Annotated in this window: 42 protein-coding genes and 1 pseudogene (1 of these 43 running past the window's edge); 25 read left to right on the forward strand and 18 right to left on the reverse strand. The window is 74.7% G+C overall.

Annotation, left to right across the window (positions count from 1 at the left end; genetic code table 11):
• The 11 genes from I003_RS32870 to I003_RS0122040 form a co-directional block, all read left to right on the forward strand.
• Window positions 1-5,977 (forward strand): amino acid adenylation domain-containing protein (locus tag I003_RS32870; RefSeq protein ID WP_486584335.1); only part of this gene is annotated, 5,977 nt, incomplete at its 5' end.
• A gap of 13 nt (window positions 5,978-5,990) precedes the next feature.
• Complete coding sequence (locus I003_RS32875; protein ID WP_037721418.1) at window positions 5,991-12,560, forward strand: non-ribosomal peptide synthetase; 6,570 nt, start codon at window positions 5,991-5,993, stop codon at window positions 12,558-12,560.
• Between the two features lie 137 nt (window positions 12,561-12,697).
• Window positions 12,698-13,861: a cytochrome P450 gene (locus I003_RS0122000; RefSeq protein WP_027773484.1), complete on the forward strand. Its 1,164-nt coding sequence runs from the start codon at window positions 12,698-12,700 to the stop codon at window positions 13,859-13,861.
• 8 nt (window positions 13,862-13,869) lie between these two features.
• Window positions 13,870-15,084: a cytochrome P450 gene (locus I003_RS0122005; RefSeq protein ID WP_027773485.1), complete on the forward strand. Its 1,215-nt coding sequence runs from the start codon at window positions 13,870-13,872 to the stop codon at window positions 15,082-15,084.
• A gap of 27 nt (window positions 15,085-15,111) precedes the next feature.
• Window positions 15,112-15,372 (forward strand): ferredoxin, encoded by a 261-nt coding sequence (locus I003_RS0122010; RefSeq protein WP_027773486.1) that lies wholly within the window; start codon window positions 15,112-15,114, stop codon window positions 15,370-15,372.
• Between the two features lie 187 nt (window positions 15,373-15,559).
• A complete protein-coding gene (locus I003_RS0122015; protein WP_027773487.1) occupies window positions 15,560-16,105 on the forward strand; it encodes a hypothetical protein in 546 nt (181 codons plus the stop codon).
• Window positions 16,102-17,478, forward strand: a complete 1,377-nt coding sequence (locus I003_RS0122020) for a peptidoglycan-binding protein (RefSeq protein ID WP_027773488.1) — start codon at window positions 16,102-16,104, stop codon at window positions 17,476-17,478. The genes I003_RS0122015 and I003_RS0122020 overlap by 4 nt, the downstream gene beginning before the upstream one ends.
• Entirely contained in the window at window positions 17,475-18,203 is a 729-nt protein-coding gene (locus I003_RS0122025) for an ABC transporter ATP-binding protein (protein WP_027773489.1), read from the forward strand. Before I003_RS0122020 ends, I003_RS0122025 begins: the two co-directional genes overlap by 4 nt.
• Window positions 18,200-19,453 (forward strand): ABC transporter permease, encoded by a 1,254-nt coding sequence (locus I003_RS0122030; protein WP_027773490.1) that lies wholly within the window; start codon window positions 18,200-18,202, stop codon window positions 19,451-19,453. The genes I003_RS0122025 and I003_RS0122030 overlap by 4 nt, the downstream gene beginning before the upstream one ends.
• A 188-nt stretch (window positions 19,454-19,641) precedes the next feature.
• Complete coding sequence (locus I003_RS0122035) at window positions 19,642-20,295, forward strand: response regulator transcription factor (RefSeq protein WP_027773491.1); 654 nt, start codon at window positions 19,642-19,644, stop codon at window positions 20,293-20,295.
• Window positions 20,276-21,445: an ATP-binding protein gene (locus I003_RS0122040; RefSeq protein WP_027773492.1), complete on the forward strand. Its 1,170-nt coding sequence runs from the start codon at window positions 20,276-20,278 to the stop codon at window positions 21,443-21,445. Before I003_RS0122035 ends, I003_RS0122040 begins: the two co-directional genes overlap by 20 nt.
• Before the next feature lie 21 nt (window positions 21,446-21,466).
• Here I003_RS0122040 and I003_RS0122045 read toward each other — a convergent pair whose 3' ends face one another.
• Window positions 21,467-22,498: a DUF8094 domain-containing protein gene (locus I003_RS0122045; RefSeq protein ID WP_027773493.1), complete on the reverse strand. Its 1,032-nt coding sequence runs from the start codon at window positions 22,496-22,498 to the stop codon at window positions 21,467-21,469.
• A gap of 240 nt (window positions 22,499-22,738) precedes the next feature.
• On the opposite strand from I003_RS0122045, the gene I003_RS32880 reads away from it, so the two are divergent.
• On the forward strand, window positions 22,739-23,590 hold the full coding sequence (locus I003_RS32880) for a phytanoyl-CoA dioxygenase family protein (RefSeq protein ID WP_051368376.1): 852 nt from the start codon (window positions 22,739-22,741) through the stop codon (window positions 23,588-23,590).
• 101 nt (window positions 23,591-23,691) lie between these two features.
• Here I003_RS32880 and I003_RS0122055 read toward each other — a convergent pair whose 3' ends face one another.
• The 3 genes from I003_RS0122055 to ligD all read right to left on the reverse strand — a co-directional run bounded on the left by I003_RS0122055 (window position 23,692) and on the right by ligD (window position 26,017).
• Window positions 23,692-23,865 (reverse strand): hypothetical protein, encoded by a 174-nt coding sequence (locus tag I003_RS0122055; protein WP_027773494.1) that lies wholly within the window; start codon window positions 23,863-23,865, stop codon window positions 23,692-23,694.
• 131 nt (window positions 23,866-23,996) lie between these two features.
• Window positions 23,997-24,902: a Gfo/Idh/MocA family oxidoreductase gene (locus I003_RS0122060; protein WP_027773495.1), complete on the reverse strand. Its 906-nt coding sequence runs from the start codon at window positions 24,900-24,902 to the stop codon at window positions 23,997-23,999.
• A gap of 104 nt (window positions 24,903-25,006) precedes the next feature.
• Entirely contained in the window at window positions 25,007-26,017 is a 1,011-nt protein-coding gene (ligD, locus tag I003_RS0122065; RefSeq protein WP_027773496.1) for a non-homologous end-joining DNA ligase, read from the reverse strand.
• A gap of 49 nt (window positions 26,018-26,066) precedes the next feature.
• Between ligD and I003_RS0122070 the strand changes: the two genes are divergently transcribed.
• A complete protein-coding gene (locus I003_RS0122070) occupies window positions 26,067-27,161 on the forward strand; it encodes an ATP-dependent DNA ligase (protein WP_027773497.1) in 1,095 nt (364 codons plus the stop codon).
• A 201-nt stretch (window positions 27,162-27,362) separates the two neighbouring features.
• On the opposite strand, the gene I003_RS0122075 is transcribed toward I003_RS0122070, so the two are convergent.
• A complete protein-coding gene (locus I003_RS0122075) occupies window positions 27,363-27,908 on the reverse strand; it encodes a type 1 glutamine amidotransferase domain-containing protein (protein ID WP_027773498.1) in 546 nt (181 codons plus the stop codon).
• A gap of 241 nt (window positions 27,909-28,149) precedes the next feature.
• Between I003_RS0122075 and I003_RS0122080 the strand changes: the two genes are divergently transcribed.
• Window positions 28,150-29,154 (forward strand): zinc-binding alcohol dehydrogenase family protein, encoded by a 1,005-nt coding sequence (locus I003_RS0122080; RefSeq protein ID WP_199784339.1) that lies wholly within the window; start codon window positions 28,150-28,152, stop codon window positions 29,152-29,154.
• A 63-nt stretch (window positions 29,155-29,217) separates the two neighbouring features.
• On the opposite strand, the gene I003_RS0122085 is transcribed toward I003_RS0122080, so the two are convergent.
• The 3 genes from I003_RS0122085 to I003_RS0122095 all read right to left on the reverse strand — a co-directional run bounded on the left by I003_RS0122085 (window position 29,218) and on the right by I003_RS0122095 (window position 31,325).
• Window positions 29,218-30,228, reverse strand: a complete 1,011-nt coding sequence (locus I003_RS0122085; RefSeq protein WP_027773500.1) for a DUF3048 domain-containing protein — start codon at window positions 30,226-30,228, stop codon at window positions 29,218-29,220.
• A gap of 66 nt (window positions 30,229-30,294) precedes the next feature.
• Window positions 30,295-30,744, reverse strand: a complete 450-nt coding sequence (locus tag I003_RS0122090; RefSeq protein ID WP_027773501.1) for a hypothetical protein — start codon at window positions 30,742-30,744, stop codon at window positions 30,295-30,297.
• A 101-nt stretch (window positions 30,745-30,845) separates the two neighbouring features.
• The gene (locus I003_RS0122095; protein ID WP_486584336.1) at window positions 30,846-31,325 is read right to left on the reverse strand and encodes a phosphatase domain-containing protein; all 480 of its coding nucleotides are present in this window, start codon (window positions 31,323-31,325) and stop codon (window positions 30,846-30,848) included.
• Between the two features lie 81 nt (window positions 31,326-31,406).
• Between I003_RS0122095 and I003_RS0122100 the strand changes: the two genes are divergently transcribed.
• Complete coding sequence (locus tag I003_RS0122100; protein WP_027773503.1) at window positions 31,407-32,699, forward strand: DUF4185 domain-containing protein; 1,293 nt, start codon at window positions 31,407-31,409, stop codon at window positions 32,697-32,699.
• A gap of 213 nt (window positions 32,700-32,912) precedes the next feature.
• Window positions 32,913-36,299, forward strand: coding sequence for a hypothetical protein (locus I003_RS0122105; RefSeq protein ID WP_027773504.1), 3,387 nt, complete (start codon window positions 32,913-32,915; stop codon window positions 36,297-36,299).
• A 158-nt stretch (window positions 36,300-36,457) separates the two neighbouring features.
• Here I003_RS0122105 and I003_RS0122110 read toward each other — a convergent pair whose 3' ends face one another.
• Entirely contained in the window at window positions 36,458-37,642 is a 1,185-nt protein-coding gene (locus I003_RS0122110) for a saccharopine dehydrogenase NADP-binding domain-containing protein (protein ID WP_027773505.1), read from the reverse strand.
• 175 nt (window positions 37,643-37,817) lie between these two features.
• On the opposite strand from I003_RS0122110, the gene I003_RS0122115 reads away from it, so the two are divergent.
• The 4 genes from I003_RS0122115 to I003_RS0122130 are packed head-to-tail and all read left to right on the forward strand — an operon-like array spanning window position 37,818 to window position 43,561.
• Window positions 37,818-38,957, forward strand: a complete 1,140-nt coding sequence (locus tag I003_RS0122115; RefSeq protein WP_027773506.1) for a CaiB/BaiF CoA transferase family protein — start codon at window positions 37,818-37,820, stop codon at window positions 38,955-38,957.
• Window positions 38,954-40,096 carry an acyl-CoA dehydrogenase family protein gene (locus tag I003_RS0122120; RefSeq protein WP_027773507.1) on the forward strand — a complete coding sequence of 381 codons (1,143 nt, stop codon included), beginning with the start codon at window positions 38,954-38,956 and terminating at the stop codon, window positions 40,094-40,096. The genes I003_RS0122115 and I003_RS0122120 overlap by 4 nt, the downstream gene beginning before the upstream one ends.
• 13 nt (window positions 40,097-40,109) lie before the next feature.
• Window positions 40,110-41,345, forward strand: a complete 1,236-nt coding sequence (locus I003_RS0122125; protein ID WP_027773508.1) for an acetyl-CoA C-acetyltransferase — start codon at window positions 40,110-40,112, stop codon at window positions 41,343-41,345.
• Window positions 41,346-41,383: 38 nt separating this feature from the next.
• Window positions 41,384-43,561 carry a 3-hydroxyacyl-CoA dehydrogenase NAD-binding domain-containing protein gene (locus I003_RS0122130; RefSeq protein ID WP_027773509.1) on the forward strand — a complete coding sequence of 726 codons (2,178 nt, stop codon included), beginning with the start codon at window positions 41,384-41,386 and terminating at the stop codon, window positions 43,559-43,561.
• 69 nt (window positions 43,562-43,630) lie between these two features.
• Here I003_RS0122130 and I003_RS0122135 read toward each other — a convergent pair whose 3' ends face one another.
• Together I003_RS0122135 and I003_RS0122140 are read right to left on the reverse strand one after the other, a co-directional pair.
• Entirely contained in the window at window positions 43,631-44,665 is a 1,035-nt protein-coding gene (locus I003_RS0122135) for an N-acetylmuramoyl-L-alanine amidase (protein WP_027773510.1), read from the reverse strand.
• Window positions 44,666-44,824: 159 nt separating this feature from the next.
• Window positions 44,825-45,595 (reverse strand): MerR family transcriptional regulator, encoded by a 771-nt coding sequence (locus tag I003_RS0122140; RefSeq protein ID WP_027773511.1) that lies wholly within the window; start codon window positions 45,593-45,595, stop codon window positions 44,825-44,827.
• A 180-nt stretch (window positions 45,596-45,775) separates the two neighbouring features.
• On the opposite strand from I003_RS0122140, the gene I003_RS0122145 reads away from it, so the two are divergent.
• The gene (locus I003_RS0122145) at window positions 45,776-47,104 is read left to right on the forward strand and encodes a M14 family metallopeptidase (RefSeq protein ID WP_027773512.1); all 1,329 of its coding nucleotides are present in this window, start codon (window positions 45,776-45,778) and stop codon (window positions 47,102-47,104) included.
• 241 nt (window positions 47,105-47,345) lie between these two features.
• Here the strand turns inward: I003_RS0122145 and I003_RS0122150 are convergent, their stop codons facing one another.
• Window positions 47,346-48,299: an FAD-dependent oxidoreductase gene (locus tag I003_RS0122150; RefSeq protein ID WP_027773513.1), complete on the reverse strand. Its 954-nt coding sequence runs from the start codon at window positions 48,297-48,299 to the stop codon at window positions 47,346-47,348.
• A 128-nt stretch (window positions 48,300-48,427) separates the two neighbouring features.
• Here I003_RS0122150 and I003_RS0122155 point away from each other — a divergent pair, with 128 nt between their 5' ends.
• Entirely contained in the window at window positions 48,428-48,982 is a 555-nt protein-coding gene (locus tag I003_RS0122155; protein ID WP_027773514.1) for a TrmH family RNA methyltransferase, read from the forward strand.
• 17 nt (window positions 48,983-48,999) lie between these two features.
• Entirely contained in the window at window positions 49,000-49,701 is a 702-nt protein-coding gene (locus tag I003_RS0122160; RefSeq protein ID WP_027773515.1) for a sulfite exporter TauE/SafE family protein, read from the forward strand.
• A gap of 203 nt (window positions 49,702-49,904) precedes the next feature.
• Here the strand turns inward: I003_RS0122160 and I003_RS0122165 are convergent, their stop codons facing one another.
• The 3 genes from I003_RS0122165 to I003_RS0122175 all read right to left on the reverse strand — a co-directional run bounded on the left by I003_RS0122165 (window position 49,905) and on the right by I003_RS0122175 (window position 53,596).
• Window positions 49,905-52,364 carry a Tex family protein gene (locus tag I003_RS0122165; protein ID WP_037721421.1) on the reverse strand — a complete coding sequence of 820 codons (2,460 nt, stop codon included), beginning with the start codon at window positions 52,362-52,364 and terminating at the stop codon, window positions 49,905-49,907.
• Window positions 52,365-52,507: 143 nt separating this feature from the next.
• Window positions 52,508-52,645, reverse strand: a complete 138-nt coding sequence (locus tag I003_RS36520) for an LPFR motif small protein (RefSeq protein WP_199784337.1) — start codon at window positions 52,643-52,645, stop codon at window positions 52,508-52,510.
• A gap of 87 nt (window positions 52,646-52,732) precedes the next feature.
• Window positions 52,733-53,596, reverse strand: coding sequence for an SCO6745 family protein (locus I003_RS0122175; protein WP_027773517.1), 864 nt, complete (start codon window positions 53,594-53,596; stop codon window positions 52,733-52,735).
• Window positions 53,597-53,707: 111 nt separating this feature from the next.
• On the opposite strand from I003_RS0122175, the pseudogene I003_RS0122180 reads away from it, so the two are divergent.
• Window positions 53,708-53,980, forward strand: a pseudogene (locus I003_RS0122180) (DJ-1/PfpI family protein); the annotation flags it as partial.
• 81 nt (window positions 53,981-54,061) lie between these two features.
• Here the strand turns inward: I003_RS0122180 and I003_RS0122185 are convergent.
• Window positions 54,062-54,853 (reverse strand): enoyl-CoA hydratase/isomerase family protein, encoded by a 792-nt coding sequence (locus I003_RS0122185; protein ID WP_027773519.1) that lies wholly within the window; start codon window positions 54,851-54,853, stop codon window positions 54,062-54,064.
• Between the two features lie 69 nt (window positions 54,854-54,922).
• On the reverse strand, window positions 54,923-56,548 hold the full coding sequence (locus tag I003_RS0122190; protein WP_027773520.1) for an ABC-F family ATP-binding cassette domain-containing protein: 1,626 nt from the start codon (window positions 56,546-56,548) through the stop codon (window positions 54,923-54,925).
• Window positions 56,549-56,953: 405 nt separating this feature from the next.
• Between I003_RS0122190 and I003_RS0122195 the strand changes: the two genes are divergently transcribed.
• Window positions 56,954-57,484: an ATP-binding protein gene (locus I003_RS0122195; protein WP_027773521.1), complete on the forward strand. Its 531-nt coding sequence runs from the start codon at window positions 56,954-56,956 to the stop codon at window positions 57,482-57,484.
• Here the strand turns inward: I003_RS0122195 and idi are convergent.
• On the reverse strand, window positions 57,417-57,671 hold the end of the coding sequence (idi, locus tag I003_RS0122200) for an isopentenyl-diphosphate Delta-isomerase (protein WP_027773522.1). 303 nt of this gene lie beyond the right edge of the window; only the last 255 of its 558 coding nucleotides appear in the window; its start codon lies off the right edge, out of view — the gene reads right to left on this strand; it ends in the stop codon at window positions 57,417-57,419. The genes I003_RS0122195 and idi overlap by 68 nt on opposite strands.

Here is a 57,671-nt window from a genome sequence, read left to right on the forward strand (position 1 = left end):
CGTGCTGACCACCGCGGTCGCCGCCTTGCTCGATGTGCACGCGATGCTGCGTGCCCGTACCGATCTGTCGGATCCGGCGAACCCCCGTCTCGTCGTCCCCGAACGCGGCGCTCTCGACGCCGCCCGTCTCGTCACCCGTATCGACGCAGCCGGCACCTCCGACCTCGACGCGCTCGCCGCCCGTGAGGCCCGCGCCGCCGTCAACCGCCTCGCCCCCGCCGACGGGATCATGCTCCACACCGTCTGGCTGGACGCCGGGCCCTCCCGCACCGGACGACTCGTCCTGGTCGCCCACCACCTGGTGGTCGACGGCATGTCCTGGCGCATCCTCCTGCCCGACCTCCAAGCCGCCTGCACCTCCCTGACCGAAGGCCGCCAGCCCACCCTCGACCCCGTACCCACCCCCTTCCGGCACTGGGCCCACGAACTCCTCACCCAGGCAACAACCGACAACCGCACCGCCGAACTCCCCACCTGGACCCACCTCCTCGACACCCCCGAACCACCCATCGGCCACCGCCCCCTCGACCCCACCACCGACACCGCCGGTGCGCAGCGCCGCCGGGAGTGGACCGTGCCAGCCGCGCAGGCCGCCGTCGTCGCCGGGCAGGCACCGGCCGTGTTCCACACCGGTGTGCACGAGGTGCTGCTCGCCGCTCTCGCCGCGGCTGTCACCCACTGGCGGCCGGGGACTACCGACCGCGGACTGCTCGTCGACGTCGAGGGACACGGCCGCGAACCGGTCGGGGACGTGGACCTGTCGCGCACGGTGGGCTGGTTCACCAGCTCGCACCCGGTGCGCGTCGACGTCTCCGGCGTACGCCTCGACGACGTTCTCGCCGGGGGCACCGCCGCCGGCAGGCTGCTGAAGACCGTGAAGGAGCAGGCCCGTGCCGTTCCCGGTGACGGTCTGGGACACGACCTGCTGCGCCATCTCAACCCGCAGACCGCCGAGGCCATGGCCGCCCTGCCGCGCCCGCAGATCGGCTTCAACTACCTCGGCCGCTTCCCCGCCACCGCGCCCCAGGCGTCCGTACGCGCCTGGCAGCCCGCCGGCGACACCGCCCTCGGCGGCTCCGTCGCCCCCGACATGCCCGTGGCGCACGCGCTGGAGGCGGGCGCGGTCGTCCAGGACGGGCCCGACGGCCCGGAGGTGACCCTGACCCTCTCCTGGGCCGGCGGGCTGCTGGACGACGCGGATGCCGACCGCCTGGGCGCCACCTGGCTGCGGATGCTCGCCGGCGTCGCCGCCCACGCCGGGACCCCCGCGGCCGGCGGGCACACCCCCTCCGACTTCCCGCTCCTCGCCCTCACCCAGGACGCCGTGGAGGAGCTGGAAGCAGCCGTGCCCGCGCTGGCCGACGTGTGGCCGCTGTCGCCGCTGCAGCAAGGGCTGCTATTCCACGCCGACTTCGACGACGCCGGGCCCGACGTCTACGAGGGCCGCCGCGCCCTCGCGCTCGACGGCCCGCTGGACACGGACCGGCTGCGCGCCGCCTGGGCGACGGTCCTGGACCGGCACCCCATCCTCCGCGCGAGTTTCCACCGCCTTGCGACGGGGGAAGCGGTGCAGGTCATCGCCCGTGACGTGCCGCTGCCCTGGAGCGAGGCCGATCTCTCCGGGCTCACCGAGGCCGACGCGCAGCGCGAGCTGCGGCGGCTGGCGGAGGAGGACCGGGCCGAGCGGTTCGACCTCACCGACGCCCCGCCGCTGCGGTTCCTGCTGATCCGCCTCGGCGAGGACCGGCACCATCTCCTGGTCAGCAACCATCACATCGTCATGGACGGCTGGTCGCTGCCCCTGCTGATCGGCGAGGTCTCCGCCGCCTACGCCGCGGCCGGCGACCGGAGCCGGCTCCCGGCGGTCTCCTCGTACGCCGACTACCTCGGCTGGCTCGCCCGCCAGGACGAGGACGCGGCGCGTGCGGCGTGGCGCGCGGAGGTGGCCGGTGCCGACGGGCCGACGCTCGTCGTCCCGGCGGAGTCGGTGCGTGCGCCGGTGCTGCCGGAGCGGGTGCGCTACGAGTTCGGCGCGGAGCTGTCGGCGGGTGTGGCGGAGCTGGCGCGGGCGCACGGGGTGACCGTGAACACCGTGGTGCAGGGCGCGTGGGCGCTGGTGCTCGCACGGCTCGCGGGCCGCGACGACGTGGTGTTCGGCGCCACCGTCGCGGGCCGGCCGGCGGAGCTGCCGGGCGTGGAGTCGATCATCGGTCTGTTCCTCAACACGCTGCCGGTACGGGTCCGGCTGGACGGCGCGCAGCCCGTGGCCGGCATGCTGGCCGAGCTGCAGCGCCGGCAGGTGGCGCTGATGGCGCACCAGCACCTCGGTCTTCAGGAGGTGCAGAAGGCGGCCGGCTCGGGCGCCGCCTTCGACACCCTGGTGGTCTTCGAGAACTACCCGGCGCCGCCCGCCGGTCCGCCCGGCCCGCGGGCGCTGACGATCCGCCCCGCGGGCGTCACCGAGGACACCGGCCACTACCCGCTGACGCTGATCGCCGTGCCCGGTGAGCGTATCCAGGGAGACTTCATCTACCGCCCCGACGTGTTCGACCGCGACCGCGCCGAGGACATCCTCGCCTCCTTCGAGCACGTTCTTGCGCAACTCGTCGCCGATCCCGCCGTGCCCGTCGGCAGGGTGGCCGCCCTGACCGCGTCGAGCCGGGCGCTGGTGACCGAGGAGTGGAACCGTACGCAGGCCCCGCTGCCGGCCGCCCCGCTGCCCGGGCTGTTCGCCGCGCAGGTGGCGCGGTCACCGCGGGCGGTGGCGGTGGTGGCCGGCGGGGAGGAGCTGTCGTACGGGGCACTGGCGGACGGTGCGGGTCGTCTCGCCCGCTGTCTGGTGGCGGCCGGGGTGGGCCCGGAGACGCGGGTGGCGCTGGTCGTGGAGCGGTCGGCGGCGATGGTGGAGGCGTTGCTGGCGGTGTCGCTGGCCGGGGGGGTGTTCGTGCCCGTGGATCCCGGCTACCCGGCCCGGCGGCTGGCGTTCGTGCTGGAGGATGCCGATCCGGCGGTGGTCCTGTGTACGTCGGCGACGTACGGCGTCGTCCCGGACGGGCTGCGGACCGTGGTGCTGGACGATCCGGTGGTGGCCGCGGAGGTCGCGGCGCTCCCGGGCGGGGTGCTGCGGCCGGAGGAGCGGCGTGGGCCGCTGACGGCCGGTCACGCGGCGTACGTCATCTACACCTCCGGCTCCACCGGCACGCCCAAAGGCGTCGTCGTCTCCCACCGCGGTCTGGGGAACCTGGCCCGTGCCCAGACCGACCGCTTCGCGGTGGGCGCCCGCTCGCGGGTCCTGCAGTTCGCGTCGGTGAGTTTCGACGCACTGGTTTCCGAGCTGTGCATGGCCCTGCTTTCGGGCGCGTCCCTCGTCGTCCCCGCCGCCGGCGAACTGCCGCCCCACGTCTCGTTGGGCGACGCCCTCCGCACCGCCGGCGCCACCCACGTGACGGTGCCGCCGGGCGTGCCCGCCGTCGCCGGGGAGCTGCCTGACACGCTGGAGACCCTCGTCGTCGCCGGCGAGGCGTGCCCGCCCGCGCTGGCGGACCGCTGGGCGCCCGGGCGGCGGATGATCAACGCGTACGGTCCCACCGAGGTCACCGTCTGCGCCGCGATGAGCGCCCCGCTGACGCCCGGCACCGACCCCGTGCCCATCGGCGCCCCGATGGCGAACGTCCGCACCTATGTCCTCGACACCTTCTTGCAGCCCCTCGCACCGGGTGTCACCGGCGAGCTGTACGTCGCCGGGCCCGGCCTGGCCCGCGGCTACCACGGCCGGCCGGGGCAGACCGCGGAGCGGTTCGTGGCCTGCCCGTTCGCGCCCGGCGAGCGGATGTACCGCACCGGCGACCTGGCGCGCTGGACGGGCGACGGCGAGCTGGTCTTCGCCGGCCGGGCAGACGAGCAGGTCAAGGTCCGCGGCCACCGTATCGAGCCGGGCGAGATCGAAGCCGCGCTCGGCACGCACCCGGACGTCGCCCAGGCCGTGGTCGTCGCCCGGCAGGACAGGCCCGGCGAGACCCGGCTCGTCGCGTACGTCGTGCCTTCCGGGGCGTACGACAGCGGCGACCTGCCGTCGGTGCTGTGCGACCACGTACACGAACGGCTGCCCGCGTACATGGTGCCGGCGGCCGTCGTACCGCTGGAGCGGATGCCGCTCACCCCGCACGGAAAGGTCGACCGCAGGGCGCTGCCCGCCCCCGACTTCGCCGGGATGGTCTCGGAGCGCGAGCCGCGCACGGCCGCGGAGGCCGCGCTGTGTGCGCTCTTCGCCGACGTACTGGGCCTGGAGCGGGTCGGACCCGACGACAGTTTCTTCGCCCTCGGCGGTGACTCCATCACTTCCATGCAGCTCGCCTCCCGCGCCCGGCGCGCGGGGCTGGTGCTGACGCCGCGGCAGGTCTTCGAGGAGAAGACACCGGAGCGGCTGGCCCTGGTCGTCAAGGCGCCGGACGGGGCGGCGGTGGCGGACGCGGGCGTCGGAGAGGTGCCGTGGACACCGGTCATGCGACGGCTCGGACCGGGCGTCGCCGACGGCCGGTTCGCGCAGTGGACCGTCGTCGGCGCCCCCGCCGACCTCACGCGGGAGGTGCTGGCCGCGGGGCTCGGCGCGCTGCTCGGCACGCACGACATGCTGCGGGCCCGCACCGACCTGTCCGGCGCGGCCGGCCCCCGGCTGGTCGTCCCCGAGCACGCGCCCGACGCCGCCGCGCTGGTGACCCGTATCGACACCGCCGACGTACCCGACGACGGCCTGGACGCCGCCGCGGGCCGCGCCGCCCGCGACGCGGTTGCCCGGCTGGACCCGGCGGCGGGCGTGATGGTGCAGGCGGTCTGGCTGGACGCCGGGCCCGCGCGGACCGGGCGCGTGGTGCTCGCCGTGCATCACCTCGTGGTCGACGGGGTGTCCTGGCGGATCCTGCTGCCCGACCTCCAGGCGGCCTGCGAGGCCGTGGCCGCGGGGGAGGAGCCGGCGCTCGACCCGGTCGCGGTGTCGTTCCGCCGCTGGGCCCGCACGCTCGTGGCCGAGGCCGCGAGCGAGGGGCGGCGGGGCGAGCCGGAGCAGTGGCGGGCGCTGCTCGGTGAGCCGGAACCGCCGCTCGGCCGCCGCCCCCTCGACCCCGCTGTCGACACCGCCCCCACCCTGCGCAACCGCTCCTGGACCGTGCCCGCGGAGCAGGCGGCCACGCTCGTCGGCCGCACCCCGGCGCTGTTCCACTGCGGTGTTCACGAAGTGCTGCTCGCCACGCTCGCCGGCGCGGTCGCCGGGTGGCGGCCGGGCGCGTACGACGGCGTGCTCGTCGACATCGAAGGCCATGGCCGCGAGCCTGTCGGCGACCTCGACCTGGCCCGGACGGTGGGCTGGTTCACCGGCGTGCACCCGCTGCGGCTGCGGACGGCGGGCTTCGACCTCGACGGCGTACGGGCCGGGGGTGCCGCGGCCGGCGAGCTGCTGAAGTCCGTCAAGGAGCAGGCGCAGGCGATCCCCGGCGACGGACTCGGCCACGCACTGCTGCGCCACCTCAACGCCGAGACGGCCGAGGCGATGGCGGCGCTGCCGCAGCCGCAGATCGGTTTCAACTACCTCGGCCGCTTCCCCGCCGCCGGCCGGCGCGGTCCCGTACGGGCCTGGCAGCCGGCCGGCGAGACCGCGGTCGGCGGCTCCGCCGCCGCCGGGATGCCCCTGGCGCACGCGCTGGAGGCGGGCGCCGTCGTGCAGGACGGGCCCGCGGGCCCGGTGCTGACGGTGACCCTGTCCTGGGCCGGCGGGCTGCTGGGCGACGCCGACGCCGAACGGCTGGGCGCGGCCTGGCTGGAGCTGCTGGCCGGGCTCGCGGCCCACACCGAGGACCCGGTCGCCGGCGGGCACACGCCCTCCGACTTCCCCCTGCTCGACCTCGCCCAGAACCAGATCGAAGAGCTCGAAGCGGCGTTCGCCGACGAGCAGTCCCCGCCGGGCCGACCGGCGCGAAGGCGTTGATGAGGAGAGTGCGATGAGCCGTTCCCTGGTCGAGGACGTGTGGCCGCTGTCACCGCTGCAGGAAGGCATGCTCTTCCACGCGGCGCTCGCCGGCACCGGCCCCGACGTGTACACCGTTCAGTCCGCCCTGGACATCGACGGCCCGCTGGACCCCGCCCGGCTGCGCGCGTCCTGGCAGGCGCTGCTCGGCCGGCACGCCGCGCTGCGCGCCTGCTTCCGGCAGGTCAGCGGAGCGAAAATGGTGCAGGTCATCGCGCGCGACGTGGAGCTGCCGTGGCGCGAGGAGGACCTGTCCGAACTGAGCGAGGACGACGCCCGGGCCGAGCTGGACCGGCTCACGGCCCGCCGGCTCGCCGAGCGGATCGACCTGGCGAACGCGCCGCTGATGCGCTTCCTCCTCGTCCGTCTCGGAAACGACCGGCACCGGCTCGTGATGACGTTCCACCACGTCCTCATGGACGGCTGGTCGATGCCGGTCCTCCTCACCGAGCTGTCCGCCGTCTACGCCGCCGGAGGCGACGCCTCGCGGCTGACGAGGGTGCCGTCGTACGGCCGGTACCTGGCGTGGCTGGGCCGCCAGGACAAGGACGCGGCGCGCGCCGCCTGGCAGGCCGAACTGGCGGGCGCGGACGAGCCGACGCTCGTCGTCCCCGCCGACCCGACGCGGGCGGCGGTCTTCCCCGAGCACGTCATCGGTGATGTTCCCGAGCAGACCACGGCGGGCCTGCGGGACCTGGCGCGCGCGGAGGGCCTGACCCTCAACACCGTGGTGCAGGGCGCCTGGTCGCTCGTCCTGGCCCGGCTGGCCCGCCGCACGGACGTCGTCTTCGGCGCCACGGCCGCCGGGCGGCCCGCGGAGCTGCCGGGCGTCGAAGCGATGGTGGGCCTGCTGCTCAACACCCTGCCGGTGCGGGTACGGCTCGACGGCGGGCAGCCGGTGCTGGAGCTGCTGGCCGACCTCCAGCGGCGCCAGTCGGAGCTGATGACACACCAGCACCTCGGGCTGCCGGAGGTGCAGCGCCTCGCCGGGCCGGGCGCGGTCTTCGACACGCTCGTCCTCTACGAGAGCTTTCCCCCGCCGCCCGCGGGGGCGGCAGATGCGCCCGGGGCGCTGACGATCCGGCCCTCGGGCATGTCGCGCGACGCGGCGCACTATCCCCTGACGCTGGTGGTGACCCCGGCCGGGGACCGGCTGCGGTGCAAACTCGACTACCGGCCGGACCTCTTCGACCGAGAGACGGCCACCGCGGTCTTCCGCCGGGTGGTGCGGGTGCTGGAGCAGGTGGTGGCGGACCCGTCGGTGCGGGTGGCGGACGTGGACGTGCTGGACCCCGCCGAGCGGATGTCGGCGGTGTCGGGGTGGAACGCCACGGAGTTGCCGGTGCCGTCCGGGTCGGTGCCGGACCGCTTCGAGGAGCGGGTGGACCGGGCCCCCGCGGCGGTGGCGCTGCGGTGCGGGGCGGACGAGCTGTCGTACGGGGAGCTGGATGCGCGGGCGAACCGGCTCGCGCGCTATCTGATCCGGCTCGGTGTGGGCCGGGAGGCGCGGGTGGGGCTGTGCCTGCCGCGCGGGGCCGGGATGGTCGTGGCGATCCTCGCGGTGTGGAAGGCCGGGGCCGCGTACGTGCCGCTGGATCCCGCGTATCCGGCCGAGCGGTTGGCGTTCATGGCCGCCGACAGCGGTGCTCAGGTGGTCCTGAGCACGGGCGAGCCGGCGCCGGACGGTGCGGTGCGGCTGGACAAGGTGGCGGGGGAGATCGCGGCGGAGTCGGCGGAGCGGCCGGGCACGGTGGTGGATTCGGGGCAGTTGGCGTACGTGATCTACACCTCCGGGTCGACGGGCCGGCCGAAGGGGGTGGCGGTCCCGCACCGGGGTCCGGCGAACCTGGCGGAGGCGATGCGTCCGGTGCTGGGGGCGGCCGAGGGAGTGCCGGCACTGCAGTTCGCGTCGTTCAGCTTCGACGCGGCGGTGCTGGACGTCGCTGTGACGCTGGCGGCGGGCGGAACCTTGGCGATTGCTTCGGATGAGGAGCGCAAGGAGCCCGCTGTGCTGGCAAAGATGATCGGTGACGCGGGTGTGTCGGTGGCCAGTGTGGTGCCCTCGCTGCTGAGTGTGCTGGATCCGGCCGCCGTCACGGGCGTGCGGAACTGGGTGCTGGGCGCCGAGATGCTGACCGCCGACCTTGCGTCCCGCTGGACGCGGCAGGCCCGGGTGTGGAACACCTACGGTCCGACCGAGGCCACCGTGATCACCACCGCCACCCCCCTCGACGCGGACATCGCCCCCACCGACCCGCCGCCCCCGATCGGCCGGCCGATCGGCAACACCCGCGTGTACGTGCTGGACGACTTCCTCCGTCCCGTACCCCCGGGTGCCACCGGCGAGGTGTACATCGCCGGCACCGGACTCGCCCGCGGCTACATCGGCCGCGGGGGACTGACCGCCGAGCGCTTCGTCGCCTGTCCCTTCGAGCCGGGCGCGCGCATGTACCGGTCCGGGGACCTCGCCGCATGGTCGGCCGGCGGGCAACTCGCCTTCCGGGGCCGTGCCGACGAGCAGGTCAAGATCCGCGGCTTCCGCGTCGAGCCCGGCGAGATCGAAGCCGTCCTCGCCGCCCACCCCGACGTCTCCCGCGCCGCCGTCGTCGTGCGCGAGGACCACCCCGGCGACCGCCGCCTCATCGCCTACGTCGTCCCCGGCGGCCCGGCGGCCGACATCGACGCGGTGCGCGCGCACGCCGCCGCCCGGCTGCCCGCACACATGCTGCCCGCAGCCGTGCTCGCCCTGCAGAGCCTGCCCCTGACGCCCAGCGGCAAGCTCGACCGGGCCGCCCTTCCCGCCCCGGACTTCGCCGGGCGCGCCACCGGCCGCGCGCCCGAGAGCGAGACCGAAGAGGCGCTGTGCGCGCTCTTCGCCGAGGTCCTCGGCGTCGAACGGGTCGGGGCCGACGACAACTTCTTCGATCTGGGCGGTGACTCCGGCCTCGCGATGCGCCTCGCCGGGCGGATCCGCGAGGACCTCGGCGCCGAGCTGAACATGCGGCAGTTCTTCGGCGCCCCCACCCCGGTGGGCGTGACGCGGATGCTCGCCTCCAAGACGCGCCCCGCGCTGCGCGCCGTCGAGCACCCGGACGAGGTGCCGGCGTCGGCCGCCCAGTTGCGTACGTGGCTGATGTCCCGGCTCGCCGAGGACTCCGCCGCCTACCGCACCTCCGTCGCGCTGCGCCTCACCGGCGAGCTGGACCGCGACGCGCTGCGGGCGGCGCTGGGCGACGTGGCCGCGCGCCACGACGCGCTGCGCACCGTCTTCGCCGCGGAAGGCGGTGCCGGGCTGCGCCAGCGCGTCCTCAAGAGCGCCGCCGCCCGGCCCGAGCCCGAAGTGGTGACCGCGACCGAGGAGGAGCTACCGGAGCTGCTGGCGGCCCGCGCCGCGCACGCCTTCGACCTCACGCGCGAGCTGCCGTGGAAGCAGACCCTGTTCGCGCTGGCCGGCACCGAGCACGTGCTGCTCCTCGTCGTCCACCGCATCGCCGCCGACGACGAGTCGCTGGACGTGCTGCTGCGCGACCTGGCGGCGGCGTACGGGGCACGCAGGGAGGGGCGTACGCCCGAACGTGCGCCGCTGCCGCTGCAGTTCGCCGACTACGCGCTCTGGGAGCGCGAACTGCTCGCCGGCGAGGACGACCCGGAGAGCCTGATCAGCGACCAGCTGACGTACTGGAAGGACACCCTCGCCGGTCTCGCCCCGGAGCTGCGGCTTCCCGCCGACCGGCCGCGCCCCCGGATCGCGACGCACCGCAGCGGGCAGGTGCCGCTGCGCGTCGACGCCGATGTGCACGAGCGGCTGACGGAGCTGGACGAGGCCGGCGACGGCGCGTTCACCGTCGTCCAGGCGGCGCTGGCGCTGCTGCTGACGCGCCTCGGCGCGGGCACCGACATCACGGTGGGCGCTCCGCTGCCGCGGCGCGACGAGGAAGGCACGCTGGAGGGCGTGGTGGGCCCCTTCGCCGGCCCGGTCGCGCTGCGTACCGACACCTCCGGCGACCCGACGTTCCGCGAACTGCTCGGCCGCGTACGGGAAGCCGGCCTCGAAGCGCGCCGCCACCAGGATCTGCCCTTCGAGCGCCTCGTCGACGTGCTGGAGCTGCCGCCGTCCGCGGCGCGGCACCCCGTCGTCCAGGTCATGCTCGACGTGCACGACGGCACCACCGACGAGGAGGACACCTCCGAGCTGCCGGGGCTCAGCACCTCCCGCCTCGACCTCGGCCCGGCGGCGTCCGAGCTGGACCTGTCGGTCAACCTCAGCGAGTGGTACCGGGGCGACGGCTCCGCGGACGGGCTGGACGGCCACCTGCGCTACGCCGCGGAGCTGTTCGACGCCGCCACCGCCGCGGCGCTCGCCCGCCGGCTGGTGCGCGTGCTGCGTCAGGTCGCGGACGACCCGGACCTGCGCCTCGGCGAGGTCGACGTGCTGCTGGACCCGGCCGAGCACCACCGGCTGGTACGTGAGTGGAACGACACCGCCGCGCCCCTGCCGGACACCACCGTCGTCGCCCTCCTGGCCGACCGGGCGGCGCGCACCCCCGATGCCGTCGCCGTCGCCGACCAGGACGGCGCCCTGACGTACGGGGCGCTGGACACCGCCTCCGGGATGCTCGCCCGCCGGCTGGCCGCCCGCGGCGTCGGCGTGGAGGACGTCGTCGCCGTGGCGCTGCCGCTGGGCGCCCGGCTCGCCGTCGCACTGCTCGGCACGCTCAAGGCCGGCGCCGCCTGCCTGTTCACGGGACCGGACCGGCCGATGCAGGCGCTCGCGCCGCTGCGCGGCAACCGTCCCGGCGCACTGATCTGCACCGCGACCACCGCCGGGCTGCTGCCCGCCGACCACGCGATGACGGTCGTTCCGCTCGGCAACCCCGTCCTGGCCGCGGCCCGTAGCACATACGCGGGACCCGGCCCCGGGGACGAGGCGGGCGCCGGCCTGCCGCGGCCCGGCCACGCGGCGCTGCTGCTGGACTCCACGACGCCGCACGGTGTCCCCGCGGGCATCGTGGTCGAGCACCGCGCGCTGGTCACCCACCTCGCCGACGAAGCCGACGAAGCCGACGAAGCCGGTGGAGACGGCGGAGCCGCGGACGCAGGGCGGGAGGAGGCGGCCCGGCAGGTGACTCTGGACGAACGCGCCCCCGTCGAGGCCGTGGTGACCCCGCTCCTCGCCGCGCTCTGCGCCGGCGAGAGCGTCCTGCTCGGCAAGCCCGACCCGAACGCCGCCCGCCGCGCACTCACCACCCGCGACCTGCTGTGGACACTGGCCGAACTACCCGCCGGCGACCCGTCGTTCGCGGAGGTCACCGTCATCGAGGACGCCGCCGCCTCCGAGGCCGACGCCCGCGAGTGGCGCGCCCGCCACCCGGACGCCGCCCTGGCCACCGGCTATGGCCCGCCCGGCACCGCCGGTCCGTGGCTGCGCCACCGCACCGCCCCCGGCGACCCCCTCCCCGCCGAGACGCCCACCGGCACCCTGCGGCGCAACACCCGCGCCTACGTCCTCGATGACCGGCTCCGCCCGGTCCCGCCTGGTGCGGTCGGCGACCTGTACGTCGCCGGTGCCACCCTCGCCCGCGGCTACCACGGCGGTACCGCGCTCACCGGCGAGTACTTCGTGGCCTGCCCGTACGGCCCGGCGGGGGAGCGGATGCTGCGCACCGGAGAGCGCGCCGTGTGGAGCACCGCGGGCCTGCTGACGGTGCGTGACCGGCGGGCCGGGGCGCACGACGACGCCCTCGCGCAGGCCCGCCGCCCCGAGGGCGGCGGAGATCTCGGCGTGCTGCTCCCGCTGCGCGAAGAGGGCGGCGGCCCGCCGCTGTTCTGCGTGCACTCCGCCACCGGCCTCGCCTGGAGCTACGCGGTGCTCGTGCCGCACCTCCCGCGGGACCGGCCGGTGTACGGGATCCAGGCGCGCGGCCTCGCCGGACCCGAGCCGATGCCCAAGAGCGTCGCCGAGATGGCCGCCGACTACGCCGACGAGATGCGGACCGTCCAGCCCCGGGGCCCGTACCACCTGCTCGGCTGGTCCTTCGGCGGCATGCTCGCACAGGCCGTCGCGGCCCGGCTGGAGGAGCAGGGCGAGCGCGTGGAACTGCTGGCGCTGCTGGACGCGTACCCCGACGGCGGGGCGGGCACCTCCCTGTTCTCCAACGAGGACGCCGCCGGCCGCGCCGCCGCCTCCGCCCCGCAGGGCCGGCTCATCGGCCCCGGCGGCGACGCAGCCGCGGTGCCCTGGGTCAGCGGTCGCCTGCGCGCACGCATGGAGCAGGTCATGCGCAACTCGGCCGGCTTCGCCCCGGAGCACACCCCCCGCCGGACCACCGGCGACCTGCTGCTGTTCGTCGCCACCGAGGACCGTCCGGCGCGGCTCCCCGCCGCCGACGCGGTCGAGAGCTGGAAGCCGTACATCGCCGGGAACGTCGAACCGCACCAGATCGAGGCCGATCACTTCGGAATGCTGAAATCGGCACCCGCGGCGCACATCGGCCGCGTTCTCGCCGAGCGGCTGGGCGATCCGGAACAGGCGCGGGGAAAATGAGCAGGCGCACGGAGGAATACGGGATACGGAATGCGGCAAGCGGAATTCCGTATTTCGGAATGCAATCCGGTCCGGCGCGGCTCCGTTTCCGGCGCACGCCGACATGACGAACCCGTTCGGGTGAAAGGAGCGCGCGAGTGGCCAGGACACCGGAGATTCCCGTACACAATCGCAGGGACGGTCTCGAACCCCTCCCCGAGCTGCGCCGGATGAGCCAGGAGACGCCGCTGCTCGAAACCCCGCGCGACTGGGTCGCGACGGGGCATGCCGAGGTGCGGCAGATCCTCGGCGACGCGGACCGCTTCAGCACCATGCCGCCCGCGGACACCGAGGAGGACCGGCGGCGCCAGATCCAGGAGGGCAACCTCCTGCAGTACGACCCGCCGGACCACACCCGGCTGCGCCAGATGCTCACCCCCGAGTTCACCAACCGGCGGATGCGCAGGCTGGAGCCCTTCATCGAGGAGATCGTCGCCGAGCGCCTCGACGCCCTCGAACGCGCCGGCCGGCCCGCCGACTTCATGCGCCACTTCGCCTGGCCCATCCCCGGGCTCGTCAGTTGCGCCCTGCTCGGCGTGCCCCGCGACGACCAGGCGGAACTGGCCCGCAACCTCGATATCAGCCGCGCCGGCAACCGCAGCCGCGCACAGCAGATGACCGCCGGGAAGGCATACGTCGGGTACATGAGCCAACTCGTCGCGCGCAAGCGCCGCGACCCCGGCGACGACCTCCTCGGCATGCTGATCCGCACGCACGGCGACGAGGTCACCGACACCGAGCTGACCGGCATCGCCACCTCGCTGATGGCCGCCGGCTACGAGAACGTCGCCGGCACGCTCGGCCTCGGGACGATGCTCCTGCTCAGCCATCCCGATCAGCTCGCGCTGCTGCTGGAGAAGCCGGAGCTGATCGACCGGGCGGTGGAGGAGCTGCTGCGGTACGTGTCCGTGATCGCCACCTCCTCGCCGCGCACCGCCCTCACGGACGTGCCCGTCGGCGACGCGGTGATCAAGAAGGGGGACGTCGTGGTCTGCTCCCTGCTCGCGGTCAACCGGGCGGCCGGGGACGGCGCCGCCCACGACGGATTCGACCTCACCCGCGAGGCCACCTCGCACCTGGCCTTCGGCCACGGTATCCACTACTGCCTCGGCGCCCCGCTCACCCGCGTACAGCTCAGGATCGCCCTCCCGCGGCTGCTGCGCCGCTTTCCCGGGCTGCGCCTGGCCGTGCCGCCCGAAGAACTGCGCTACCGGAGCCTCGCGCCCAACTACGGCGTCGAAGCGCTGCCCGTCGCCTGGTAGGGGGATCCATGCCACGCCGCACCGGGCCCGCGCCCGTCTACACCCGCAGAACGCGCTTCGACCCCGCCGCCGAGCTGCGCCGGATCGCCGCCGAACGGCCCGTCACCAGGGTCGACGTCGGCCCCGGTGACAGCGAGGAGTACGTCTGGCTGGTCACCGGATACGAGGCGGTGCGCCAGGTTCTCGGCGACCACGTCCGGTTCTCCACCCGCCGCCGGTTCGGCCGCGCGGCGCGCACGGACGGGCCGTCCCCCGGCGACTACCGACCGGACGACATGATCGGGCAGCTCATGGACTACGACCCGCCGGAGCACACCCGCCTCAGGAAGATGCTCACCCCGGAGTTCACCGTCCGCCGGATCCGCCGCCTCCGCCCGCGGATCGAGGAGATCGTCGAAGACCGGCTCGACGCCGTGGAGCGCGCCGGACCGCCCGCCGACCTCGTCGGGCAGTTCGCCGGCCCCGTCTCCGGCGCGGTGCTCTGCGAGCTGATCGGCGTTCCCCGGGACGACCGCGAGGCGTTCGTGCGCCGCGCCCGTCACCACCTCGACCAGGGCCGCGGCCGGCAGACGCGGGCCGCCGCCGGCGCCGCCTTCTCGCGCTACCTCGCCGCCCTGATCGCCGGGCAGCGCCGGGACCCCGACGACGGCTTCCTCGGCATGCTCGTACGCGACCACGGGTCCGACGTCACGGACAAGGAACTCCGCGGCGTCTGCGTCCTGCTGATGCTCGCCGGCCTCGACAACGTCTCCGGGATGCTGAGCCTCGGCACCCTCGTGCTGCTCGAACACCCCGGCCGGCTCGCGGAGATCCGCGCGGACCCCGGGGCGATGGACCGCACCCTCGACGAACTGCTGCGCTACCTGACCGTGCCGCACGCGCCCACGCCCCGCACCGCCCTGGAGGACGTCACCGTCGGCGGACAACTCGTCAGGGCGGGCGAACACGTGGTCGTCTCGCTGCCGATGGCCAACCGCGACCCGGCGCTCACCGCGTCCCCCGACCGCTTCGACCCGGCCCGCGCGCCTTCGGCCCACCTCGCCTTCGGCCACGGCATCCACCACTGCCTGGGCGCCGCGCTCGCCCGCATGGAACTCGGCATCGGCTACTCGGCGCTGCTGAGCCGCTTCCCGCACCTGCGCCTTGCCGCGCCGCCTGCGGAAGTGCCGTTCCGGCTGCACATGACCGCCTACGGCCTGGAGCGGCTGCCGGTCGCCTGGTGACCGGCAGCCGGGAGGGGAGAGACGACGATGGAGGTACGGGTCGACCGCGACAGGTGCGTGGGGTCGGGGCTGTGCATGATGCATGTGCCCGCCGTCTTCGACCAGTCCGAGGACGACGGCAAGGTGCTGCTCACCACCGCGCGCCCCGACGCCGGGCTCGCGCGGTCCGTACGCGCCGCCGGGGGACGGTGCCCCGGGCGGGCCATCTCCGTGCATGGCGGCACCGGCGGGACCGGCGGGACCGGTGGAAAAGGAAGCCCGGACAGCTCCGGAAGTGCCCGGCAGTGAGGCGCGTACACCGGTTGCGGTATGCGTCCCCTGAAGTTCTCCTGAAGATAATGCGCGCCCCCGCGGCCCGCTGAACACCGCCTACAGAACTTCCTTCATGGAATTCTCATCAAAGCCGCCGCCGGCGGCCTTCGCCGGCGGCGTTCTGTATCCGCGCTGTGACCGGTGCTCACGTAGAACTTGGCCCATGTTCACCACACGCAAACGCGCATTCGCGCAGACCCTGCTCGCCTCGTCCGCGCTCGTCGTGAGTGTCGTGCTGGCGGGGTGCTCCGACGATTCCGAGGCCGCCTCCTCCGACGGCGGCACATCCGCCTCCGAGGGCAGCCCTTTCGACCAGGCGGTCGAGTACGCGCAGTGCATGCGTGACAACGGGGTGCCGGAGTTCAAGGACCCGGTGCAGGACACCGGCGGCGTCATGTTCAACAACCAGGGCGGGTTCGACCCGGAGTCCGCCGACTTCAAGGCCGCCGAGGAGGCATGCCGGGACAAGCAGCCGCAGCGCCAGGGAGGTCCCAACGGCGGTGAGCCGCTGGACTCCGAGAAGGTGGCGGAGTGGGCCGAGTGCATCCGCCAGAACGGGTTGCCCGACTTCCCCGATCCGGAGATCGAGGGCAACAGCATGCTCCTGGACATCGGTGCCGCCGACCCGACGGCGTTCGAGCCGGCCCGGCAGGCGTGCCAGGACAAGTACCCCGGCGGCGGCATGCGGATCGGCGGGGGCCCGCAGTGACGAGCCGTGAGGAGACGGAGGAGTTGAACCTGGGGGAGAGGCCGCCGGGCGCGCTGGAAGTCCGCTCGGCCGGGCCGCTCACCTCGGCCGCAGGCTCCGAGGCGGACGGGCCCGGCGGTGAACTCGCCACCACCGCCGCCCCGCCGGCCGGCGGCGACGACGCGCCGGGTGGCCCCGAGCCGGCGCGCAGGAGCCGCACGCTGCGGATGGCGCTGATCGTGGTGATCGCGATAGGCGTCGCCGCGGCGGCGGGCCTCGCCGCCACGGGCGTGCTCGGCGGCGATGACTCCGAGGAGCCCGCCGCCGGCCCGTCGGGACCGGCCGCGACGGCCCAGGTGGAACGGACGACGCTCACCAGCAGCGAGACGGTGGAGGGCACCCTCGGCTACGGCGACGTGTCCACGGTGCAGGCCGTCGGCCCGGCGGCGGGCGGCACGGATCCCGCCGCCGAGGCCGGTGCCGGCCAGCCGGCCCCAGGCGCCGGGTCCGCGGCCGGCACAGCCGCGGACACCGGTGCCGGGATCGTCACCTGGACGCCCGACGAGGGCTCCACGATCACACGCGGCGAAACCGTGTACAGCGTGGACGGCGAGAAGGTCCCGCTGTTCTACGGCGACACCCCGCTGTACCGCACGCTGTCGGAGGGCAGCGAAGGCGACGACGTCGCACTGCTCGAAACGAACCTCGCCAAGCTCGGCTACACCGGGTTCACCGTCGATGAGACGTACAGCTCGGGCACCGCGGACGCGGTGTCCGCCTGGCAGGAGGACATGGGCCGGGAGGAGACCGGCGTCGTCGAGGCCGGCGACGCCGTGACCGCTCGGAGCGCCCGGCGCGTCGCCGCGCTGCAGACCTGGGCGGGCGCCAAGGCCGAGGGGCCGGTCCTGGACTGGACCGGCACCGACCGGGTCGTCTCCGTCGAGCTGGACGCGCAGTTCGAGGACCTCGTACGCGTCGGCACCAAGGCCGAGATCGAACTGCCCAACGGCGCCACCGTGGACGGCGAGGTGACCGACATCGGCACCCCGCCCGCCGCCACCGATACGGGCTCGGCCGGCGCCGGCTCCGGGGGCGAGGAGGACCAGGAGTCCACGCTGCCCCTGAAGCTGGCGGTCGGCGAGCAGGACGAGCTCGGCCGCTACCAGGCCGCGCCGGTGGACGTGGTGCTCAAGGCGGACACCCGCGAGAACGTCCTCGCCGTACCGGTGAACGCGCTCGTCGCCCGGCAGGGCGGCGGCTACGCGGTGCAGAAGGTGACCGCGGGCGGAAACACCGAGTCCGTGCCCGTCGAGCTGGGCATGTTCGCCGACGGGCTGGTCGAGGTCACCGGCGACGGCATCGAAGAGGGCATGTCCGTGGGGGTTCCGACGTGACCGTCCTGTCCCCTCCGGTGGTCGAGCTGACCGCGGTCACCAAGACCTACGGGGACGTCGCCGCGCTCCGCTCCGCCGACGTCGTCATCCGGCGCGGTGAACTGCTGGCCGTCGTCGGCCCGTCCGGGTCGGGCAAGTCCACCATGCTCAACATCATGGGGACGCTCGACCGGCCCACCGCGGGCACCGTCCGCATCGACGGCCACGACATCGCCGAGCTGACCGACCGCGAGCTGTCCGCACTGCGTGCGGGCACCATCGGCTTCGTCTTCCAGCAGTTCCACCTCGCCCCCGGCGTCCCCGCGCTGGACAACGTCTCCGACGGGCTGCTCTACAGCGGCAGGACCCGCGCGGAACGGCGCCGTCTCGCCGAGCGAGCCATGCGCCGCGTCGGCCTGGGCCACCGTCTCTACCACGAGCCGCACCAGCTCTCCGGCGGCGAGAAGCAGCGGGTCGCCATCGCCCGTGCGGTCCTCGGCGACCCGCCCCTGCTGCTCGCCGACGAGCCCACCGGCGCGCTCGACTCCCGCTCCGGGGCGGTCGTGATGGAGCTGCTGCACCAGCTCCACGAGGCCGGCACCACCGTCGTCGTCATCACCCACGACCGCGACATCGCCGCCTCCCTGCCGCGCGAAGTCCGCCTCAAGGACGGCAGCATCGAGCACGACTCCGCCCCGCCGGCCGCCCTGCCGGCGGCCCGGTTCCCCCGGGAGGCCGCCCGATGACCGCGCCGCACGCGACGGCGGAGATCAACCGTGTGCGGCCGTCCGTACCGCCGCCCACCCCGCCGAGGCCCGCGCGGATGACCCCGGCGGACATGCTGCGGGTCGGAGGCTCGGGGCTGCGCTCACGGCCCATGCGGGTGTTCCTCTCCGCGCTCGGCATCGCCATCGGCATCGCCGCGATGATCGGCGTCGTCGGCATCTCCACCTCCTCCACCGAGGACCTGGACCGCCGGCTGAACGCGCTGCGCACCAACCTGCTCACCGTCACTCCCGGGCAGTCGTTCACGGGCTCCGAGGCCAGCCTGCCGGAGGAGTCCGTGGCCATGATCGGGGCCATCCCGGAGGTCGAGAACGTCTCCGCCGTCGGGCGGGTCGACGCGAACGTCTTCCGCAACGACCGGATCCCCGAGGAACAGACCGGCGGTCTGAGCGTCAGCGCGGCCCGCACCGACCTGCCGGAGTCCGTCGGGCTGCAGATCACCGACGGCCGCTGGCTCAACGCGGCGACCAGCCGCTACCCCGCGGTGGTCCTGGGTCCCAAGGCCGCCGAGCAGCTCGGGATCTACGAGGCGGGCCCCGACTCGCAGGTGTGGCTGGGCGGCGGGTGGTTCACCGTCGTGGGTCTCACCGCGTACAACGAGTTGGTGCCCGAGCTGGACTCGGCCGCGCTGATCGGCTGGGAGGCCGCCGAGGACGAACTGGGCTTCGCCGGCACCCCGACGACGATCTACACCCGCAGCGAGGAGTCCGCCGTCGCGGACGTGCAGTCCGTCCTCGGCGCCACCGCGAACCCGGAGAACCCCAACCAGGCCACGGTCTCGCGTCCTTCCGACGCCCTGGCGGCGAAGGAAGCCACCGACGAGACGCTCAGCGGCCTGCTGCTGGGACTGGGCGGTGTGGCGCTGATCGTCGGCGGCGTGGGCGTGGCCAACACCATGGTCATCTCTGTTCTCGAACGCCGCTCCGAGATCGGCCTGCGCCGCTCGCTGGGCGCCACTCGCGGGCAGATCCGCAGTCAGTTCCTCTGCGAGGCCCTGCTGTTGTCCGCGCTCGGCGGCCTCGGCGGCGTGGTGCTGGGCATCGGCGTGACTGTCGGCTACGCCACGTCCCAGGACTGGGCGACGGTGGTGCCGGTATGGGCGATGGCCGGCGGCATCGGCGCGACGCTCCTCATCGGCGGACTCGCCGGCTTCTACCCGGCTGTGCGTGCCGCCCGGCTGCCTCCCACCGAGGCGCTGGCCACCACCTGACGTGCCGGTGTACCGGGCCGGGGAGCCGGCCCGGTACACCGGCACGCGGACCGCGGTGCCCCCGCCGTTCCCCCGAGCGGCGAGGGCTCCGCTTCCGGCCGTACGCCGCACGGGCCGCGTCCCGGCCGGGCAGCGCTGTGACCTCGGCTGTTACCAGGGGCTTACGCGGTCTCGGGCACTCTGGCGGCATGCGTGTGCTGATCGTGGAGGATCACCGGGAGCTGGCCGAGACCGTCGCCACCGGCCTGCGCGAGGACGGCATGGACGCGGACCTCGCGTACGACGGTCAGGACGCCGTGGACCGGGCCACGACCCACGAGTACGACGTGATCGTGCTGGACCGGGACCTGCCCCGGCTGCACGGAGACGAGGTCTGCCGCACCCTGACCAGGCACGGCAGCCGCACCCGGGTGCTGATGCTCACCGCGTCCACGACCGTCGCCGACCGCGTCGACGGCCTCGGTCTCGGCGCCGACGACTACCTGACCAAGCCCTTCGCGTTCGCCGAGCTGATCGCCCGGATCCGGGCGCTCGGGCGCCGCCCGTCGAACGCCGTACCGCCGGTGCTCACCCGCGGCGACCTGACCCTCGTCCCCGCGCAGCATCTGGCCAGCCGGGGCGGGCGCCGGCTCGACCTGTCGCGCAAGGAACTCGCGGTGCTGGAGCTGCTGCTCTCCGCCCAGGGCGCGGTGGTCTCCGCGGAAGAGCTTCTCGAACGGGCCTGGGACGGCACCGTGGACCCGTTCACGAACGCCGTGAAGGTCACCGTCAGCAGGCTGCGCCGCAAGCTCGGCGACCCGCCGGTGATCGAGACGGTCCCCCATGCCGGATACCGCATCTGAGCCCGCCCGCCGGGCCGGCAGCCGGCTGCGCTGGACCGTCCGGCTCCGGCTGACGCTGCTGTACGGCGCGCTGTTCCTGGTCTCGGGCGTCGCACTGCTCGCCATCACGTACGTGCTCGTCACCCGCGGCAACGCCACCAAGGGAATGCTCATCACGTTCGACTCGCCCGAGAGCGGCCCGCAGCGGGGTCCGGACATCCGGCATCTGGCCACCGAGCGCCACGAGGCCGCGCTGCAGGCCCTGCTCGCGCAGTCCGGCATCGCGCTCGCCCTGATGACCGCCGTGTCCGTCGCCCTGGGCTGGGTGATGGCCGGGCGGGTGCTGCGGCCGGTACGGATCATGGCGGGCCGGGCCCGGCGGATCTCCGAGCACAATCTGCACGCGCGGCTGGCCATAGCGGGCCCCGACGACGAGCTGAAGGAACTCGGGGACACCTTCGACGGGCTGCTGTCCCGGCTGGACGCCGCGTTCGAGGCACAGCGCCGGTTCGTCGCCAACGCCTCCCACGAGCTGCGCACGCCGCTGACCCTGCAACGCGCGATGGTCGAGGTGGCGCTCTCCCGCCCCGGGGCGGACGCGGCGTCGCTGCGTGCCGTGTGCGAGCGCGTCGTCGCGGCGGGGGAGGAGCAGGAGCGGCTGATCGAGGCGCTGCTGACGCTGGCGGGCAGCCAGAGCGGGCTGGTGGCCGCCGAGCCCCTCGACCTCGCCCGGGTCGTTCGCAAGGTGCTGCACGACCGCACCCGTACCGTGCCCCCCGAGCTGGACCTGCACTCCTCGCTGCGCCCCGCGCCCGCCTCGGGCGACGAACGGCTCATCGCACGGCTCGCGGGCAACCTGGTGGAGAACGCGCTGCGTTACACCCCGGCCGGAGGCTGGATACGGGTGGCCACCGACGTCAAGGACACGGGCTATCCGATACTGCGGGTGGTCAACAGCGGCCCGCGGATCCCCGCGGAGCGCATCCCCGACCTGTACGAGCCGTTCCAGCGCCTGCAGCCGCGGGCGTCCGGCGGCGGCCACGGCCTGGGGCTGTCCATCGTCGGCGCCGTCGCCGCCGCGCACCGCGCCCAGGTGACCACGGTGCCGGGGCCGGAAGGCGGGCTCGCGGTTACGGTGGAGTTCCCGCCGCCGGACCCCGCCGACCGGTGAACGGGCCGGGGAGCCGGCCGGTCAGCTCGCGCCGATCATCTCCGCCTCGCCGCCGAGCTGCTTGACCTTGCCGTGGTCCGGTACGTGCGCCGCGTTCTGCACGGCGTAGTACTCCCGTACGCCCAGCGGCTCCTTCTCCTTGACGTACAGGCCGGTGGCGTCGCCCGGGACGATGTGGAAGCCCGGCCGGGTCGCGAAGTCCACCCGCGCGTCGTAGGAGTTGAAGACGGCCAGCGCGCCGCCGTCGGCCGTGCGCAGGGCGTAGACGTCCGGGAAGGCGGGCTTGTACGCGTCGTCCCACTTGCGGTTCTCGGACTCGAACTCGGTCTCGAAGTAGCCGTCGTGCCCGGGATTGATCCAGTCCCGGCGGGTGGTGTGATCCTTGACCATGTTCTTGCGCACCTCGCTCTCCGCGAGGAGCCTGCCGTCCTTCTTGCCACCCGAGATGTAGAGGTCGTTGACCGCGTCGTCGAGGCTGTCGAGCGCGGTGCCGCCCACCTCGGCGTCGGCGGGCAGCACGGTGGGCAGGCCGCCGTCGCCGCGGGCGACCTCGGGGACCCGGCCCTGGATGCCGACGGACGCGACGTTCTTCCAGGTGCCGCCGGCGGCGCGCTCGAAGACCAGCAGACTGCGATCGCCCTCGTCGTAACCGGGGCCTTCCACCGGGGCGTCGACCATGTACCAGTCTCCGCGGGCGGGGATGTAGTACCGGGCCTGGTCCGCGCGGTAGCGAAACGGTTTTTTGTAGAGCGTCCGGTACTTCTTGTCGTACGTCGGGAACTGCCGGTACTGCGCCTGGCTCTGCTGGTACAGCGCGCCGCCCTCGACCTCGCCGAGCGCCTTGCGGTCCAGGGCGGCGTTGGCAGCGTTGTTGGTCTCCACGTAGTGCTCCAGAACCTTGCGGGCCTGGCTCTCGCTGATCACGGGACTGGGCCCCGTCTTCTCGTCGCCGGAGCCGCCGGCGTCGTCTTCCGAGCCGCCGCTGCACGCCGTGGCCAGCAGGAGCGCGGCCAGACCTGTGGCGGCGGATATGGCGGTCTTCTTCGTGCCCATGGGCGCAAACCCCCCGGTGCGGTCAAGATCAGTGGTCGGGGGCGAGTCTAAGCAGCGCCCCGGCGCCGCCCGCGCCCTACCCCCGCACGCCGCGGTGGGGTGAACGCCGTCGCGGACGGCGTGGCGCGTGGCTAGGGTGAGGACCATGCGAACCGGATTCGTTGACACTGACGGGCCCGTGGCCCTCCTCCCGTCCGATGCGCGAGACGACCTGCCATCGAGACGAGAGGAGACGACGTCGTGACGTCGTTGTTCAGCCACCAACAGATCCAGTACTTCCGCGCCTTCGGGTACGTGGTGCTGCGCGGCCTGCTCACGCGCGAGGAGACCGACCGGCTCACCGCCGAGGTGACCGACGGTCTCACCGACGCCTACGGCGGCCTCGGCACCGACCCGTACGACGAGGGCGGCATCCCCGGCGACTACCTGCCGCTGGCCGCCGACCGGACGCCCTTCAGCCAGTCGCTGATCGCCGACGACCCTCGGCTGTTCCAGGGCTCCGCCGAGCTGTGCGGGCGGATGACCGTGCCCGCGGTGCCGAGCGCGGTGTGTTTCACCGGCAACTCCGGCTGGCACACCGATATCGGCCCGGACGTGCCCGGGGTGACGTTCCTGGTCCACCTGGAGCCCCGGACGGAGCGGACCGGTGCACTGCGGGTGCTGCCGGGATCGCACGACCCTGCGTACGCCCGGAGGCTCGCCGTGTACCGGGGCCTCGACCCCGCCAACCAGGGATTCCCCGGCTGGCCGATGCCCGAGACCGTGCTGCCCACGGAGCCGGGCGACGTGCTGGCCTTCGACGTCCACCTGCTGCACCGCTCCGTGGGCGGCGGGCGGCGGCTGGCGTGGCGCACCGAGTATCTGGGGTGGCCCGGACTCGGCGACGCCGAGGGCATGCGCCTGGTGGGGGAGTTGCTCGCCGAGGACGCGTACGAGAACGCGGGGTTCGACCGGGGGCGGTGGCCGGAGTGGGACGAGTGGGCGGCCGGGGCCGCCGGGATCGCCTCGCGGCGGACGGCGCTCGACCGGCTGCGCCTGCTGGGCGTCGTCCCCGAGGCCCCCACCCTCGCCGAGGACCGGGGCGGGCACTGACGCAGCACGCGACGAAGCCGTGGCCCCCGCCCGCTCGGGCGGGGGCCACGGCCCTTCTGCCGGGGCTGAGCCGCGGGCCCCGGAGGGCCCTGCGGCGACGGCTACCAGCGGTACCAGCGTGAGCGCCGGCCACCGCCCGTGGGCGTGGCGCGCATCACGAATCCCAGCAGCCACACGACGAGCACGGCTACCGCGATCCACCACAGGGCCTTGACCGCGAAGCCCGCTCCGAACAGAAGCAGGGCCAGCAGAAGTACCAGCAAGATGGGGAGCATCTTGTCACCTCCGCACGACGAGTCCCCCGTCCGCGCCGGACTACACGCCGCCGACCGCCCTCAACTGCTGCGCGCCCGGGTGTCCGGTTGCGCGGGCAGTGGAAGGAACGCGGGTGCCCGCGGCGGAAGGATCACGCACGCACGGCCGGCAGCCGCTCCTCCGCCGCGGCGAGGATCTCGGTCACGCGCAGCCCGAGGCGAACGTCGCGGGGGTCGGGCCGGCCGCTCCCGGCCGCCTCCAGCAGCGCGTCCACGGCCCGCACGAACGCGGGCACGGGACCGTCGTCGTCCCGCTCCGGCGCGGTCTGCACGCCCGGAGCGCCGTGAAGTTGCACGGTGACCCCGGACGCCTGCGGCGGGATGGTGTGGCTGAGGGTGCATGTGCTGGAGGCACCGGAGGCGTGCCGCAGCGCGAGGTGCACGGTGTCGCCCGGGCCGCGTGCGGAGGTGACGGCACCGGGAGCCGCCGGATCCACGTCCCCGAGAACCGGCAGCAGCATCGACAGGGCGTGCGGCCCGACGTCCCACAGCGCGCCCTTGTCGCCGCGCCAGGGCGACGCCGCGTACGGGCTGTCCGCTCCGGCGAAGACGGGCGAGAGCCAGTCGGCGCGGCCCAGCAGCCAGCCCTCCTCGCCCGCCCGGTCGGCCAGCCAGCGGCCGGTCTCCTCGCGGAACCGCAGCGTGAAGAAGACCACCGACGCCACCCCGGCGCGCTCCACCGCGGCCACCACCCGCGCGGCGGCGGCCACGTCGGTGGCGACGGGCTTGTCCAGCAGCAGATGGCAGCCCGCCGCGGCGGCCCGCTCCGCGAGCGGCGCCTGCACGTCGGGCGGCAGCGCGACGGCGACCGCGTCGCAGTCGGCGAAGAGGGCGTCCACGTCGTGGTAGGCGCGGGTGGAGAACCGGTCGGCGAGCGCGCGGGCCGCCTCGGGACGCCGGCCCCACACGCCGGCGATCTCCGCCCGCGGGTGTGCCTGGAGTCCGGGGCCGTGCGCACGCTCCGCCCAGGGGCCGGTGCCGAGGAGTCCGAATCGCATGCGCCGAGTCTACGATCACCCGTACGCCGCAGGCCGGGCGGCCCGTGTTCCCGACGTGCGGGTACGGAACCGGCGGCGCCGCCCCCGTCGTCGCGCACCCGCGGTCACTTGTCCGGGCGCGCCCGGCTGGGCTGCACGCGCTTCGGCTCGCCGGCCATCTTCGGATGGTCCGGCGGGTAGGGCATGTCGCCCTGGCCGTGGTCCCGCTCCTGGCGCTCCGACAGCTCCAGCAGCGAGGTGATGTCGAAGGCGTGGTCGTCCATGTCCGCGTGCACGTCGCCGACCTCGGCGAAGCGTTTCGGCATGGTGACCAGATCGAAGTCGTCCGGCTCGGCGTCGTCCACCTCCTCCCAGCGCAGCGGTGCGGAGACGGGCGCGTGCGGGTGCGGCCGTACGGAGTAGGCGGAGGCGATGGTGCGGTCGCGGGCCATCTGGTTGTAGTCGACGAAGACTTTCTCGCCGCGCTCCTCCTTCCACCACGCGGTGGTGACCTGCTCCGGCATCCGCCGCTCCAGCTCCCGCCCGGCCGCTATCACCGCGCGGCGCACCTGCACGAACGTCCAGCGCGGCGCGATCGGCACGAACAGGTGCATCCCCCGGCCGCCGGAGGTCTTCGGCCAGCCGGTGAGCCCGTGTTCGCCGAGGACGGCGCGCATCTCGTGCGCGGCGCGCACGGCGTCGGCGTAGTCCGTGCCGGGCTGCGGGTCGAGGTCGATGCGCAGTTCGTCGGGGTGCTCGGTGTCACCGCGCCGCACGGGCCACGGGTGGAACGTCAGCGTGCCGTACTGGGCCGCCCAGACGACCGCCGCCGGCTCGGTGGGGCACATCTCGTCCGCGTGCCGCCCGCTGGGGAAGTTGATGCGGGCGGTGGGGATCCAGTCGGGGGTGTTCTTCGGCGCCCGCTTCTGGAAGAAGGACTCGCCGCCTGTCCCCTCGGGGTAGCGCTCCAGGGTCGTCGGCCGGTCGCGCAGCGCCCGTACGATACCGTCGCCGACGGCGATGTAATACCGCGCGAGGTCGAGCTTCGTGTAGCCCTTCGCCGGGAAGAAGACCCGGTCCGGGCTGGACAGCCGCACGGTTCTGTCGCCCGCCTGGAGCTGAATCGCTGCACCCATGTGCGCAACGGTAAGGCGGATGTCCGAATCCCGCCTTACCGTTGCGCACATGGATCTGCCGGTGATGCCCCCCGTGAAGCCGATGCTCGCCAAGCCGCAGAAGAAGCTGCCGCCCGGGATGCTCTATGAGGCGAAGTGGGACGGCTTCCGCGCCATCGTCTTCCGCGACGGCTCCGGCGACGACGCCGTCGAGATCGGCAGCCGCACCGGCAAGCCGCTCACGCGCTACTTCCCCGAGCTGGTCGAGGCGCTGAAGGCCAACCTGCCCGAGAGGTGCGTCGTGGACGGCGAGATCGTCATCGTCCGCGGCGACCGGCTGGACTTCGACGCCCTCACCGAGCGGATCCACCCGGCCGAGTCGCGGGTGCGGATGCTCTCCGAGCAGACGCCGGCGAGCTTCGTCGCCTTCGACCTGCTCGCGCTCGGCGACGACTCACTGCTGGACACCCCGCAGTCCGAACGGCGGGCGGCCCTGCTGCGGGCGCTGGCCGACGCCGGGCCGCCGGTGCACATCGCGCCGGCGACGACGGATATGGCGGTCGCCGAGGAGTGGTTCGAGCAGTACGAGGGCGCCGGGCTCGACGGGATCATCGCCAAGCCGGCCGATCTGCCGTACCGGCAGAACGAGCGGGTGCTCGTCAAGGTCAAACACGAGCGCACGGCCGACGTGGTGCTCGCGGGCTTCCGCTGGCACAAGTCGGGGCCCGTGGTCGGGTCCCTGCTCCTCGGCCTCAACGACGACAAAGGCGTGCTGCAGCACGTGGGGGTGTGCGCGGCGTTCTCGATGAAGCGGCGGGCCGAGCTGGTCGAGGAGCTGGCACCGCTGCGGATGGACACGCCCGAGGAGCAGGCGACCCACCCGTGGGCCGACTGGGCGAAGGAGGAGGCGCACGAGTCGGCGCGGCTGCCGGGGGCGCCGAGCCGGTGGAGCGGGCAGAAGGATTTGTCGTGGGTGCCGCTGCGACCGGAGCGGGTGCTGGAGGTGGCGTACGACCACATGGAAAACGGGGCCCGCTTCCGGCACACGGCGCAGTTCCGCCGCTGGCGTCCCGACCGCACGCCGGAGAGCTGCACCTACGAGCAGTTGGAGGAGCCGGTGACGTACGACCTGCACGAGGTGCTGGGCACCCGGCCGCACCGGTGAGCGGCCCGTACCCCGGCGGCTGAACGAGCCGTCCTGGCCGGCGCCGCCGACCGGGCCCGCGTCAGCACCGGGGCGTCGTGACGGACGAAGGGTACGCGGCAGTGCGCCGCGGCGGAGGGTTGGGGAGCGTCCGCCGGGTCACCAGGACCGCGAGCGTCCGCCCGGGGCCGAAGCCGCGGGGCCCGGTCCTTCCGCGGTGCCTCAGCTCTGCGCGGTCTTGGCGAACTCCGTCAGGAACGCCTCGCTGAACGCCTTCAGGTCGCCCGGCTTGCGGCTGGTGATCAGCGTGTTGGGTCCGTCGCCGCAGATCTGGACCTGTTCGTCGACCCAGGTGCCGCCGGCGTTGCGGATGTCCGTCTGCAGGCTGGGCCACGAGGTGAGCGTCCGCCCGCGGACGACGTCCGCCTCCACCAGCAGCCACAGCGCGTGACAGATCGCCGCGACCGGCTTGCCCGCCTCGAAGAACTGCCTGGCGAAGGAGACGGCGCCCGGGTCCATCCGCAGGAAGTCGGGGTTGGCGACCCCGCCCGGCAGCACGAGCGCGTCGTACTCGTCGGTCGTGGCGTCGGCGACCGCCTGGTCCACCTCGAAGGTGTCCGCCTTGTCCAGGTGATCGAACGCCTGTACCCGCCCTGGCCGGGTGGAGACCAGCCGGGGGGTGTGGCCGGACTCCACCACGGCCTGCCACGGCTCGGTCAGCTCGACCTGTTCCACGCCCTCGGGGGCGACGAGAAACGCGATACGCATACGCGCACGTCCTTTCGACGATCATGGTGTTCACCGCTCACGGTGCGTTCTGCCGATGATCACCTCCGATGTCCTTCCCGGAGGGCGACCCGCGGGTACCCGGCGCGTCGTGATCCGACACACCGCGCGTCGCCGGCCGGGGCATCCGAGGTCGCACGGGGGCGCCCCACCCGGCGCGTCGTGGACCGGGGCAGCCGCGGGCCGCGAAAATGGGCGCATGGGAGCCACGCTGCCGACGGTCATGCGGGCCTGGGCCGTCACCGCGAAAGGCCGGCTGGAGCCGGTGGAGCTGCCGGTGCCGGAGCCCGGGCCCGACGACCTGCTGGTCCGGGTGGAGGCGTGTGCGGTCTGCCGTACGGACCTGCACGTACGCGACCACGACCTGCCGCCGCACAAGACGCCGGTCGTCCCCGGCCACGAGGCGGTCGGGGAAGTCGTCGCGGCCGGCGCCGCCGCCGAGCGGCGCATCGGCTCCCGCGTCGGCATCCCCTGGCTGCGCCACACCTGCGGCCACTGCCGGTGGTGTGAGCGGGGCCAGGAGAATCTGTGCCCCCACTCGCGCTACACCGGATGGGACGAGGACGGCGGCTACGCCGAGTACGCCGTCGTGCCCGCTCCGTACGCGTACGCGCTGCCCAAGGAGCCCGCCGCCGAGGACCTGGCGCCGCTGCTGTGCGCGGGGATCATCGGCTACCGCGCGCTGCGGCTGGCGGAGCTGCCGGCCGGCGGCAGGCTCGGGCTCTACGGCTTCGGCGGGTCCGCGCACCTGACCGCCCAGCTCGCCGTCGCGCAGGGCGCCGAGGTGCATGTGCGCACCCGCTCCCGGGCGGCGCAGCGGCTCGCGCTGGAGCTGGGAGCCGCGACGGCGGCGGGGGCCGACGAGCCGGCGTCGGAGCCGTTCGACGCGGCGGTGCTGTTCGCTCCCGTCGGCGCGCTGGTGCCGGTCGCGCTGGCGGCGCTGGACGCCGGCGGCACGCTCAGCGTGGCGGGCATCCACCTCAGCGCCATCCCCGAGCTGGACTACGAGCGGCACCTGTTCCGCGAGCGCGTGCTGCGCAGCGTCACCGCCAACACCCGCGCCGACGGCCGTGAGTTCCTGGCCGCCGCCGACGCCCACGGCGTGCGCGCGACGGTCACCCCGTACCCGTTCGACCGCGCGGACGAGGCCCTCGACGACCTCGCGGCGGACCGGGTCAGGGGAGCGGCGGTGCTGCGCATGCCGGCCGGCGGAACGCCCCCGGCCTGAGGGCCGCCGCGGCTGCGGCCGGTACGGATACGGGTACGGCGTGCCGGGCGCGTGGTGCCGCGGTCAGCCGCGCGGCACGTACACCACCCACACCTGCCCCTCGGCCAGCGGCATCGGCTCGCCGTCCGGCGTCGTGAACACCGTGCGGTCCGCCTCCGTCGGCCGGTCCCACTCCGCGGCGTACGCCCGGCCGTCGCGCAGCACCGTGGCCTCGCCGGAGCCGACGGTCTCGGTGAAGGGAGAGTTGTTGCCCCACCGGTCGCCGAACCCGCCCTGGCGGATCACCGTCTCCTGGAGCACCACCGTCGGCGGTGCGAGCCGCTCGCCGCCGCTGATCGCCGGCGTGCCGTCCATGGAGACCTGCCAACCGCGGCTCTCGGCCGACCAGTCGAAGGTGAAGGTGGCGGCGGGCATGTCCACGGTGCGCCGGCCGGTCTTCCGGCCGCCGGCCGGGGCCTCACCGGTCTCGTACAGCGACGCGGCGTCCATGTCCGTGAGTTCGGGGGCGGCGTCCGTGACGCGCTCGGGACGCAGATAGAGGTTGTGCGGGAGGGGCCGGTCGGTGCCGCGGAAGTACGCGCCGGGCAGTTGCTCGGGCGGCACCGGGCGCAGCGGGGCGCGGTTGATGGACGGCTTGAGCTTGGACTGCGCACCGGAGTACGCGAGGACGGGGTCGTCGTACTGCGCCAGCAGCTCCAGGTCCGTCTCGCGGGCACTGCGCACCGGCCCGACGACGTCGGGCAGGCCCGAGGCGTAGACGGCGAGGAAGCGGCTGAGGCCGGCCTCGACCCGCTCCACGTGCACGACGTCGGCCTGCTCCAGGCCGGTGTGCGGCCGGGCGGGCGCCGCGTTGTCCAGCTTCACGCCCAGCACCGGGCCCTCGCGCGCGGGTGGCTCGTCGCTGAGGGTGGGGGAGGGGGAGGGAGGCGCGGACGGGGAGGCGGGGGAGGAGTGGGTCCGGGACCGGTGGTCCGGCTCGTCTGAGCCGTCGGGCGACCGGGCGAGGAGCAGTGCCGCGACGGCGACCGCGGGCACCATGAGCGCCGCCCCCGCGGCCGCGTGCTTTCTGTTCAACGAACCCCCCACTCGGCGTACTACCGATGACCTACCCGCCGCCGCGGCCGTCCACCGCGGCCGGGTCTAGCGCAGGAGCTGATCGGCGACCACGAACGCGAAGCCGGCGGCCAGCACCGCCATCGCGACCCGGGTGCGGCCCGCGCGGCTGAGCATGATCGCTGTGCCGGAGAGGATGAGCGCGCCGCCGTAGAGCGCAAAAGTCAGCAGCGACGGCTCCCGGCGGAAGCGCACCACCATGGCGACCCCGACGGCCACCATCACCCCGGCGGAGGTCAGGGCCCGGACCCGGCGTGCCTGACGCGGGGTCAGCCGGGGCGGCGGCGGTTCGTCCTCCTCCTCGCCGTCGAGCGGATCGGGCAGGCCGGCCGTCTCGTCCGGGCCACCGGCGGCGGGCGTGTGGGGGTCGCCCGCGTCGGTGCCGGCCGCGCCTATGCCGGCCTTTCCGCCGTCTCCGGTCTTTTCGGTCTCGTCGAGACCCGTGTCGTCGATGTCGGTGTCGTCCCGGGAGGTCATGTGCGCCGAGCGTAGTCGCCCGGCCGCGGGACGGGAGGGGCGGGCCGCGATCCGCCCGGGATTCCCGGGGGCGCGGACGACGGCGGAGCCGGAGCTGCCGGCTACGTGCGGCCCTCCTCCTCCTGCGCCGTGCGCAGCGACTCGGCGGGCGGCATCCAGTCGGCCCGTACGACCCGGAAGCCCGCCTTCTCGTACGCCGCGCAGACCGGCTCGTCGTCGTCCACGACCACCGCCACCGTGCGCCCGCGGGCCACCCGGCGCAGCAGCTCCGGCTTCGCCACCCGGGCCGGCCGGCGGTCCCCGGCGCGCCGCATCCACAGCGGACCCTCGGGCAGGCCGTGCGCCGCGAGCCAGGCCACGGTGTCCCGGCGGGTGCGCTCCGGGCGGCCGGTCACGTAGCAGACCTCGCAGGTCTGCGCCCACCGGAGAGCCAGCGCCACGCCTTCGGGCAGCGGCGGGTCGAAGGGCGCCGCGCGGAAGAAGGCGTCCCAGTCCTTGGGGGAGGACTCGACGTGATGCAGCCGGTGCCGGGTGTCGGTGAGGGTGCCGTCAAGGTCGAACACCGCCAGGTCTCGCTTCACGCCGCCAGCCTACGGACGCCCGCAAGCCGCGTCCCACGGGGCACCTTACGGATCACCGGCCCCGCCCGTTACCGTGCCCCGATGGAGCGACGCCAGACCGCCGGTGCCGGGACAGCGCTGGCCCTGCTGCTCGTCGCCGGCCTCGTCGTCCTGCTCACCGACGACGACGGCGGCGGCGACGCCGGGGCCTGCACCGGGCTCGCCGTCTCGGGCTGGAGCGCCGACGCCGCGACGACGGACGAGTTCGAGCGCTACGGCAACGACGCCGCCCGCACGGACGACTGGACCGGCGGCGACGGCAACCACTCCGTCCGGCTGCCCGACGGCCGCACGCTGTGGCTGGTCTCCGACCCGTATCTCGGCCAGGTCCGGCCGCCGCCCAACCGGCAGGGCCAGCAGCACGCCTGGCGCGACACCTCCCTCGGCACCCCGGCCTGGACCCGCAACGCCGCCCTCGTCATGTCCGCGGACGGCCGTCTCGAACGCACCCTCCTGGGCGGCGCCCCCGGCGCGCCCGCCTCCCTCTTCCCCGAGCCCGGCGCCCCGGTGCGGCAGTGGCGCTGGCCGGTGCACGCCGTGGTGGAGCCGCGCGCGCCCGGCTCGTCCGAGCAGGTGCTGCGGGTCCTGCTCTGGCACCGGCAGGAGGCGCAGCAGCCGTGGATCTACGGCGTTCCGCTGGCCACCGAGGTCGCCACCCTCTCGCTGCCGGACCTGCGGCTGGAGGGCATCTCCCAGGTCGACGACCAGTCGCGGGTAGCCGACCCCGCCGACCGGCTCGTCTACGGGACGGCGGCCGTCCGGCGCGGCGGCTGGACGTACGTGTGGGGCGGCACCGACGGCCGCACCCCCGAGCAGGCCGAGCGCAGCTCCCGCGCGCACCTCGCACGCGTGCCCGCCGGGCGGCTCGCGGACCGGTCGGCGTGGCGGTACTGGGACGGCGAGCGCTGGGGCACGGAGGCGGCCCGCTCGCGGCCGGTGCTGGGCGATGGCGGACGCAAGGGCGTGGGCAGCGCGTTCAGCGTGGTGCGCCGGGGCGACACCTGGGTGCTGTTCACGATGGACGCGGGCGGGCCGGACGGGAGCGGGCTCACCACCGTCGCGTCCTACTGGGCCTGCCGGCCCCAGGGCCCGTGGCACGGGCCGGACAAGGCGTTCACCGCGCCGCTGCCCGAGGACGCGGCCGGCGGCTCCGGCGCCGCCGCGTACAACCCGCAGGCCCATCCCGGCGTCGGCTCCGGCGACGGGCTGCTTCTCGGCTACGACGTCAACTGGCTGGATGCCTCGGCGGCGACCGTCTCCGCTCAGGTGCACCGCAACGTCGCGCTGTACCGCCCGCGGTTCGTCCGCCTGCACCTCGATGCGGTGGAGCGGTGACGGACGAGGCGGCGGAACTCGAAGACGGCCCGCCGTCGGGCGACTTCTGATCCGGCCCGTGTCCTCTGGGCCTGACGACGGTGCGGCAGCCCGGTCCCGCGGTCGCCCCGCCCCGCGGCGTTCCGTTCGCCTTCCCGGGTCCCGCCGGCCGGCCCGCGCCGGGACGCGCGAATCCGCCGCCGGGGCGGGGCCGGCACGGAACAATGCAGTCCCATGCAGCCTCACGTCGACGACCTCATCCGCGCCCTCGCCCCCCTGCCTTACCCGCAGCGCCTGCGCGAACTGGCCCTCGCCGCCCGCGAGGCCACCGGGCGCGGCGAACTGGCCGCGCTTATCGACGGGTTGGCGGGGCACGGCGGGTACGGTCGCAGGCTTGCGGCGTTCGCCGCCCTCGTGGGGCGGGACACCGGCTTCCTCGGCGCCCGGCTCGCCGACCCCGACCCGGCGGTGCGCGCCCAGGGTGTGAAGGCCGTCCGGCGCGGGCTGGTGCCCGACGACGCGGTCGTGGCCGCATTCGAGGACGCGTCCGCCGCCGTCCGCGGACAGCTCGTCCGCGCGGTGGTCCGCGGCCGGCGCACCGCCGTCGCGGAGGCGCTGATCGGGCCGGTCGGCACACAGTGGGGAGACGCCGAGGCCGCGCGGCTGCTGCCCGCCTGCACACAGGAGACCGTACGCCGCCTGCTTCCGGCGCTCTGGCCCGCGCTCAGCGGCCCCGGCGTCCTCGCCGCCCGCCACCCCGCGGCCGTACTCGATGAGGCGGAGCGGCAGTTGGAGCTGCTGGCGCCCGGCGGCCGGGCGGCGTGGTGGAACCGGTACGCCGACGTCGTCGCGCCGCTCGCCGACCGCGCCCCGGAGCGCGTGCTGGAACTGCTGGAGCGGCACTGTCACGGCGGGCTGCCGCCGCTCGTGCACGAGCGGCTGAACCGCCTCGTGGCCGCAGACCCGGGCCGCACCCTGCGTCTGCTGCTCGCCCCGGAACGCCGCCGGGGGACCGCCGCGACCCGGCTCAGCCGCACCGTGCTGGACCGGCTCGTCACCGCCGCGCCGCCCGAGCTGCCCGAACTGGCCCGCCTGTGGCAGGAGAACACCTCCGCGCTCACCGATCTGCTGCGCCGTACCCCGCCCTCCCGCCGCGAGGCGCTCTTCGACGCCGCCATGGCCGAACGGGACACCGCCCGCGACGACTTCCCGCCCGGCCTGCTGGACGCGCTGCCCCGGGAGCGCCGGGCGGCGGAGGCACGCCGGATGGCGGCGCGGGCCCGCGCGCGCGACGCGCACCCCACGGTCGTGCTGCGCGCGGTGGCCTGCCTGCCCGTCGCCGAGGCCCGCGGCGAACTGCTGGCCGCGCTGCGCCGCCCCGACGCCGACGAGCGCGCCGAGGCGTACCGGCTGCTCATCGCCAACGCCGCGCGCTCCGGCCACCCCGAGGACGTCACCAGCGCCGTCCGGCTGCTGGCCGAGCGGCTGCGCAACGACCAGGACCCCGTGCGCTCCGCCGCCCTGGGACAGCTCGCCGGGACCCATCCCGCGCTCTTCACCTCCGACGCCGCCGACCACCTCCACGGCATCGCGGCGGACGCGATAGGCGCCCGGGACTCCTCCCCGGCCACCCGCGGGGCGCTGCGCACCCTGGCGGTCTCGCTGCTCCGGGAGCACGCCGCGGGCGGGCGGCCCGAACTGGTGAGCTTCTCGCTGCGGACGATCACCCGGCTCACCGGCCACACGGGGGGCGCCGACATCGGCCGGCTGGACACCTCGCTGCGCCGCGGCCAGGAGCACGAGGTCTTCGACGCCCTCGAACCGTGGCTGGAGGCGGGCGCGGACAAAGTCGACCACGGGCTGACGTTCGCGCTCGCGCGGGCCCTCGGCAGGCGCGCCTGGGGAATGCCCAAGCTGCAGGAGTACCTCTGGCAGGCCGTGCAGTTCGGCAACGACGCGACCGTGCGCACCGCCGTGTCGCTGTGGCTGGAGCCGCGCGCGGGCCGCGGCGAGCGCGTCGGCAGACTGCTGGCGCTGGAACCCTCCGCCGCGGTGCTCCCGCCGGTGTACCAGGTGCTCGCCCGCACCCGTACGGACCTGCTGGACGCCGCGCTCGGGGACACCCCGCCGTGGGGCCGGTTCCTGACCCCGCGCTCCTCCTGGGTCCCGCCCGTCGTCACGCCCGAGCGCTGGACGCCCGCCCAGCAGGCCGCCGCCGCCCGGCTGCTGGCCCGGGCCGCGGGCGACACCGGGCTCCCGCGGCACGACCGCGTACGCGCCCTCGCGGACGCCGCGCGCATCCCCGGCCAGGGCTTCGACGTCGTCTTCCGCTACACCGGTGCGCACGATGTCGTCCTCGCCGAGGCGGCGCTCGCCGCTCTGGTGTGGACCGACCGGCCCGAGGAGGCGCTGCCGCTGCTGCTCGCGCACGCCGGCGGCGACCGCGCCCGCGTCGCCGTGTACGCCGCCACCCGCGCCACCCGGCACGCGGCGCCCTCGCGCGTCGAGGCCGCCCTGCGCCCGCTGCTGCTGCCCGGCCCCGACGGGACCGGCGCCGGCGTCAAGGTCACCAGCCGCAAGGAGGCCGTCCGCCTCGCCGCGACCCGGCTGCCGGCCGAGCGCGCGGCGGCGCTGGTGACCGGCGCGTACGAACTGCCGGGACAGCACCGTGACGTACGCGCCGCGTGCGTGGCGTTCGCCGCCGGGCTGCTCGGCAGGCAGGAGATCTGGCGGATGCTGGAGAGCGCCGCGGCCGACGACCCGGAAGTGCGGCTCTCACTGCTCCGGCCGCAGCCGCCCGGCCTGCGCGAAGAGCACCGGCCGCGGTACGCGGGCCTGGTCGAGGCCGCGAGCCGCACCGACGATCCGCAGCTCGCCTGGGCCGCGTACACGAGCCTGGCCGTCTGGGCGCCGTGGTCGCCGACCGCGGCGGACGTGCTGTGCCGCGCCGTCACCGACCTCGGCAACCGCGGCACGTGGGAGCCGGCGGCCGAGGCCCTCGTCACCCTGGCCGTCAGCGCCCCCGCGGACGATCCGGCGCGCGAGCCCGTCGTACGCGCCGGGCGCGAACTGCGCGTCCGGGCCCCGGGCCAGCCGGACGCGGAGCCGGACCGCGATCTGCCCGCGCGCCGGCGCCTGGTCTCCCTCGTCCGGCGGCTGACCGGGCGGACGCGGACACTCCGCCCGCTGCTGCGACCCACGCTGCACGCGTTCGCCGACGTGCTCGCGGTGGACGACGACTTCGTGCCGCAGGCGGCGGAGCTGCGCACGGAGGCCATCGACCTGGAGGCCGGGGCGCCGGAGCTGACGGCGGCGCTGCTGGACCTCGCGGCGCTGCACGAGGGGCGCCCGGTCCTCGCCGAGGACACGGCCGGCAGGCTGGGACAGCGGCTGGACCGGGCCGCCGGTCCGGGGGCGCCGGAGACACGGGCGGAGGCGGCCCGCGCGCTGGCGGCGGCCGGCGGGCACGCCGAGGGCCTGTTCGCGGTCGCCCTCGCGAAGGACACCGGTGAACGCGCCGGCTGGCCGGAGCCATGGCGCGCCACGCTGCGGACGCTGCGCGCGCACTCCCAGCGGGAGGTGCGGGACGCGGCGCTCGCGGTGCAGACGGCGCAGGAGTAGGGCGTACGGACCGGGGACGCCGGGCTACGGGAGCGCGCGCGGCGGCGGGCGGGGCGCCGCAGCGGCCCGGGGCGGGCCGCCGCCGGACCCGAACCCGGCGCGGCGGCGGGGCCGTTCAACCGCGTCGGGTAGCGCCCTTCGCCGCGGGACCGCCGCCGCTACGGCGACGCGACCCGGACCCGGAAGCCCATCCCCGCCGCCACCAGCCGCTCCGTCAGCGCCTCGCCCATCGCCTGCGCCGTCGTGACCTGCCCCGACGTCTCCGGCAGCGGGTCGTACGCCAGCGACATCGCCGCCTCCGCCAGGATCTTCGCCGTTTCGTCGTACGCCGGGTCGCCGCCGCTGACCTCCGTGACCACCCGCCGTCCGCCGCCGGTGCCCACGAAGCGCGCGGAGAACCAACTGCGGGCGCGCCGCTCCTCGCTCGGCCCGGTGCCCGGCGCCAGCCGGGAGGCCATCAGCTTGCGCAGCGGCGGCAGTTGCGCCGCCGCGGCGAAGGCGCCGGCGCCGAGTACGCCGCCCGCGGCGACCGGCAGCCGCCTGACGGCGGCGTAGTGGCGGTAGCGGAAGTCCGGTCCGTAGCGCGGCAGGGCCGCCGCCGAGCGCGCCACCACCTGCGACTCCAGCGTCGGCAGCGGCAGTCCCCAGGCATGCAGCGCACGGTTGCGGGTCGGTGCGCCGAGCGGCGCCCGCACCCGGCGTTCCGTCACCCGCGACTCCCGCCGGCGGCGGGCCCGCGCCGCGCGCGCCCCCGGCAGCGGGCGGGAGACGACCCCGAGCGCCGACGCGAGCGTGCCGCCGGAGATCCCGCCGGCGGCGCGCAGGAAGCCGTCGATCCGCAGCGGCACGTCCTCCGGCAGTTGCTCGACGGTGTAGCGCACGCCGAGGTCGAACGGCGCGCAGTCGAAGCCGCAGGAGTGCACCAGCCGGGCCCCGGTCTCGCGGGCCCGCTCGTGGTGGCGTACGTACACCCGGTCGACGAACTCCGGCTCACCGGCGAGGTCCGCGTAGTCCGTTCCGGCCGCGGCGCACGCGGCGGCCAGCGGCTCGCCGTAGCGCAGGAACGGCCCGACCGTCGTGGCCACCACCCGGGTCTGCTCCGCCAGCCCGCGCAGTGCCGCGGCGTCCCCCGCGTCCGCGGGGAGCAGCGGCAGGTCGCTCCACTCCGGCCGGATCGCGGCCACCCGGTCGCGTACGTCCGCCAGCCTGCCGGGGTCGCGCCCGGCCAGCGCCCAGCGGCAGCCCGGCGGAGCGTGGCGGGCCAGGTACTCGGCGGTCAGGCCGCCGGTGAAGCCGGTGGCGCCGAAGAGGATGAGGTCGTGCGGTCGGGGCTCGTCTGCCATGGGAGACAGGGTGGTTCATCGGGGGCGTCCCGTCGACGCACCAGCGGCGGGTTTCGCTCGCGTGTCTGCGCCGGGGTTGTCCGACCCGCGCGGGCGGTCCCGTACTTGTGTCCACTGAAACGTGTTCTTATCATTTTCGGTGTTACACACGTGGTGTCACACCTCTGGGGGCTTGATGGGGAGCACGGGGCACGGCCCGCTGCACGGCGTACGCGTGGTCGAGCTGGCCGGCATCGGCCCCGGCCCGTTCGCCGCCATGCTCCTCGCCGACCTCGGGGCCGACGTCGTGCGGGTCGACCGGCCCGGCGGCCAGGGACTCGGCGTCGACCCCGCGCACGACCTCAACAACCGCAACAAGCGCTCCGTCGTCCTCGACCTCAAGTCCGCGGCGGGCGCCGCCGCCGCACTGGCCCTCGCCGAGCGGGCCGACATCCTCGTCGAGGGCTTCCGCCCCGGCGTCGCCGAGCGCCTCGGCGTCGGCCCCGGGGACTGCCTCGACCGCAACCCCCGGCTGGTGTACGGGCGGATGACCGGCTGGGGCCAGGACGGCCCGCTGGCGCAGACCGCGGGCCACGACATCGGCTACGTCGCCGTCACCGGCGCGCTCGGCATGATCGGCCCCGCGGACGGCCCGCCCGCCGTCCCCGCCAACCTCCTAGGCGACTACGCCGGCGGCTCGCTCTACCTCGTCGTCGGGGTGCTGGCGGCACTGCAGCACGCGCGCACCACCGGGGAGGGCCAGGTCGTCGACGCGGCCATCGTGGACGGCACCGTGCACCTGACCTCGATGATCCACGCCATGGTCGCCGCCGGCGACTGGCAGGACCGCCGCGGCGCCAACCTCCTCGACGGCGGCGCGCCGTTCTACGGCGTCTATGAGACCGCCGACGGCCGGTACATGGCCGTCGGCGCGCTGGAGCCCGCGTTCTACGAGGAGTTCGTCCGCCTCCTCGGCGTCCCCGGCGCCCTGCCGGACCGGGCCGAGCCCGCCGCGTGGGCGGAGCTGCGCGAGCGGCTGGCCGCACGGTTCCGGGAGCGTACGCGCGCGGAGTGGACCGAGGTCTTCGCCGGCTCCGACGCCTGCGTCGCCCCCGTGCTGTCCCTGCACGAGGCCCGTGACCACCCGCACCTCGCCGCCCGCGGCACCTTCACCGAGGAGTACGGCACCGTCCAGCCCGCCCCCGCGCCGCGGTTCTCCGCCACCCCCGGCGGCATACGCCGTCCGCCCGCACGCCCGGGTGCCGACGCCGCGGCCGTCGCCCGTGACTGGCGCGTCCCCGACCTGATCCCCGCCCCGACCCAGGAGGAGCGTTGAAACGCCGGCTCTACGGGCCCGAGCACACGGCCTTCCGCGAGACCGTGCGGACCTTCCTCGCCAAAGAAGTCACCCCGCACTACGAGAGGTGGGAGGCCGACGGCGTCGTCTCCCGCGACGCCTGGCTCGCCGCCGGGCGGCAGGGCCTGCTCGGCCTCGCCGTCCCCGAGGAGTACGGCGGCGGCGGCCACGACGACTACCGCTTCGCCGCCGTGCTGGCCGAGGAGTTCGCCCGGGCCGGCGCCGCCGGTCTCGCCGTGGGACTGCACAACGACGTCATCGGTCCGTACCTGACCTCCCTGGCCACCGACGAGCAGAAGCGCCGCTGGCTGCCCGGCTTCTGCACCGGCGAGCTGATCACCGCCATCGCCATGACGGAACCGGGCGCCGGCTCCGACCTGCAGGCCATCCGCACCACCGCCGAGGACCGCGGCGATCACTGGCTGCTCAACGGCGCCAAGACGTTCATCTCCAACGGCATCCTCGCCGACCTGGTCATCGTGGTCGCCAGGACCACCCCCGAGGGCGGCGCCCACGGGCTGAGCCTGCTGGTCGTCGAGCGCGGCGCGGCCGGCTTCGCACGCGGCCGCAACCTGGACAAGATCGGTCAGAAGGCCCAGGACACCGCCGAGTTGTTCTTCACCGACGTACGGGTGCCGAAGGGCAACCTGCTCGGGGAGCGTGACGGAGCGTTCGGCCACCTCATGACCAACCTGCCGCAGGAGCGGATGGCCATCGCCGTCGCCGCGGTCGCCGCCGCCGAACACCTGGTCGAGGCGACCACGGCGTATGTCAAGGAGCGCGAGGCGTTCGGCCGGGCGCTCGGGCGGTTCCAGCACATCCGCTTCGAGATCGCCGAGATGGCCACCGAGTGCGCCGTGACCCGGACGTTCGTCGACCGCTGCATCGAGGACCTGGCGGCCGGCGAACTGGACGCGGTGCACGCCTCGATGGCCAAGTGGTGGGCGACCGAGCTGCAGAAGCGCACCGCGGACCGCTGCCTGCAACTGCACGGCGGCTACGGCTACATGAGCGAGTTCCCCGTGGCCCGCGCCTTCACCGACGGGCGTGTCCAGACCATCTACGGCGGCACCACCGAGATCATGAAAGAGATCATCGGCCGCTCCCTGCTCTCCTGAGAGGCGCACCACCGTGACCACTACCGCAAGGCCGTCCGTCACCGACGCCTTCGTCTACGACGCGATCCGCACCCCGCGCGGTCGCGGAAAGGCCAACGGCGCCCTGCACGGGACCAAGCCGATCGACCTCGTCGTCGGACTCGTCCACGAGCTGCGCCGCCGCTTCCCCGGCCTCGACCCGGCCGCCGTCGACGACGTCGTGCTCGGCGTGGTCAGCCCGCACGGCGACCAGGGCTCCGACATCGCCAAGATCGCCGCCATCGCCGCCGGGCTGCCCGACAGTGTCGCCGGCGTGCAGGAGAACCGCTTCTGTGCCTCCGGCCTGGAGGCCGTCAACATCGCGGCGGCGAAGATCCGCTCTGGCTGGGAGGACCTGATCCTCGCCGGCGGCGTGGAGTCGATGTCGCGGGTGCCCATCGGCTCGGACGGCGGCGCCTGGTTCAACGACCCGATGACCAACATGGAGGTCGGCTTCGTCCCGCAGGGCATCGGGGCCGACCTGATCGCCACGCTCGGGGGCTACGGCCGCCGGGACGTCGACGAGTTCGCCGCGATGTCGCAGGAGCGGGCGGTCCAGGCGTGGAAGGAGGGCCGGTTCGAGCGCTCCGTCGTGCCGGTCGTGGACCGCGCCGGGCTGACCGTGCTGGACCGGGACGAGCACATCAGGCCGGGCACGACGGCCGACAGCCTGGCCAAGCTGAAGCCGGCGTTCGCCGACATCGGCGAGCTGGGCGGCTTCGACGCCGTGACGCTGCAGAAATACCACTGGGTGGAGCGGATCGACCACGTCCACCACGCCGGCAACTCCTCCGGCATCGTCGACGGCGCCGCCCTCGTCGCCGTCGGCTCCGAAGAGGTCGGCCGGCGCTACGGGCTCACCCCCCGGGCCCGTATCGTCTCCGCCGCCGTCACCGGCTCCGAGCCCACGATCATGCTCACCGGCCCTGCGCCCGCGTCCCGCAAGGCGCTCGCCAAAGCCGGCCTCGGGATCGACGACATCGACCTCATCGAGATCAACGAGGCGTTCGCCGCCGTCGTGCTGCGCTTCATCGACGAGATGGGCGTCAGCCTGGACAAGATCAACGTCAACGGCGGTGCCATCGCCATGGGACACCCCCTCGGTGCCACCGGTGCGATGATCCTCGGCACCCTCCTCGACGAGCTGGAGCGCCGCGACCTGCGCTACGGCCTCGCCACCCTCTGCGTCGGCGGCGGCATGGGCATCGCCACCGTCGTCGAGCGCCTCTGACCCCGTCCCGCCCCCCATACGGAGATCACCTCATCACCATGAGCCATACGAACACGATCCGCTGGGAGCAGGACGACACCGGCGTCGTCACCCTCGTCCTGGACGACCCGAACCAGTCCGCCAACACCATGAACGCGGACTTCATCCAGTCGCTCACCGCCGTCGCCGACCGGCTGGAGGCCGAGCGGGACGACGTACGCGGCGTCATCTTCGCCTCGGCGAAGAAGACCTTCTTCGCCGGCGGCGACCTCCACGACCTCATTCGCGTCGACCGGGAGCACGCCCGCGAGGCGTTCGACACCGGGATGGCCGTCAAGAGCACGCTGCGCCGTATCGAGACCCTCGGCAAGCCGGTCGTCGCGGCGATCAACGGCGCCGCGCTGGGCGGCGGCTACGAGATCGCCCTGGCCTGCCACCACCGCGTCGCCCTCGACGCGCCCGGCTCGAAGATCGGACTGCCCGAGGTCACCCTCGGCCTGCTGCCCGGGGGCGGCGGGGTCACCCGTACCGTGCGGCTGATGGGCATCACCGACGCACTGCTGAAGGTGCTGCTGCAGGGCACCCAGTACCGGCCGCAGCAGGCACTGGAGAACGGGCTCGTGCACGAGGTCGCCGGGACCGAGGACGACCTGCACGCCGCCGCCCGCGCCTTCATCGACGCCCACCCGGAGTCCCGGCAGCCCTGGGACGAGCCCGGCTACAGGATCCCCGGGGGCACGCCCGAGAACCGGAAGTTCGCCGCCAACCTCCCCGCGTTCCCGGCCAACCTGAGGAAGCAGCTCGGCGGCGCCCCGTTCCCCGCCCCGCGGAACATCATGGCGGCGGCCGTCGAGGGCTCCCAGGTCGACTTCGAGACGGCCCAGGTCATCGAGGCCCGCTACTTCGTCGACCTGGCCGTCGGGCAGACCGCCAAGAACATGATCCAGGCGTTCTTCTTCGACCTGCAGGCCGTCAACGCCGGCCGCTCCCGCCCGGTCGGTGTCCCCGAGCGGCAGGTGGCGAAGGTCGCCGTGCTGGGCGCGGGGATGATGGGTGCCGGCATCGCCTACGCCTGCGCGCGTGCCGGCATCGAGGTGGTGCTGAAGGACGTGTCGGTCGAGGCCGCCGAGAAGGGCAAGGCGTACTCCGCCGGACTGCTCGACAAACAGCTCGCCAAGGGCCGTACGACCCGGGAGAAGCGGGATGCGCTGCTGGCCCGCATCACCCCGGTCGCGGACCCTGCGGAGCTGGCCGGCTGCGACGCCGTGATCGAGGCGGTCTTCGAGGACACGGCGCTCAAGCACAAGGTGTTCCAGGAGATCCAGGACGTCGTCGCGCCCGACGCCCTGCTCTGCTCGAACACCTCCACCCTGCCCATCACGATGCTGGCCGAAGGCGTCGGCCGTCCGCAGGACTTCGTCGGGCTGCACTTCTTCTCACCCGTGGACAAGATGCCGCTGATCGAGATCGTCAAGGGCGAGCGCACCGGCGACGAGGCGCTGGCCCGCGCCTTCGACCTCGTGCGGCAGATCTCCAAGACCCCGATCGTCGTGAACGACTCGCGCGGCTTCTTCACCTCCCGCGTGATCGGCCACTTCATCAACGAGGGCGTGGCCATGGTCGGCGAGGGCATCGAGCCCGCCTCCGTCGAGCAGGCCGCCGCCCAGGCCGGCTACCCGGCCAAGGTGCTGTCCCTGCTGGACGAGCTGACCCTCACGCTGCCGCGGAAGATCCGCAACCAGACGCGCGCCGCCGTCGAGGCCGTGGGCGGGAGCTACCCCGTGCACCCGGCGGAGGCGGTCATCGACCGCATGGTCGACGAGTTCGGCCGCACCGGGCGGGCCGGGGGTGGGGGCTTCTACGACTACGAGGACGGCCGGCGCACCCGGCTGTGGCCGGGGCTCCGCGAGCACTTCACCAAGACGGACCAGGAGCCGCCGGCGCTGCACGAGCTCCAGGAGCGGATGCTGTTCGTGGAGGCGCTGGATGCCGTGCGGCTGGTCGAGGAGGGCGTGCTGACGTCCGTCGCGGACGCGAACATCGGCTCGGTCTTCGGCATCGGCTTCCCGGCCTGGACCGGGGGCGTGCTGCAGTACATCAACGGGTACGAGGGCGGGCTGTCCGGTTTCGTGGCGCGGGCCCGGGAGCTGGCCGCGGCGTACGGCGAGCGCTTCGAGCCGCCCGCGCTGCTGCTGGCGAAGGCGGACAGGGGCGAGCAGTTCATGGACGCCGTCTGAGCCGGCCCGGCCCCCGCCGCGCCGGAGCCGGCGGGCGGGGGCCGCGGTGGGGGGTGGGCCCGTGGTGGCTCAGCCGACCCGCATCGTGCGGATCGTGCCGATCTTGGCGTAGAGCTTCGCGCCGGGGCAGGCGGTCGGGTAGAGCCGGCGGTGGGACGTGACGCGGTGGACGGTGGTCGAGTCGCCCTTTCCGTACTTGCCGTTGGACTTCCCGGCGGTCAGTTTCACCTTGCCGGTACGGCTGTGTCCCGCGACGCCGAGGCGCCACGCGGAGAGCCGGGCCAGCGACTTGGTGACCTTCGAGGGGACGGACGCGGAGCCGTAGGTGCCGATGACCGCGGCCCCGCTGGTGTTCTTGTTGAAGCCGAGGGTGTGCGCGCCGGTCACCGGCTTGGTCACGCCGCCGCGACGGCCCTCGTAGATGCGGCCGCACTTGTCGACGAGGAAGTTGTAGCCGATGTCGTTCCAGCCGTTGGTGCGGGTGTGGTAGCGGTAGATCGCGCGGATGATCGACGGAGCCTGCGCGCACGAGTAGCGGTTGCTGTCCACGGTGTGGTGGACGATGAACGCCTTGGTCCTGCTGCCGTACGCGGGCGGGCCGTCGCGCCAGGACTCGTCGGCGCCCCACTGCCTCCGTGAGATGATCGCCGGCCGCGTCGCGGTCGTGGCGTACGCGGGCTCGGCGGGCACCCCCGGTCCGGCGGCGGCGTCGACCAGCTCCAGCCGGGCGCGGCCGGGCAGCGGCGCCGTGCCGCCGTCGGCGCGGAGCAGCCGGGCCTGAGCGGCATCGGAGTCGCCCACCCACAGCGGCGCGGTGGCGGCCCGCGCCGGGGCCGGCGCGCCGGGCTCGGCCAGCCGGGGCTGGGCCTCCAGCGACCGCCACGCCGTCCACGTGCCGGTGCCGGCGTCCCGGGTGCGTACCTGCGGCGTGCCGTCGAGCGTGCCGCCGGCCGGCCAGGAGACGCCGACGAGGCTGAACCGGTCGGCGTCCGGCTTCGCTTCGGGGCCGGCGAGGGCGCGGGGGAGGGCGAGACCCGCGGCGATGAGCAGGACGGCGAGTACGGGGACGGCCCAGCGGTGTTGCCCTGGGCTGCGTTCGCTCATGCTCCAACTCCTCGGCGCGGAGGGCGGTTCGCGAGTGCGACGCGGATGAGCATGACAAGACCGGCGGGCCCGGGCAAGAGCGGCCGCGGACTTCGCGCATGTCGTTGTGCAAAGACGGCCGGTCGGGACCTCACCGGTCACCGTCGGACGTGCGCAAGGTCACCCGGCGGGGAAGGACGCCCGCAACTCCGCCTTCATCGACCGCTGGAAGGCCGTCACGAGCGCCTGCACCACCATCGGCTGCATGTGCGCCGACAGCGACTTCATCGTCTCGACCTGCTCCGGGTCGGGGTCCGCCTCGCCGAACGGTTCCCACACCTCGTCGTGGAAGAGCCGGGTCAGCTCGCGGGCCACCGCGCGGGAGTGCTCCTGCACCACGTCCCGGGCGGCGCGGACGGTCTCCAGCCGGATCGGCACGTCGAGCAGCCGTACCCCGAGGTGGAGGACGGCCGGGTCGACCCGGAAGGTGTCGCCGCCGCCGTTCGCGCCCGGCTCCGCGTCGTAGGCGCCGGCGCCTCCCGGCGTGTGCTCCAGCACCCCCATCGCGGCCAGCCGCGCCACGTCGTCGTCGGTCAGCGACCGGCCCGCGCGCCGCTCCAGCTCCGCCCGGCTCACCTCCGTCTCCGCATCCGGCACCCAGGTCGCCACCAGTGCGCGGTGCAGCGCGTGGTCCGCGGCGCTCAGCCCGGGCGGCAACTGCTGCACGTACCGTTCGATCGCCGCCAGCGTCAGTCCCTGGTGCTGCAGCTCCTCGATGAGCGCGAGCCGGGACAGATGCTCCGGGCCGTAGCGCCCCACGCGCCGCGGGCCGATGACCGGCGGGGGCAGCAGCCCGCGGGTGGAGTAGAAGCGCACCGTGCGCACGGTGACGCCCGCGCGTGCGGCCAGCTCGTCCACGGTCAGCCCGGCCGCCTCCGTCTCCTGGGTCATGGTCCAACAATATTGCTGTCTCACCGGTCCTGTGAAAGACCACGGCGCCCCGGTTGCCCGCCGGCAGCCAGGACATCGCCAGGACACCGCCGGGACTTCGTGTACGGAGGCTTCTGCGGCGGGTCACCCTCCGCTATCTTCTGGCCACCCTCATCGCTCTCCGCCTCCGGGAGACCGCCCATGCGCACACGCGCCCCCCGTCTCACCCCGCTCCGCACGGCGATCCTCGCGGCGTGCGCCGCGGCCGTCGTGGTCGCACCGCTCACCGGCCCGCCCGCGGAAGCCGCCAACCCGCCGCGTACCGGCTTCGAGGAGAGCGGCGGCGCCCGCTGGACCGGTGAGCGGGAGGAGGCCGGTTTCCTCGCCGCCGTGGCCGAGGACAGCCGCCGCGTCGCCGTCGACCGCATCGGCACCACCGAGCAGGGCCGCCCTCTGAACCTCGTCCGCATCGGCGCCCCCCGCCCGCCCACCCCCGCGCAGGCCGTCAGCGGCAGCGTCGTCCTGCTCATCTGCAGCCAGCACGGCGACGAACCGGCCGGCCGCGAGGCGTGCCTGACCGGCCTGCGCGACCTGGCCTTCGCCAAGGACGCCGGGACCCGGCGCTTCCTGGCCCGCAACGCCGTCCTCGTGGTCCCCAACGCCAACCCCGACGGCCGCGCCGCCGACACCCGGGGCAACACCGACGGCGTCGACGTCAACCGCGACCACGTCGCCCTGGCGACCGCGGAGGGCCGTGCCATGGCCGCCGTCATCCGCGACTACCGCCCCGACGTCATCCACGACCTGCACGAGTTCGAGGCCAGCGAGCCGTCCTACGTCAAGGACGTACTCGCCCTCTGGCCGCGCAACCTCAACACCCATGACGACGTCCACCGTGAGGCCCGCCACCTGAGCGAGGACCACGTCCGCGCCGGCGTCGAGGAAGCCGGCTACAGCAGCGGCGTCTACGGCATCTGGACCGACCCGCAGACCGGCGAGCCGATCCGCCAGGTCGCGGGCGACGGCCAGGAGCGCATCCTGCGCAACACCGCGGGCCTCAAACACGCGGCCGGGCTGCTGGTCGAGACACGCATCACCGCGCTCACCGACGACGAGCGCGACGACCCCGCGGCCAACCACCGCCGCCGCGTCACCTCCCAGCTCACCGCGCTCGACGCCACGTTCGCCTACGCCGCGGACCACCGCGGCCGGCTGGCGACCGCCACGGCGGCGGCCCGCGCCCGCGGCCTCGCCGACACGGGCCCCGTCCACCTCGGCGGCGCCGACAACGAGCCGCCCGCCCCGGGCCAGATCATCGACGACCCGCCGTGCGGCTACGCACTCGACTCCGGGCAGTACGACGAGGTCGGCGACGAACTGGCCCTGCACGGCGTCGAGGTCCGTGAACGGCCGGGCGGCGGTGCCCTGGTGAAGCTGCGGCAGCCGCTGCGCGCGCTGGTGCCGCTGCTGCTGGACCAGCGGGCGGTCTACGAGCTGACCGACGGCAGGCCCGTCGAACGCTGCGGCTGAGCCGGCCGGGCTGGGCCGGCCGGGCCGTGCCGGGCCGTCGTGCCGGGTGGGGTCGGTCTGGGCCGGGTCGGTCTGGTCCCCGGCGGTGGTCGGGTGCGGGCGCCCCGGTGCGCCGGACGGCTGCCGTGCGGACGAAGATCCGGCTGTCGGTGGGGCCGCCTACCCTGGGGCGGGTGTGCGGGGTTCTCGGGGCCTGCGGGGGGTGCCGCGGGTCCTGGGGTTCCGCGGGGTTCGGCGGGGCTTACGTTCTCAGGAGCTCCGCGGCCTCTTCGGCGCAGCCCCAGGCCACCGTCACCCCGGCGCCCCCGTGCCCGTAATTGTGCACGCACAGCGCCCCGCCGGGCAGGTGCTCCGCCTCCAGCCGCACGGCCGGCCGGGCCGGGCGCAACCCGACGCGGTGGCCGAGGACCCGGGCATCGGCGATCCGGGGGAGGACACGCGCGCAGCGCGCCACGATGCCCGCGGCCACCGCCGGATCCGGGCCGGTGTCCCAGGCGTCCTCGACGGCCGTGCCGCCGAGCACCAGTCCGTATGGCTGCGGCAGCGCGTACAGCGTGGCGGTCGCCTCCTTGTACGCCGAGACCACCCACTCCTCGACGCCCGGGTTCTCCACGACGACGAGCTGCCCCTGCACCGGGCGCATGCTCGGGTCCGGCACCAGTTCGCGGGCGCCCAGGCCGGTGCAGTTGACGACGCAGGCGGCCTCCCGCCCGGCCTCGCCGAGCGAGCCGGCGGTGCGCAGCTCGACCCGGCCGCCGGCCGCGGCCAGCCGGTCGCGCAGGTGGGCCAGGTGCGTGGCCGTGTCGACGATCGGCACCGTCGCACGCACGCCCGTGGTGTACTCCCCGGGCAGCTCGGCGGAGTTCGCGGCCCGCACCTCGCGCAGGGCGCGCCGCCAGGGCCCCAGCCCGGCGGTACCGATGCCGAGCTGCAGCCCGGTCCGCATCCGCACACCCGTCACCGCGGGGTCCTCCGCCTGCCGCGCGTACACGTCGAACGACCGCACCGACCAGTCCGCGACCCGGTGTTCGGGCTCGATCCGGTACGGCCACCACAGCCCGCCCGCGACGGCCGACGTCGTCTCCTCCGCCGGCTCCCGTGCCCACACCGTGACCCGCCGCCCGCTTTCGGCGAGGACGACCGCACTGGTCAGGCCGATGATGCCGCTGCCGAGCACGATGACTTCGGAATCCATCACGGCAGTCTGCCGCACCGTCCCGGATCACGCGCGGGGTGGTGGACAGCCGAGGTTGATCGCTATTCTGTTCGCATGTCGACTCACGTGAGCCACACCTACGTTGGGGGGGCGCAGGCCCCGCGCCGATGAGCGCCCGCCCGGGGGCCCGCCGGCCCGGAACGGACGCGCCGGCCATCCGCACCCGTACCCCCCGGGAGCTGAAGCGAAGCCGCCGCCCCCGCGCACACTCCTGCTGGGACCACCTCTACGCCGCCCCGCTCTGGCCGCTCCACGGCGCCAACCTCGGTACGCTCCTGCGCACCTGTGACGCCGTGGGCGCCTGCCTCGTCGTGCCCCGCTTTCCCTGGGTGCCCGAGGCGCTGGCACGTGGCAACACGCTGCGCCGCCCGGTCTGCGTGCACTGGACCGGGGACCCGCTGCGCTGGCTGGAGCGGCAGCGCGCGGCGGGCAAGAGCGTCCTCGGCGTCGAACTCGCCGACGAGGCCGTGCGCCTGGCCGACCTGCCGGCCGCGCGCCGGGCCACGGTGATGGTGCTCGGCCACGAACAGCACGGCATCCCGCCGGACGCGCTCGACCTGCTCGACGAGGCCGTCGAGATACCCATGGTCGGCACCGGCGCCAGCCTCAACGTCGCCGTGGCCGGCTCCCTCGTCCTCTACCGGCTGGCCGGGCTGCTGTGACCGGTGACGCCCTGCTCATGGCCGGAGTGCTGCTGCTCGGTGCGTCCGTGCAGCGGCTCGCGGGCATCGGCCTCGCGCTGGTCGCCGGGCCGGCGCTGGCGCTCGTGCTCGGCCCGGCCGAGGGCGTCCGGCTGTGCAACGTCGCCGCCGGTGCCATCTGCGTGTTCGGCCTGACCACCGTCTGGCGGCAGGTCAGGCCGGGCGCCATGGTGCCGCTGCTGGCCGCCGCCGTGTGCACGGTGCCGATCGGCGCCCTCACGGCCGCCCGACTGCCCGCCCCCGTGCTGCTGACCGGCATGGGCGCGATGGTCTGCGGCGCCGTCGGGCTCGTCATGGCCGGTGCCCGCGCCGAGTCGCTGCGCGGTACCGGCGGGGCGGTCACCGCGGGGGCGGTCAGCGGCTTCATGAACTCCTCGGCGGGCATCGGCGGCCCCGCCGTCTCGCTGTACGCCGTGAACGCGGGCTGGACGGTGCGGGAGTTCGTGCCGAACGCGCTGTTCTACGGCGTCGTCGTCAACATCGTCTCGGTCACGGCGAAGGGCCCGCCGGACCTGACGGCCCACGCCTGGGTGCTGTGCGCGGCCGCCGTCGCGGGGGGTGCGCTCGTCGGCCGGGTCCTGGGCGACCGGGTGCCCGAGACGCCCGCGCGCCGCCTGGTGCTGGTCCTCGGGCTGGCCGGCGGCGCGGCGACGCTGACAAAGGGCCTGCTGAGCCTCTGACGCGGCGCCGCCGGCCGCGGACGGCACCGCGCGGCGCCGTCTTCGCCGGCCCCGCGTGCCGCCCGCGCGCGGCCGGCTCGGGGGCGACAGCGTCCGTGTCCGCCGCGCCCCGCCGGCGGGAAGGGATCCGCCGCGGGCCGGGCCCCGCTCACCACGGCGCGGTGGACGGGGCCCGGGTGCACGTTCCGGTGGTCGCGCAGCTCTCAGCGCTTGCCGCGGCGGCCGTTGCCACCGCCGCCGCCCCGGCCGCCGCCGAGCAGACCCGCGCGCCGCAGCGCATCCGCCATCTCGCTGTTCTCCGGCTGCGCCTCGCGGCGCCGGCCGCCGCCCCCGCGCTGCTGGCGCCCGCCGCCCGTGCCCTGACCGTCGCCCTGGCCGCCGCCCCGCTGCCGCGGCGGGCCCTGCCGGTCGCGCTCGCGTCCGCCGCCCCGGCCGCCGCCGACCGCCGGTTTGCCCGGCTCGTCGTCCAGCCGCAGCGTCAGCGAGATCCGCTTGCGCGGCACGTCCACGTCCAGCACCTTCACCTTCACGATGTCCCCGGGCTTGGCGACATCGCGCGGGTCCTTCACGAACGTCTTCGACATCGCCGACACGTGCACCAGGCCGTCCTGGTGCACGCCCACGTCCACGAACGCACCGAACGCGGCCACGTTCGTCACCACACCCTCCAGTACCATCCCCTGCTGCAGGTCGCCGATCTTCTCCACGCCCTCCTTGAACACCGCTGTCCGGAACGCCGGCCGCGGGTCGCGCCCCGGCTTCTCCAGCTCCTTGAGGATGTCCGTCACCGTCGGCAGCCCGAACCGCTCGTCCGTGAAGTCCTGCGGCTTCAGCGACCGCAGCGTCCGCGTGTCGCCGATCAGCGCCGCCACCTCCGTGCCGCCCGCCTTCACCATCCGCCGCACCACCGGGTACGCCTCCGGGTGCACGCCCGAGGCGTCCAGCGGGTCCTCGCCGCCGCGGATGCGCAGGAAGCCCGCACACTGCTCGAAAGCCTTCGGCCCCAGCCGCGGCACGTCCTTGAGCGCCGCGCGGCTGGTGAAGGGGCCGTGGGAGTCGCGGTGCGTCACGATGTTCTCCGCGAGCCCCGCGCCGATGCCGGAGACCCGGGCCAGCAGCGGCGCCGAGGCGGTGTTGAGATCGACGCCCACGCCGTTGACGCAGTCCTCCACGACCGCGTCCAGGGAGCGCGACAGCTTCGCCTCCGACAGATCGTGCTGGTACTGGCCGACGCCGATCGACTTCGGGTCGATCTTCACCAGCTCGGCCAGCGGGTCCTGCAGCCGCCGCGCGATGGACACCGCGCCGCGCAGCGACACGTCCAGGTCGGGCAGTTCCTGCGAGGCGAACGCCGACGCCGAGTACACCGACGCCCCGGCCTCGGAGACCATCACCTTCGTCAGCTTCAGCGCGGGCTGCGCGGCGATCAGATCGGCGGCCAGCTTGTCCGTCTCCCGCGAGCCCGTGCCGTTGCCGATGGCGATCAGCTCCACCGCGTGCACGCGCGCCAGCTCGGCGAGGACGGCCAGCGACTCGTCCCACTTGCGGTGCGGCGCGTGTGGATAGACCGTCGCGGTGGCGGCCACCTTGCCGGTGGCGTCGACGACGGCGACCTTCACGCCCGTACGCAGCCCCGGGTCCAGGCCCAGCGTGGCGCGCGTGCCGGCAGGAGCGGCGAGCAGCAGGTCCCGCAGGTTGGCGGCGAAGACGTCCACCGCCTGGTCCTCCGCGGCCGTACGCAGCCGCAGCCGCAGGTCGATGCCGAGGTGCACCAGGATGCGCGTGCGCCACGCCCAGCGCACCGTCTCGGCGAGCCAGGAGTCGGCGGGCCGGCCCCGGTTCTCCACGCCGAACCTGGCCGCGATGGCGCGCTCGTACGCCGAGGGCCCCTCCTGCTCCGCCTCCGCGGGCGCGTCGGGCTCCAGGGCGAGATCCAGGATCTCCTCCTTCTCGCCGCGGAAGAGGGCGAGGATGCGGTGCGAAGGCAGGTCGGTCAGCGGCTCGGCGAAGTCGAAGTAGTCGGAGAACTTCGCGCCCGCCTCCTCCTTGCCCTCGCGCACCTTGGCCGCCACGCGGCCGTGCGTCCACATCCGTTCGCGCAGCTCGCCGATCAGGTCGGCGTCCTCGCCGAACCGCTCGGTGAGGATGGCCCGCGCACCCTCCAGGGCCGCGGCCGGGTCGGCGACGCCCTTGTCCGCGTCCACGAACGCCGTGGCCGCCGCGAGCGGCGCCACCGACGGATCGGTGAGCAGACCGTCGGCCAGCGGCTCCAGACCGGCCTCGCGGGCGATCTGCGCCTTCGTCCGCCGCTTGGGCTTGTACGGCAGATAGACGTCCTCCAGCCGGGCCTTGGAGTCGGCGGCACGGATCTGCGCCTCCAGCTCCTCGGTCAGCTTGCCCTGCCCGCGCACGGATTCCAGGATCGCCGCCCGCCGCTCCTCCAGCTCCCGCAGATAGCGCAGCCGCTCCTCGGCGGTGCGCAACTGGGCGTCGTCGAGCATCTCCGTCGCCTCTTTGCGGTAGCGGGCGATGAACGGCACGGTGGCGCCGTCGTCGAGCAGCCGCACCGCCGCCGTGATCTGCCGCTCGCGTACGCCGAGCTCCTCGGCGATTCTGGCCTCAATCGATACCGACGCCGTCACGTCCGCCCCGCTTTCTGTCATCTGTGGCGGAGTGCATTGTGGCAGGTCCGGCTGACAGCCGGGCGCCCGGCGGGAGCTGCCCCGGTCGCCCGGCGGGTCGGAGGCGGCCCGGGGCGCGCTCCGGACGCCGGCAGGGACGCGCCCCGGGCCTGGCGGGCACGGGGTCAGACGGTGCGGCGGCGCGACCTCCGGCCGCTCCGGGAGGCGCCGCTGAAGAGCCGGGCGACCAGCCGGAAGGGGAGCGTCACGATCGTGGCAAGGGCGCCGCCGATCATGCGCAGGATGTCGGCGATGGCTCGCATATCCGTCCTCCTCGCTACTCGGGTCGAGAACTGCGGGTAGCCCTCAGGACGTTGGGCAAACACCCGGCCCGCGGCCCGGCGCCGGTCTCAGCCCTTGCCGAAGATGTCCTTGGGCATCGCCCCGGCGGCCAGCGCGGCGGCGGTGTAGCCCGTGGCCAGCTCGGTCAGCCGTGCCACGCCCGCGGCGCCCAGACGCGCGTACGGAGCGAGGTCCACCCGGTCCGTCTCCTCCTCCAGCGCCTTGCGCAGCGCCGTGCCCTCCTCCGTCAGCTCGCCGTCCGCGGTCAGCAGCCCGCGGGCCCGCAGCCGTTCCTGCGCCGCCGCCCACTCCTCGGTCTCCCAGCCGCGCGAGTACCGGGAGAACTCCGGTGTGAAGCCGAAGCCGGAGGCGGTGTGGGTGACCTGGGCCTCCAGACCGTCGAGTCCGGCGTGGGCAAGGACCGCGTCGTGGCTGTCGCCGCGGTGCTCGCGCAGTTGGGTCGCGGCGTGCCAGAGCACCAGATGCGGGGCGTCCGGCACCGGCTGCGCGGCCTCGGCCGCGTACAGTGCCCGCCCGGCGCGCTCCCCGCCGGCCGCCGCCCGCTGCGCCAGCTCCGCGGCCTCGGCCAGCTCCGGCGAGGCGATCGTCTCCTCACCCAGCAGCCGCCGCAGCACGGCGTCGGCGACGCGCAGCCGGGCCGCCAGCACGGTGGCCGGGTCCGCGGTCCGCCAGGCCGCGGGCAGGTGCCGCGCGATATGCCGGTGGCTGTAGTTGTAGAACGCGGCGGTGACGACGCCGGGCCCGACCGGGCCCATGGCGGCGGACCTGGCGGTGAAGTACGCGGCGTGCCAGCCCTCGATCCCGATGCCCGCGAACTCCTCGGTGAACTCCGGTGCGAAGTAGATCGCCGAGTGCAGCGGGTTGAGGACCTGTTGGCAGCGGCGGCCGGCGCGCGGCGGGAGTGATGTCATGCGATCAGGCTAGTGAGCGGGCGCTTAGTCGCGGAAGGGGCCGACCGGCATGGCAGGAAAGGTGGGATCTTCGTCATTGCTGCCGCGGCGGCAGGAGCCCACGATGGAGCCATGACAGCCCGCAGCGTTCTCTGCGTCCTCTTCGACGACATGCAGAGCCTCGGCCTCACGGGCCCGCTGGAGGTGTTCGCCGGAGCCGAGCGGGCCGCCCCCGGCACGTACCGGAGCCGCACGGCCTCCCGCGCCGGCCTGCCGGTGCGCACGTCCTCCGGGCTCACCCTGACGCCGGACGGTCCGCTGGCCGACGCCCCCGCGCCGCACACGCTCGTCGTGCCCGGCGGCCACGGCGCCCGCCGCCCGCAGCCGGAGATCACCGCGTGGCTGCTGCGCTCCCGCAGCCGGTTCGTCCTGGAAGGCGTACGGGACTGAGCGCACGGCGGCTCCGCGCGGCCGGGCCCGCGGGCGTCATACGGACCAGGTGAAGCGCGGCTCGCGGCGCTCCAGGAAGGCGGCGACGCCCTCCGCGGTGTCCCCGGCCGTACGCGCCTGCCGGGCCCAGTGCGCGATACGTGCCGCGTCCGCCGCGGCGTCGGCGGGGGACCCCTCGTCCCCGTACGCCCAGGCCGTGTCGGCGAAGTCCTTCGCCGCCGCCTGCGTGAGCTGCGAGCGGGCCGCGAGCACCGCGGTGAACTCCGCCACCCGCCCGTCGAGTGCGGCCGCGGGCAGCACCTCGTCCACCAGGCCGGTGCGCAGCGCCCGCGCCGCGTCGATCAACTCCGCCGAGAACAGCAGGTACTTCGCGGTCGCGGGGCCCACCAGCCGCACCAGCCGGCGCGTCGCGCCGGCCGGGTAGACGAGGCCCAGCTTCGCCGGCGTGACCCCGAACAGCGCGTCCCCGGCGGCGAACCGCAGGTCGCAGGCGGCGGCGAGCTGACAGCCGCCGCCCACGCAGTGCCCGCGTACGACCGCCAGCGCGGGCTTGGGAAAGCCGGCGAGGGCCTCCTCGGCGGCCTCGGCGAGATCCTGTGTGCCCGCGCTGCCCGCCCGCAGCGAGCCGATGTCGGCGCCCGCGCAGAACGTGCCGCCCGCGCCGGTGAGCACCAGCGCGCGTACCCCCCGGTCCGCCGCGAGCCCTGCCAGCAGGCCGGGCAGCGCCCGCCACATGTCGGGCGTCATCGCGTTGCGCTTGGCCGGGTTGCTGATGACCACGGTCGCCACGCCGCCGTCGACCCCGCACCGCAGCTCGCCTTCGCTCATGACCGGCAGCCTCTCACGGCCGGGCGCGCGCCGGGACCGGCCGCGGGGCCGTCCCGGCGCGCGCCTCGCCTACAGCGGCTCGATGTCGCCCAACTCCTCGTCCAGCGCCAGCCAGCGCGTGATGCCGATGTCGCGCAGGAAGGGCACGTCGTGGCTGGCGACCACGAGCGCCCCCTCGTACGACTCCAGCGCCTTCACCAACTGGCGCACGCTCGCGATGTCCAGGTTGTTCGTCGGCTCGTCCAGCATCAGCAACTGAGGTGCCGGCTCCGCCAGCATCAGCGCCGCCAGCGTGGCCCGGAACCGCTCCCCGCCCGAGAGCGTGCCGACCCTCTGGTCGGCCCGGCCCTGCCGGAACAAAAAGCGCGCCAGCCGGGAGCGGATCTGCTGGTTGGACGCCGCGGGCGCCAGCAGGGCCACGTTCTCGACGATGCTCAGCGCGTCGTCCAGCACGTCGAGCCGCTGCGGCAGGTAGCGCAGCGGCACGTGCACCGCCGCCTCGCCCGCCACCGGCGCGAGCTGCCCCGCGATCGTGCGCAGCAGCGTGGACTTGCCCGCGCCGTTGCGCCCGGTCAGCGCGATCCGCTCCGGGCCGCGCACCTGCAGCGCCCCGACCCGCGCCCCGTAGCACAGCTCCAGCTCGCGCAGCATGAGGACGTCCCGGCCCGCCGGGACGGCGGTGTATGACAGGTCGACGCGGATCTCGTCGTCGTCCCGTACCGCCGCCTCCGCCTCGTCGAGCCGCTCTTTGGCGTCCTTCAGCCGCTCCTCGTGCATGATGCGGTGCTTGCCGGCGGAGACCTGGGCCTCCCGCTTGCGCGCGTTCATGATGATTTTCGGCTCGCGCTTGTTCGCGAACTGCTTGTCGGCGTACCGCTTGCGCTTGCTCAGCTTCTCGTGCGCCTCCGCCAGCTCGCGCTTTTGCCGCTTGAGGTCAGCCTCGGCGGAGCGCGCCATGCGCTCCGCGGCCTCCTGCTCGACGGCCAGCGCCTCCTCGTACGCCGTGAAGTTGCCGCCGTACCAGGTGACCTGGCCGTCCCGCAGGTCGGCGACCTGGTCGACGCGGTCGAGAAGCTCGCGGTCGTGACTGACGATCACCATGACGCCCGGCCACGACTCCACGGCCGCGTAGAGCCGGCGGCGGGCCTTCAGGTCGAGGTTGTTCGTCGGCTCGTCGAGCAGCAGCACGTCCGGCCGCTGCATGAGCAGCGCGGCCAGCCGCAGCAGCACCGACTCGCCGCCGGAGACCTCGCCGATGGTGCGGTCGAGGCCCACGTGCGCCAGGCCGAGCTGGTCGAGGGCGGCGCGGGCGCGTTCCTCGACGTCCCAGTCGTCGCCGACGGCCGTGAAGTGCTCCTCGGCGACGTCGCCCGACTCGATGGCGTGCAGCGCGCGCCGCACACCGTCGATCCCCAGCACCTCGTCGACCCGCGCGGCGGTGTCCAGCACGAGGTTCTGCGGGAGATAGCCGACGGCGCCCGCGGCCCTGACCGTGCCGGCGGCCGGCGTCAGCTCCCCGGCCATCAGACGCAGCAGCGTGGACTTGCCCGTGCCGTTGCGGCCGATCAGCCCGGTACGCCCGGGGCTTACCGCGAGGTCGAAGCCCTCGAAGACGGTCGTGCCGTCGGGCCAGGTGAAGGCCACCCCGGTGCAGATGACGGAGGCGGCGGCGTGCGGCGTGGAGGGAAATGACATGGCGTCTCCCGGTGAAGCTCGTAGGGGTGCGACGGGGGGCGTCGGCACCGGACGGCGACCTGGGAGAGCCGGGTGGAACGAAAGCGGGGCCGGGTGCCCTGCAGGGGAGGAAGGTGGCTCGAGCCGTGAGGTCGCACGTGCCGCACGCGGGCGATGCCGCGGGCACGGTGCCGTGGAGACCTCAGACGAGCAACACCTTCTCCAATCGTCGACTGCAAGGGCACTGCGAAGGTACGACGGTTCAACGGGGATCGGCAACCGATTATTTCGATCTCAGCGCAGGCCGGTCGTGGCGCAGCCGGTCGGAAGGTGACGAATGCCAGTCAAGTTCGGCTCGCCGGGTGGTGGGGCTCCGGTGATTGCCAACACTCTGAGGGTGAGCGGTGGTGAAAACAGGTGCCGGCGGTGAGCGCCGGCGGCGGTCCGAGACCCGAGCCAGGGCAGGTGGTCCCGGCGGCGTACGAGGGCACCTGGACGTTCGGGGCCCCGGCGCTCGACTCCTCGGTGCCCCAGTCCCGGCACGCCGTACGCGACCTCCTCGTCCGCCGGCGTGTCCCCATCGGCGAGGACCTGCTGCAGGGCGTGCTGCTGATCGTCTCGGAGCTGGTGACGAACGCGGTCCGGCACGCCGGGGTGCTCTCCCCGGAGATCGGGGTGGAGCTGTCGGTCAGCGCCGGCTGGGTCCGCGTCGCCGTCCGGGACCAGCACCCCTACCGCCCGAAGGCCCTACAGGCGGACGAGGACGAGACGGGCGGCCGGGGCCTGCTCCTGGTCAAGACGCTCACGAGCGAGGCGGGCGGCACCTGTGACGTGGCGCACACCGTCGACGGCGGGAAGGTGATCTGGGCCTCCCTCCCGCTCGCGGGCGTCACCAGCCGGACGCCGGACCCGTCAGCTCCCGGATGGCCGGCCTGGCCGCGTCGAGCACCGTCATGAACCACGCCGAGAACGGTTCCCCGGCGTGCTGCTCGACCAGCTCGTCCGGTGTGACGAAGGCGACCGCGCCGACCTCGTCGGCGGCCGGCCGCGGCTCGGCGCGCAGCAGCCCGGCGAAGAGGTGGTTGTACTCGTGCTCCACCAGGCCCGAGGCGGGGTCCGGGTGGTGGTAGGTGACCGTGCCCGC

It is taken from the genome of Streptomyces sp. CNQ329, assembly GCF_000482585.1.

Excerpts from the sequence above, each read along its gene's own strand:
- I003_RS0122040 (WP_027773492.1), top strand. The coding sequence starts at position 20,276 with ATGCCGGATACCGCATCTGAGCCCGCCCGCCGGGCCGGCAGCCGGCTG.
- I003_RS0122005 (WP_027773485.1), top strand. The coding sequence starts at position 13,870 with ATGCCACGCCGCACCGGGCCCGCGCCCGTCTACACCCGCAGAACGCGC.
- I003_RS0122030 (WP_027773490.1), top strand. The coding sequence starts at position 18,200 with ATGACCGCGCCGCACGCGACGGCGGAGATCAACCGTGTGCGGCCGTCC.
- I003_RS0122060 (WP_027773495.1), bottom strand. The coding sequence starts at position 24,902 with ATGCGATTCGGACTCCTCGGCACCGGCCCCTGGGCGGAGCGTGCGCAC.
- I003_RS36520 (WP_199784337.1), bottom strand. The coding sequence starts at position 52,645 with ATGCGAGCCATCGCCGACATCCTGCGCATGATCGGCGGCGCCCTTGCC.
- I003_RS0122090 (WP_027773501.1), bottom strand. The coding sequence starts at position 30,744 with ATGACCTCCCGGGACGACACCGACATCGACGACACGGGTCTCGACGAG.
- I003_RS0122110 (WP_027773505.1), bottom strand. The coding sequence starts at position 37,642 with ATGGCAGACGAGCCCCGACCGCACGACCTCATCCTCTTCGGCGCCACC.
- I003_RS0122145 (WP_027773512.1), top strand. The coding sequence starts at position 45,776 with ATGCGCACACGCGCCCCCCGTCTCACCCCGCTCCGCACGGCGATCCTC.
- I003_RS0122160 (WP_027773515.1), top strand. The coding sequence starts at position 49,000 with ATGGCCGGAGTGCTGCTGCTCGGTGCGTCCGTGCAGCGGCTCGCGGGC.
- I003_RS32875 (WP_037721418.1), top strand. The coding sequence starts at position 5,991 with ATGAGCCGTTCCCTGGTCGAGGACGTGTGGCCGCTGTCACCGCTGCAG.
- I003_RS0122070 (WP_027773497.1), top strand. The coding sequence starts at position 26,067 with ATGGATCTGCCGGTGATGCCCCCCGTGAAGCCGATGCTCGCCAAGCCG.
- I003_RS0122045 (WP_027773493.1), bottom strand. The coding sequence starts at position 22,498 with ATGGGCACGAAGAAGACCGCCATATCCGCCGCCACAGGTCTGGCCGCG.
- I003_RS0122010 (WP_027773486.1), top strand. The coding sequence starts at position 15,112 with ATGGAGGTACGGGTCGACCGCGACAGGTGCGTGGGGTCGGGGCTGTGC.
- I003_RS0122150 (WP_027773513.1), bottom strand. The coding sequence starts at position 48,299 with ATGGATTCCGAAGTCATCGTGCTCGGCAGCGGCATCATCGGCCTGACC.
- I003_RS0122140 (WP_027773511.1), bottom strand. The coding sequence starts at position 45,595 with ATGACCCAGGAGACGGAGGCGGCCGGGCTGACCGTGGACGAGCTGGCC.
- I003_RS0122055 (WP_027773494.1), bottom strand. The coding sequence starts at position 23,865 with ATGCTCCCCATCTTGCTGGTACTTCTGCTGGCCCTGCTTCTGTTCGGA.
- I003_RS0122165 (WP_037721421.1), bottom strand. The coding sequence starts at position 52,364 with ATGACAGAAAGCGGGGCGGACGTGACGGCGTCGGTATCGATTGAGGCC.
- I003_RS0122080 (WP_199784339.1), top strand. The coding sequence starts at position 28,150 with ATGCGGGCCTGGGCCGTCACCGCGAAAGGCCGGCTGGAGCCGGTGGAG.
- I003_RS0122135 (WP_027773510.1), bottom strand. The coding sequence starts at position 44,665 with ATGAGCGAACGCAGCCCAGGGCAACACCGCTGGGCCGTCCCCGTACTC.
- I003_RS0122105 (WP_027773504.1), top strand. The coding sequence starts at position 32,913 with ATGCAGCCTCACGTCGACGACCTCATCCGCGCCCTCGCCCCCCTGCCT.
- I003_RS0122155 (WP_027773514.1), top strand. The coding sequence starts at position 48,428 with ATGAGCGCCCGCCCGGGGGCCCGCCGGCCCGGAACGGACGCGCCGGCC.
- ligD (WP_027773496.1), bottom strand. The coding sequence starts at position 26,017 with ATGGGTGCAGCGATTCAGCTCCAGGCGGGCGACAGAACCGTGCGGCTG.
- I003_RS0122075 (WP_027773498.1), bottom strand. The coding sequence starts at position 27,908 with ATGCGTATCGCGTTTCTCGTCGCCCCCGAGGGCGTGGAACAGGTCGAG.
- I003_RS0122115 (WP_027773506.1), top strand. The coding sequence starts at position 37,818 with ATGGGGAGCACGGGGCACGGCCCGCTGCACGGCGTACGCGTGGTCGAG.
- I003_RS0122100 (WP_027773503.1), top strand. The coding sequence starts at position 31,407 with ATGGAGCGACGCCAGACCGCCGGTGCCGGGACAGCGCTGGCCCTGCTG.
- I003_RS0122130 (WP_027773509.1), top strand. The coding sequence starts at position 41,384 with ATGAGCCATACGAACACGATCCGCTGGGAGCAGGACGACACCGGCGTC.
- I003_RS0122185 (WP_027773519.1), bottom strand. The coding sequence starts at position 54,853 with ATGAGCGAAGGCGAGCTGCGGTGCGGGGTCGACGGCGGCGTGGCGACC.
- I003_RS0122175 (WP_027773517.1), bottom strand. The coding sequence starts at position 53,596 with ATGACATCACTCCCGCCGCGCGCCGGCCGCCGCTGCCAACAGGTCCTC.
- I003_RS0122190 (WP_027773520.1), bottom strand. The coding sequence starts at position 56,548 with ATGTCATTTCCCTCCACGCCGCACGCCGCCGCCTCCGTCATCTGCACC.
- I003_RS0122015 (WP_027773487.1), top strand. The coding sequence starts at position 15,560 with ATGTTCACCACACGCAAACGCGCATTCGCGCAGACCCTGCTCGCCTCG.
- I003_RS0122035 (WP_027773491.1), top strand. The coding sequence starts at position 19,642 with ATGCGTGTGCTGATCGTGGAGGATCACCGGGAGCTGGCCGAGACCGTC.